This window comes from Sphingomonas sp. IC-11 (assembly GCF_021043365.1).
In the GTDB taxonomy this organism is placed as follows: domain Bacteria; phylum Pseudomonadota; class Alphaproteobacteria; order Sphingomonadales; family Sphingomonadaceae; genus Sphingomonas.
Genome location: NZ_JAJNDU010000003.1, coordinates 170,393 through 226,499, shown reverse-complemented (window position 1 = coordinate 226,499; position 56,107 = coordinate 170,393). Strand labels below are relative to the sequence as shown.

The window sequence follows — 56,107 nt, the reverse complement described above, 5'->3', positions numbered from 1 at the left end:
CGGCGTCCTCAGTGAAGCGCTGTCCGTCGGCACGCCCGTGGTGGCAACCGATTGCTCCCCAGCGGTCGCGGAGATCATTCCGTCGCCTTCGCTGGGCACCATCGTGCCGCGCGACGATGCTGCAGCATTGGTTGCCGCGCTAAACCACTGGCTCGGCGACGTTGTCCGGCCCCAGCCCGTTTCGCCACCGGGGACGGATTCAGCGAAGCGCTACCTGAAACTATTCGACAGCCTTACGCGGGCTTGACCCGCTCGGGGGCTGCTGCCTGAACCGCCGGCATTGCGAGGCTTGCTGCTTCTGCTGCGCAAAGCCTTGGAAAGGCGTCTAGTGGAACCGCGAACCGCCGGGCATTGGCAAGCTGCGGCACAAGGCACACATCGGCGATGTCGGGCGAATCGCCGCCAAGAAAGGGGCCGCCGCCCGCCATTTGCTCCAGCGCCGCCAAGCCTTCCACCACCCAGTGGCGGTACCATTCATCACGCGCTGCCTGATCCGCCCCGAATTGGGATTCGAGACGTTTCAGCACGCGAAGGTTGTTCAGCGGGTGAATGTCTGCCGCCACCGCCAGCGCTCGGGCGAGCTGTCCGGATCGCACGAACGGATCCTTGTCCACCATGGGCGGCTCAGGGAAGTTCGCGTCCAGCCAGTCTACGATAGCAAGGCTTTGGGTGAGAGGGCGGCCGTCCACGACCAGCGTCGGCACAAAGCCTTGCGGATTGATCGCACGATTGGCGTCACTGGTCTGATCACCTGCCAGCAGGTTCACCGGCACTGAATCATAGGGCACACCCTTCAGGTTCAGGCAGATGCGCACACGATAGGATGCCGATGAGCGCCAATAATCGTGCAGTACGATCTTCATGCGCGCGCTTCCTCGTCGCGTTCGTCTTCAACGGTTTCGCTCCGACGCTCCATGGCCGTCTTGATCATGGCAGTCATCGGATCGGCCAGCGCAAGGCCGAGGATGCCGAATAGCGCGCTGGCGAGGATCTGCGCGCCCAGTGTCAGCGCCGGCGGCATGTCAACGGTGCGCTTCGCAACCATAGGGATCAGAACATAACCGTCGAAGGTCTGCACGATCACATAAGTGCCGATCGCCCAGATACCGGTGTCGACCCCGGCGGAGAAGCCCACGGCGATCATCAGCGCGCCAGAAATGAAGGCGCCGATATTCGGGATAAAGGCAAGGATGCCGGTCAGGATTCCCAGGATCAGCGCCATCGGAACCCCGCCGATCATCAGCGCGAACCAGGTAAGCACGCCCTCCGCCACCATGCCGATGATCCGGCCGAACAGCAGCCGGCGCAGCGTGTGGCCCATGCGCTCAGTGATGATCGCGAATTCCGCGCGCTTTTCCTCGGGGATCATCCATTGCAGACCGCGCTCATAGGCACGCGGGTCCATGGCGATGAAGAGGCCGATCACCAGGATCATGAACATGGTGGTCAGTGCGCCCACGGCGGTGCCCACCCAGGACGTGAGCCGACCAACCGAACTCATCGCCTGACGCGCGATGCCGCTGATGTCGGAGGCACCTGGCATCAGACCATGGCTGGTCAGCCAGCTGGTCAGCCGCACTGCCTGCGATTCCAGGGTGGTGCGCAGCTGATTGACCTGCTCCGCCACCTGAACGCCGGTGAGCACGAACGTGCCGACGAGAAACACCACGGTGAGAAGACAGACGATCAGCAGCCGCCATCCTCGCCCGATCGGCAGCACCCGGCCAAGCAGGCGCACGCCACCGTCGAGCATCGAAGCAAATACGAGGCCGGCGAAGATGATCAGCAACGGCTGGACAAGCAGCACGACCAGCGCGATCGCTGAAGCCATGCCGAGCCACACCGCGGCGCGTTTTATCTCACGCCGGGTGGCTGGATCGCGAACTTCATGCGGGCTGGCTCCCTCGACGACCCTTACGCCCGCTTCGCTCAACGTGTTTCCTCCGGGTGAAGCGAGATGCCGGCGCGGCCGCTCCGCAGCGATCCAAACCACGAGAGGGGGTTGATGGTTGCGGATCCGTCGACAGAGAAGGTGATGAATTCGGCGCGCCCACCGATATTCTCCCATGGCACCGGCCCACCGAGGCCCTTCTCACTGCCGCCCAACGCGAAACGGCTGTCAGCGGACCGATCGCGATTGTCTCCCATAAGGAACACGTGATTCTCTGGGATCTGGACCGGCCCATAATAGTCGCCCGGGCTGGTGCCTAACTCGACCGTGTCGAAACGGCGCCCGTTCGGCAGGGTTTCCGTCACGATCGGCAGGCGACAGACAGTGACACCGTCCGCGCGCGTGATCTTGGCTTCGGGATATTGCCACGGATCGCAGGTGGCGTTGAGATCCACCGGCAGGTCCTTGTAGTGGGTGGGCCCTCGTAACACCGGCTTTCCGTTCAGGATCACCGTTCCGGCCCGCACCTCCAAGGTGTCGCCGGGAAGGCCGATCACGCGTTTGATATAGTCACTGGTCTGCCCTGGCGGTGTGACGATCACGACATCGCCACGCTTCGGCATCGCGCCCCAAACTCGCCCGCGCCACGCCGGCAACTGAAAGGACCAGCTCTCAACCGGCTGGTGGAGGACGGCCCCTCTGAACATGGCGGCCGGATTGGGGATCGTCGGCGAGACGAATGACCATCCATAGGCATATTTGGAGACAACCAGCCTGTCCCCAACCTCCAGGCCAGGCAGCATGGATTCGCTGGGGATGTAGAAAGGCTTGGCGATGAAGCTGTGGAAGCCCAGCACAGCCAGGATCAGCCAGAACAGGCCTTTTGCCTCGCCCCACCAGTCGAAGCGACGCTCCCCCCTTTGTTCGGGCGCTTCGTCAGCCGGGGGTTCGCCCGTCAACGGCAGTTTCTCGGCCAGATCGTTCACGTCTCTGAGGTTCACTCGTCCGGGATGGCCTCGATGATCACAAAGGCCTGCGCCCAGGGATGATCGTCGGTCAACGTCAAATGGATACGCGGGCGGTGGCCCGCGGGAATCATGGCGTCAAGAGCCGCCTTGGCGCCCCCGGATAGCGCAAGCGTTGGCGCTCCGGAGGGGGCGTTCACGACGCCGATGTCCTTCATGAAAACGCCGCGGCGAAACCCGGTACCGACCGCCTTGGAAAAGGCTTCCTTGGCCGCGAAGCGCTTGGCGTAGGTGCCCGCGATCGTGAACGGGCGGCGCTGGGCTTTGGCGCGTTCGACGTCGGTGAAGACACGGTTCTCGAACCTGGCGCCGAAGCGATCGAGCGATGCCTGGATCCGCTCGATGTTGCACAGATCCGAGCCAAGACCGACGATCATCGTGCCGCATCCATCGCCGCGCGCATCCGGCGAATGCTTTCGGCCAGTCCGATGAAAATCGCCTCGCCGATCAGGAAATGGCCGATGTTCAGCTCAACGACCTGCGGGATCGCCGCGATCGGCGCCACATTGTCGAAGGTGAGGCCATGGCCGGCATGAACTTCGATGCCGTTCTTCGCTGCCAGCGCCGCGGCTTCGGTGATTCGCCGCAACTCCTCTGCGCGCCCGCCGCCGTCGAGCTCGCAATAGCGGCCGGTGTGCAGCTCGACCACCGGCGCGCCCAGCCGCAGCGCGGCATCGATCTGGCGCGCGTCCGGCTCGATGAACAGCGATACGCGCGTGCCGGCCTCACCAAGCGCAGCCACCATCGGCCGAAGTCGCTCAAACTGGCCGGCCGCATCAATGCCGCCCTCGGTCGTGCGCTCCTCTCGCTTTTCTGGAACGATGCACGCTGCATGGGGGCGATGCCGAAGCGCGATCTGCAGCATCTCTTCGGTCGCGGCCATTTCCAGGTTGAGCGGGATGGTCAGCGTTTCGGAAAGCTTCGCGATATCTTCGTCGGTGATATGGCGGCGATCTTCACGCAGATGCGCCGTAATGCCATCCGCGCCAGCCTCGGCCGCCAGCTGAGCCGCACGGACAGGATCGGGATAAGTGCCGCCACGGGCATTCCGCACGGTAGCGACATGGTCGATGTTGACGCCCAGGCGCAAATGTCCGCTCATCTACCCTCCCTCCGCCGGGGCCCGGCTGTGGTCACGCCGCCGACCGGCTACCCGGCTTGATCGCCGGAATGGCGGCGAGCTCCGGAGGGAGCGAGTCCGCCTCATAGGTGGGCACATCAAGGCGGATAAGCGGAAAGAACGGGACGCCGATGTCGGCACTGCCATTCGACCGATCCACCAGGGCGGCGCCGACAATCACCCGGCCGCCAGCCGCTTCGATGGCCTTGATCGCCTCGCGAGACGAAAGGCCGGTCGTGACGACATCCTCCATCATCAGAACTTCCCGGCCTTGCTCCAGGCGGAACCCGCGCCTCAGCTCGAAGGTGCCCGTTGGCCGCTCCACGAACATCGCCTCGACACCAAGGGCGCGCGCCATCTCATGCCCAGCAATCACGCCCCCCATGGCGGGCGATACAACGGCAGAAATACGAGAGCGCAGCTCCTCGGGAATCCGGGCGGCCAGTGCTGCGGCGAGCCGCGCGCCGCGCTGCGGGTCCATCAGCACGCGGGCGCATTGCAGGTAGCGCGATGATCGCAGCCCCGACGACAGGATGAAGTGCCCCTCGAGCAGCGCATCTGCCGCTCGGAATTCCGCCAGAACCTCGTCGTTGGTCACTAATCGCCCTTTCGTCCGCCTCCCGAAATACGAACGACGCCGCGACCATGCAACGGAGGGTCAGTGACTGGCGTAAATAAAGCAACATGCGTGCTTGAGGCGCGCGAAACCCCTCCGTATAGGCGGCAGTGTCCAAAGGGTCTGCGCAGGGGGTGTGCGGGCTCCGCACTGGAGAGGCAAGGTTACCGCACGGATGAGAAGCGCGTTCAAGGGATGGATGCTGGCCGCTGGGCTCGCGCTGGCCGGGCTCGCGCCCGCCGCAGCCCAGCCAGCGGCGACGGGGGGCGATGTTGCAAGCGCTCCTGCCGAAGCAGCAGCGATCGGCAATTCGGTCAATGTCGGGGAACAGGCGCCGGACTCGGCTCCCGCTGCACCGGGATCGGCGCAGGCTAACGGCGCACCGCTGACGGCAAATCCCGTCATTGGTCAGCCCACTGATCGACTCATGTCGATCCAGCCGCAGGTCACCAAGAATGGCCAGCGGGCGATGGGGTTCCACAACAACATCCTGTTGCCGCTGATCGTGGTGATCTGTCTCCTCGTACTGGCGCTGCTGGTATGGGTGGTGATCCGCTATCGTCAGGCCGCTAACCCGATCCCGTCGAAGACGAGCCACAACACGGCCATCGAGGTCGTTTGGACGCTCGCGCCGGTGCTGATCCTGGTCGCCATCGCCGTGCCGTCGATTGGCCTGCTTTCCGCGCAGTTCAAGCCTGCACCGGCCAACGCCGTCACGCTGAAGGCGATCGGCAACCAGTGGTACTGGAGCTATCAGTATCCGGATCATGGCGGCCTCGAAATCACGGCCAACATGTTGAAGGAGCAGAACGAGGTTGCCGCTGGTGAGCGCTTCCGGACCGACGCAGATGGCCCCCGCCTGCTCGCCACGGACAATCGCGTCGTGCTGCCGGTCGGCGTGCCGATCCGTCTCATCACCACCGCCAATGACGTGATCCACAGCTGGGCGATCCCCGCTTTCTGGATCAAGCTCGACGCGGTCCCCGGCCGTTTGAACGAGACCAGCTTCACCATCGAGAAGCCGGGCATCTATTATGGCCAGTGCTCGGAACTGTGCGGTGCGCGCCATGCGTACATGCCGATCGCCGTTGAGGCGGTTTCGCCCGCACAGTTTGCGGCTTGGATCCGTTCAAAGGGCGGCTCCATGCCTGGCACGGCTCAATCGTCGGCAGCCGCGATCCCGCAGCCTGGTGCCGATAACTCCGCAGGTGCTGCCGCTGATGCAGCAGCTGCGGACAACCTGACCGGTCCGACCGAAAACGCGACCGTCGAACCCGCCACCTCCCCGCAGGGCGCCACCGGTAATCCGGGCGGCACCGGCGACTCGGGACGCTGATCATGACCGATACCGCACTTCACCCGTCCGCCTTCCAGGCGCACGACGACCACGCGCACCACCATCATGACGCGGATCACAAGCCCGCGTTCTTCCAGCGCTGGTTCATGTCCACGAACCACAAGGACATCGGCACCCTCTACCTGATCTTCGCGATTTTCGCCGGCATCATCGGCGGCGCGATCTCGGGCCTGATGCGTGTCGAGCTGCGTGACCCCGGCATTCAGTATCTGCCGACATGGCTCGCCATGCTGCACGGCCCGGGCACGTTCGATGAATCGCTTCACCTGTGGAACGTGATGATCACCGCTCACGGTCTCATCATGGTGTTCTTCATGGTGATGCCGGCGATGATCGGCGGGTTCGGCAACTGGTTCGTGCCGCTGATGATCGGCGCGCCGGACATGGCCTTCCCGCGCATGAACAACATCAGCTTCTGGCTGTTGGTGCCGTCGTTCCTGCTGCTGCTCGGCTCACCGTTCTTTGGATCGGGTGCGGGTACCGGATGGACGGTCTATGCGCCGCTCTCCACTTATGGTGAGCCGGGTCCATCGGTCGATATGGCGATCCTGTCGCTTCACCTTTCAGGTGCGTCGTCGATCCTTGGCGCGATCAACTTCATCACCACCATCTTCAACATGCGCGCACCGGGCATGACGCTGCACAAGATGCCGCTGTTTGCCTGGTCGGTGCTCGTCACCGCGTTCCTGCTGCTTCTGTCGCTGCCGGTTCTTGCTGCGGCGATCACCATGCTGCTGACCGATCGTAACTTCGGCACGACCTTCTTCGATCCGGCCGGCGGTGGTGATCCGGTGCTGTACCAGCACCTGTTCTGGTTCTTCGGTCACCCCGAAGTGTACATCATGATTCTGCCGGGCTTCGGCATCATCAGCCACATCATCTCCACCTTCAGCCGCAAGCCGATCTTCGGCTACCTCGGCATGGCCTATGCCATGGTGGCGATCGGCGTGGTCGGCTTCGTCGTGTGGGCGCACCACATGTTCGCCACCGGCTTGTCGGTGAACACCAAGATGTACTTCACCGCCGCAACCATGGTCATCGCGGTGCCGACGGGCATCAAGATCTTCTCGTGGATCGCGACGATGTGGGGTGGCTCGCTCACCTTCAAAACGCCGATGACCTGGGCGATCGGCTTCATCTTCATGTTCACCGTGGGTGGCGTGACGGGTGTGGTGCTCGCCAACGGGGGCGTCGACGATTACATGCACGACACCTATTACGTGGTGGCGCACTTCCACTACGTGCTGTCGCTGGGGGCCGTGTTCGCGCTGTTCGCCGGCTTCTATTACTGGTTCCCGAAGATGTCGGGGAAGATGTACAACGAGTTCCTCGGCCAGCTGCACTTCTGGGTGTTCTTCACCGGCGTGAACATCCTGTTCTTCCCGATGCACTTCCTGGGCCTCCAGGGCATGCCGCGGCGCTACCCGGACTATCCGGACGCCTATGCCTATTGGAACCAGATCGCGACCCACGGCTATGAGATCATGGCGCTGGGTATGGTGATCTTCTTCATCAACCTCGTTTGGTCGCTCGCCGCGGGCAAGAAGGCGCCCGACAATCCGTGGGGCGAGGGTGCCACCACGCTCGAGTGGACGCTGACGTCGCCGCCGCCGTATCACCAGTTCGAAACGCTGCCGGTGATCGAGGACGACAAGCACCATTGATCGCCTGACAAGGCAAAGGTCAGCGCCCCGCGGAGGTAACTCCCGGGGCGCTTTCTTTATGTGCGTTTGTGATCGCGCCATCCCGGCTGTGGCTCCGACGTTGTCTGGCTCGGGCACGCGAACAAGGCCGCTGCAATCGGGAATGAGGTGCTCGGACTGTAACGGCCCTGGTCAGCACAAACGCGCGGCGCTCACCGCGGCGCAGGCAGCGTCAGCCGACTGGCGCTTCCTTTCGGTTGGCGGTCGATGGCCGCAAGGCGGCGTGGACGCGCTTTCGCGGGAGGCCTCGGTTACAGACGAATGAAGAGGCTCAGCGAGGCGGCGTGAACCATGTCGACGCGCCGGCCCGGTGCATCGCGCGTCTGGTTGAGATATCCTGCCTCGACCGTCGACGCCCCTGCCAGCGGGACCTCTACGCCGATGAACGTGCGGACCTGGTCAAAACCGTTCACGCCGCCCCAATCGGCGGACTTCAGCCCGACGAAGCCCTCGACCGACGCGAGCGCCGCCACGCGCCTGGCGTCGGGCGCCAAGGGATACTCGAAACGCATCATCTGGCGCGCGCGCAGTGCCATGCCATTACCATCGGAACGCCAGCGCTCCTCCAGCCGGGTGCGGGATTGAACCTCTAGTCGCCCGATCTTGCCGACGTTCCACGTCACTTGCTGGAACAGGCGGTTTTCACGCCGATCCGGCCCATTCTCCACCGGATCGATGACATGGGCGTATCCCTGATAAACCGTGACGTGCTTGGAAAGCTCGACGCCGACGGCGGGACGAAGAAGCAATTGCGACAGCCGCGACACACCGTCGCCGACACGAGGTTGAACTTCCGCGAAGAACACGACCGGCCCCTGGACGCGGCCCATCACCGTTCCATTCACCCACAGCGCCTCGTCATGACTCGTCTGCGCAGCGGCAGGGGCAACGATTGTCGTGCAGGACAGGAGACAAACGGAAAGCAGCCGGTACATGAGGATGCCCTAGCCGGCCGGCTGGGGAGCCGTCATGCTCCGCGCGAGTGCAGCAACAAAATGTAGGAGGAGAGAAGACATGCCCGAGTTTCGGATGATCGATACCGGCCCTGTCCGCATCCGCACGGCGGTGGAAGGTGACGGTCCGCTCGTCCTGATGGTGCATGGCTTCCCGGAAAGCTGGTTTTCTTGGCGGCATCAGCTTGCCCCGGTTGCCGGTGCCGGCTTTACGGCCGCGGCAATTGACGTGCGCGGTTATGGCGGCTCGGACAAGCCGGATCGCGTCGAGGATTATGCGATGGAGCAGCTCGTTGCTGATATCACCGCAGTGGCCCAGACGCTTCAACCAGACGCCCCGGCCATTCTCGTCGGCCACGATTGGGGCGCGCCGCAGGTCTGGAATTCCGCACTGACCCGGCCTGATCAATTTCGTGCCGTAGCAGCGTTGTCGGTGCCCTATACCGGCGTTCCCTCCCGTCCCTTCACCGAAGTGTTTCGCCAGGCCTTCACGAACAAGGGGCGCTTCTTCTACCAGGAATGGTTTCAGGAAGTCGGGCCGGCAGAAGCGGAGGCCGAGCACGACGTCCGGGACTTCCTGCGAAAATTCTATTACGCGATTTCAGGCGACGCGCCCCCGGGCACTTGGCCGACCAAGCCCGCGGGCGCTTCTCTGCTGCAAGACATGGTCGATCCCGACCCATTCCCCGCATGGCTGACGGGGGAAGACCTCGATTATTATGTCGCTGAGTTCGAAGCGTCCGGTTTCTTCGGGCCGATCAGCCGCTATCGCAATCACGAGCGTGATTTTACCTGGCTGCAGTCCTTTCGCGATCGGCGCATCGAGCAGCCCGCCTTGTTCATCGGTGGAACGAAGGACCCCGCTACCACCGGGTTCGGGGCCATCGCCGATCCGATCGGCGTAATGCGTCCCCACGTTCCGCTGGTAGAAGGCCATCTGCTGGACGGTTGCGGCCATTGGACGCAGCAAGAACGCCCGGAGGAAGTGAACAACTTGCTGGTGGATTGGCTGAAGCGCCTGGACTGATCCGGGCCGAAGAGATCGGGGGCGGGACGCAGGATATAGCTCCCCCGGCACCTGAGCCGACGCCGACACGCCGTCGTCGCCGGACTCTCTTGCAACAAAGCTGCTTGCCCCGCCGACGCAAACGCCGCAGCTAGCGATGGGGGACATTGGGGGAGCAAGCGGTGTGGCGACCGGGCGAGAGCTGATGGGCCGGTCACTCGACCGGGCCACGACATTGCGCCTCGGGCGAACGGTTTCGGCGCAGGCTTATGGCCAGATCGTCACCGTCGTCGTTCAGATTGCGCTGGTTCCGCTGCTTCTCCACGCGTGGGGGCCTGGAACATATGGCGCATGGCTGCTGCTGTCGGCGGTGCCATTCTACCTGACGTTTAGTGACTTCGGGTTCACCTATGTTGCCAAGAACGCAATGGTCATGGCGGTGTCCGCGGGGCAGCCGGACGCCGCCACCCGGGTGTTCCACAGCATCTTCGCGCTCCTGTGTGTCGCAGCGCCATTGCTGCTGGGGCTCAGCGCGCTGATCATCATCGCGGTCGATGTGCCGGATGTCCTCGGCGCTGACGCTGTTACGCCGACGACCGCGCGGGCGACGGTGCTGCTGCTGGTCGTGAACGTCCTTCTGTACCAGTTCTTTCTGCTGGTATGCGCCGGCATCAGGTCCGAAAACCGGCCTGCGAGCGAAGCAATCTGGGCAGCGAGCGCCAGATTGTTGGAGGGCGTGGCCGTCGCAATCGCCGCTGTTGCGGGCGGTGGCCTGGTCGCCGCGGCTGCGGCTATGGTGGGGGCGCGGCTGCTTGCGCTCCTCGGCGCCTACCGCTGGCTGCGGCGTCTGTCGGGCTGGCTTCGCCTCGGGGTCCGCGCTGCTGATCGGGAAACCCTGGAGGGGCTGTGGCGCCCCGCCATCGCCTATATGTTGTTGCCGCTCGGTCAGGCGCTTTTGATCCAGGCGCCAGTGCTGGTTGTGGGCGGCGCATTGGGGGCGGTGGGAACCGTGACCTTCGCGACCAGCCGCACGATCACGCGGATGGGCATGGCCGCGATCAACATGATCAATAACAGCGTCACCGCCGAATATGCCGCGCTGGCCGGTAGCGGTGACCACCAGCGCGCAGGGCGGCTCCTGCGCGTTCAGGCGGGCGTCACCTTGTGTATCATTCTCGTTTACGCGGTGACGGTTCTGGTCGCGGCACCGGTGGTGCTGCCTTTGCTGACCCATGGCGCAGTGGCGGCCGCTTACCCGTTTCTCCTGTTACTGGTCGGCAGCGTGGCCGCAGAGATGATATGGTCCAGTCTGTTCACGCCCATTGCGGCGGTGAATCGCCACGGCACCGCCACGGTGATTTTCCTGATCGTTGCCGCCGCGACCGTCGCACTTGCTGGCCCGCTCACCGAAAGGTTCGGGCTGAATGGTACCGCAGCGGCATTGCTGCTCGCGCATGCCGCGATGATCCCCGTCACGCTGTTGGCTGGAAACTATCGTGCGCGGTGAGCCGCCCAGCTCTGTCGTCCTGTTTATCGGGCTTTCGGCACGCGGACATGGCGGGATCCAGCGGTTCAACCGGCGGGTGATCGCGTCCTTGAACTCTCTGGGAAGACGAACCGCGGTTGCCATGCGTGCAGATGACAAACGGTGGACATTCACCTCAACCCTGTTTCGGGCGCTTTGGCGCGCCGACACGGTGCTGATCGGGCATATCAACCTGCTCCCTCTCGCGGCGCTGATCCGGCTGCTGCGCCCTCGAACGCGATTGATCCTCTTTGCCCATGGCATCGAGGTTTGGGGCGACCCGGCGTATCGGCCGGTGCGCCGCGGGGAGCGCACGCTGCTGCGCAACGCGGTGGACGAGGTGGCGATCGTCAGCCGCTTTTCGATGGGCAAAATGGCCGCTGCCTTCGCATTGGATGAAGGCAAGTTCGTTCTCTTCCCCAACGCCGTCGATCTTCCGGGCCAATCGGCGCGTGGGTCGGGCAATACGATCCTGGCGGTCGCACGCCTGAGCGCGGGGGAACGCGAGAAGCATGTCGACAAGCTCGTTCGCGCGCTGCCGGCCCTGCCCGACGCCCGTCTTGTGGTGATCGGTGACGGCCCGTTACGGCGGGAGTTGCAAGTTCTAGCCACAGCGCTCGGCGTGAGTGGGCGGGTGAACTTGCCCGGCAGCGTCGATGAAGCCGAATTGGCGGAAGCTTATGCACGGGCGGACGTCTTCGCCTTGCCTTCGTCAAAGGAGGGGTTCGGGATCGTCTACCTTGAGGCTTGGGCACGCGGCCTGCCGGTGGTGGGATCATGCTTCGGCGGGGCAGGGGAAGTCATCAACGACGGTATTGATGGCATCACCGTGGACCCGGTGGACGTGCCCGCCCTCACGCGGGCGCTGGAGCGGCTGCTGCACGATCCCTCGCTGGCTCAGCAGATGGGCGCGACCGGCCGCCGGAAGGTGGAGCAGCGATATTCCGGCGCTGCCTTTACGAAGAACCTGGAGGCATTGCTCTAGAGCGGCATGCCGTTGATGGGGATCACCCGCATCGGACGAACGCGCCGCACACGGCCCATCAACAGCAACGATGCCGCGATCAGCAGCAGGAAAGGGAAGCTCCGGCAGAAGAAGGACAGCGTGGTGCTGACCTCCTTCTCCGCAAGGAACGTGGTCGCAGAGAGCAGGAATGCGCCCCACACATTCCCGGTGAGCCGCCCGCCCAAAAGATCCAGCACCACAAAGGTCAGGGCCGTGACGAGCATCGGCAGCAGCAGCACGCCCAAAAGGCCGAACGCTGCAAGGCTGCTCGCGATCAGGCCCACCACCGGACGCGCGATGGAGCCGCTCGCGCGAAAGCCATAGTGCCAGGCGATGCGATCAGGCGCATTGGCTAGAGACTTGTCCAGAAGGAATCCCGGCAGCAGGGTTTCCAGCGGGTCACGCCACAAGTCCGCGGCGCCCATCGTTCCATGTTCCTCGAGCCCGCGCGCGACAAGGTCGACCGGCTGAATCATGGTGAACCGCTCGGTATTCCACGCCAGTGGGAAGATATAGCTTTCGCGCCAGCTCAATTGATGCCCCAGGGCGATCCGATCGGCCTCTGCGGCCAGGCGCAGCGGGTCGAAGCCGGCGTTGCGGATGACCTGCCAGGTGGCGGTGATTCTCCCGGTACTGCGCACGTCGGCCATGGTGCGCACGATCTGGATCGCCGGCATGACCAGCGCGAGTAGCAGAATTGCACTCCCCATCATCGGAAGGACCCAGCGCCAGCGGGGCCGCGCACCATGCACGATGAAGACGAGGCCGATGATCAACAGGAAGTCGAACAAGGTCCGCTTCGTATTGTCGGCGAACGTAAGGGCCAGAACGACGACGGCCATCCCCGCGAGCACAGCACGGTGCCGGTATTGACGGGGCTGCAGCACGACAAGCGCCGCCTGCATCGCGGCACCGAGCAGAAGCAGCGGGTAAAAGGTGCCAAACCCGCCGAAGCCACCCGGCTCGAACCCTCCGTCCGCCGCAATCGGCCGGAACTGGGTCTGCAGGAACAAGAACAATGCCCCCGCCAGGAAGATCGGTACGGCGAAACGGACGAGATTGGGCGAATGGCTGGTCACCGCTCGCAACTGCTCCGCTATGCGCGCTGGCCTGCGAACGGCGTGGCTGACCCCGTAGCCGATGCTGATCGAACAGAAACCGAGGAGGAGATATCCGGCGGAAGAATCCGGCACATGCAGGTTGGTGTGAACAGGCTGGCCAGCCAATGTTTTCACGACAAGTGCGCCCGAGCCGAAGTAAACGGTCATGATCGCATAGAGGCCGTCGGATATGCGCCAGCTCGATCGGGTAAGCGGGACGAGCGCGGCGGCGGAAATCATCAGGAGAACCGCGAGAATCCAGAAGCTGGCGCCCAGCAACAGCTGCGCAACAGCCAGAAGCATGAGGATAATGGAATAAGGCCAGCCAAGCGATCTCATCGGCGAACGTGCGCCTCCCCCCTGTTTCCCCCACAATGACGTACCGGCACAATGCCGAAGCGTCGATACACTGCGTTGCGGGTATCCACCGGATCGCTTAACCTTGCGAACTGGGGGAATAAGCAATGCCAATGTGCGATGTTGCAGCCGCTTGACGGGCGAACCACGCGCGCGTGGGAAGGGGGAGCCAGTTTTTCGCTGGGAAACCGCCTATACCGTCTTGCCTGGGGCGCGACGTGGTTGCTTCTCGGGCGCTGGAGCCCGCCACAGCTGCGGGCGTGGCGCCGGCTGCTGCTGCGCCTGTTCGGCGCGCGTGTTGCGACAACGGCAAATGTATATGGCAGCGCCCGGATCTGGTCGCCAGCCAACCTCGTGCTTGATGATCATGCCGCGATCGGTCCGGGGGCGATCGTCTATTCCATGGCTCGCATCACGATCGGCGCTTATGCCGTGATTTCGCAACGGGCCCATCTGTGCGCTGGCACCCACGACATCGAAGACATCGCATTCCAGCTTCATGCCCGACCCATCACGATTGGGGCTCGCGCTTGGGTCGCTGCGGAGGCTTTCGTCGGACCAGGCGTGACGGTCGGTGCCGGCGCGGTTCTGGGCGCGCGTGGCTGTGCGATGCGGGATCTGGCGCCCTGGACAGTTTATGGCGGCAACCCGGCGTCGGTTATACGCAGCAGGCGCATCCGCTTCGAGGCGCCGGAATGATCGCCAATGGCTCTCCGGAAAGGTGGCGGGCGCATGGCAAACCGGATCTCACCGTCGTCATCCTGACGTTCAACGAGGCCCATCATATCGGCCGTGCCATTGCCAGCGTGCAGGACATCGCGCGTGAGGTGCTGGTAGTCGACAGCTTTTCGACCGACGACACGGTGGCGCTGGCGCGCGAGGCGGGCGCGCGCGTCCTTCAACACCTATTCACCAGCCATGCCGCGCAGATGCAGTGGGCGCTGGGGCACGGCGGCATCGCAACGGCTTGGACGCTCCGGCTGGATGCCGATGAACTCATCGAGGACGATCTGGCGCTCGCCATCATCCGGACCCTGCCGGGCCTGGATCGTGACGTCACCGGCATCATGCTGAACCGCAAGCACCTCTTCATGGGGCGCTGGATCCGGCATGGCGGGCGTTATCCGCTGTGGTTGCTACGCATCTGGCGAACGGGAGCGGGGCGGGTCGAAAGCCGGTGGATGGACGAGCATGTCGTGGTGGATCGCGGCAGAACGATCAGAATGGCGGGCGGTTTTGTCGACGCCAATCGCGGTGATCTCACCTTTTTCACGGCCAAGCACAACGGCTACGCCACGCGTGAGGCGATCGAAGTGCTGGCCGCTCGCCACGCGCTGTTCGATGAAGCGCCGATCGCGCTGACGGGCCAGGCAAAACGCAAGCGGGTGTTGAAGAACAAGGTGTTCCAACGCCTGCCACTATGGGCGGGTCCAATCGGCTACTTCCTGTACCGCTACATCGGCCAGGGTGGCTTTCTCGACGGCCGTCCTGGTCTGATCTACCATTTGCTCCAGGGCTTCTGGTACCGCTTCCTTGTGGCCGCCAAGGTTGCCGAGTGGGAGAGCGAGCTGGCGGCCTGCCGATCCCGGGACGAGCGTCTCGCGCGCCTGGCTACGCTTAGTGGGCTGCCGATCGCTCCAGCGGCATGACTCGCATCCTGCGCATCATCACCAGCGCCGATCCACGGACCGGCGGGCCGATCGAGGGCGCGCGCAGAATTGGTGAGATCTGGGCCAGCCAAGGGCATCGTCAGGACATGCTGACCCTTGATCCGCCGGAGGAGTGCTACCTGCCCGATTACTCCGGCACCATCATCGGTTTGGGGGCCCCGCGTGGACGAGGACTGCTCAGCCGCTACCGCTACTCGCCGGCGATGGTGCCTTGGCTGCGCGAGCATGCAGCGCGGTACGATGCGGTGATCGTCTCCGGCCTGTGGCGTTATGCCGCGCGTGGCGCCCGGATCGCGCTGGCTGGCGGTGCGACACCCTATTTCGTGTTTCCGCACGGCATGCTGGATCCATGGTTCCGTCGCGACGCACCGCTCAAACACCTCGGCAAGCAGGCGAGTTGGTGGTGGGCAGAGGGGCCCCTGCTAAAAGGCGCGCGCGCCGTGCTGTTCACTAGTGAGGAGGAACGCGTGCGGGCCGAAGGCGCGTTTCGCCCCTACCGCCTTCGCGGCGACGTCGTAAATTATGGCACGGCTGATCTGAGCGGGGACAGCGCGGCTGACGTTGTAGCCTTTCGTCGGCTGCTGCCCGCACTGGGCGACCGGCCGTTCCTTCTCTTCCTCGGTCGAATTCACCCGAAAAAGGGCTGCGACTTGCTGGTTCATGCTTTCGGCAGCATCGCCGATCGCGAGCCTGCGTTAGATCTGGTGATCGCGGGGCCCGACGAGGTCGGCTTGGTCGCTGGGCTCCGAACCGCCGCGCAACGGGCGGGGTTAGGGGCCCGCGTCCATTTTCCCGGCATGCTTTCAGGTTCGGCCAAGGCAGGCGCATTGCGCGCCGCCAGCGCCTTTGTGCTCCCCTCGCACCAGGAGAACTTCGGTATCGCGCTGGCCGAAGCGCTGGCAGCCGGCACGCCGGTGCTCGTCAGTGATCAGGTGGCGATCTGGCGCGAGGTGGTGGCTGACGGCGCGGGCCTCGTCGCCGCTGACACGCTAGGTGGGACGCGTGAATTGTTGACGCATTTTGCCGATTGTTGTCCCGAACAGCGACTGGCCATGCGCCGCAACGCGCGCGCCTGTTTCGTTGACCGTTTCCACATCCAACGTGCGGCAGACAGCCTCCGCTTGCTGATCGAGCGCGAGATCGGCTGAAGGGCCTGTCCTACATCTCGCTCCCTCCTGTAGAACGTATAGAGAACAACAGGAGTGGTAATGATGGCGGAAGTGGAAGTCCCCGCGGGGTTTGTGCCGCAATATGCGGTTGCATTCGGGGCAGTGGATGCCCCGGCAGTGGCGGTTCACGACGATAATCCCTTGCCGGTGCGGCCCGTACGGAGGCCCGCTGCCTCCACCCCGCTAGCGGGTACGATGATGGCGAGCGGCCTCGCGGGCCCCTTCACGCCAGAGCTGGACCGGCCGATCTGGCTCACGCTGTCGGGGGATTGGTCCGGCACCGTCGAGCTGCTTCGTTCGGTCGACGGTGGCTCGACTGCCCTGCCGCTGACAGCCGCGGGGGCCAGATGGGGCAGATTCACCGCTAACGCCAATGAGGCGGTGGCTGACGAAAGCGAGGTGGGTGCCACCTTTTATCTGTCCGCGACGCTGGTTGCGGGAACGCTGACTTATCGGGTGGCGCAATGAGCGGGCGAGATATTCTGGCACGCGGCATGGCTGCCCGGGTGCGAGATGCGGTCGGTACATCCACACGGCACGGTCGCCTCTTGCGGGCGGCAGAGGCAGCGGTTGGACGAAATCCGGCGGTTCTGCGCCCTTGGCTTCCCGGGCCGGCCTATGCCCCGAACACGGCTTACGCGGTGGGCCAGGTCGTGACGCATGGCGGCAGCTGGTACATGTGCGGCGTCGGCGGCGTCTCGCCATCCGCCGGCACCGGCCCCGTAAACACCAGCAGCGGCCAATATGTCGCGGATGGCGGCACTTCGCTCTATTGGGCGTACTTGGGCGGCGCGCGTGCCGCCGATCCTGCCGATGGCGCGCCAATCGTGTCGGTCGTTACCAGCAATCCGGCGATTGGCGCCGCTTGGACGCCGGCCGGCCACCCCAACGCTTATGTCGTGCGCGGGGCGGCAGCATCCCCGCTACGGAGCAATTTCTGGTCGCTCACCAGCTTTGAGGCGAACGCAGGAATGCCGACGTGCGCCGGCGCTTCCGTATCCTTCGCATGCGACGGCGAAAAGGTCGCGCTCTTCCTGCCTGCGGGTTCCGCGCAAATCCGGGTGCTGGTCGACGGCCGCTATCTGATGCCAGGCAGCCATGTGGCGGCGGGGCAGGATCAGTGGATGGTGATCGACTGGACCGCCAGCACTGGGCGGCGCCTGCGGCACTATGAGGTGGAAACCGGGAAGAGCGCCTCCTATTTCGGCGGTGTCCAGGCGCCCGCATCCGCGATCGTGAGTGCGGCTGGCGCTGGCGCCCCGCGGATGGTCGTTATCGGGGACAGCTACAATGCCGGATCCAGCTACGGCCCCTGGCTGGCTGGGGGATCGGTCGCGCAGCTGCTCGCCAAGCGGCTTGGCTGGCGCGACACATGGAATCTCTCCGTCGGCGGGACCGGATATTGCAATCCGTCCGCCACCGGCCTCCTGACCTTTGGCGAGCGAGTCCCCCGGGCGCTGTCGCTGGCGCCGGACGTGATCTTGCTGATGGGGTCGACCAATGACGTCGGTTACACGCCATCCGCTGTCCAGGCGGCAGTTGCCGCGACCTTGAAGGCGATCCGCGCCGGCACCGCGGCCCCGGTAGTTGTCGTCGGAGTGCCATCAATCAACCTGCCCGGCGCTCCGGCGACGGAGGCGGCCATTGCTGCTGCTGTCGCCCAGCATGGCGATCCGCTTACCTTCTTCGTACCGATCTGCGGGGCGTTACCACCCTGGGTGCTGGGACCTTGGAACAATCGCACCGGAGTGCCTGGCGGGACGGCCAACGCCAGCTTCTATGTCGCGGCGGACAACGTCCATCCGCCCGAAATCGGGTTCGACTATTACGCGCAGCGGATCGAGCAGGCGATCCGATCCGCCGTGCTCCCGGCGCTGAGCGCGGCCGCCTAGCGGAGCGCACGCGTGCGCTCGGCCGGGTGGCTCAGCGCACGCGCATGCCGCGGACGCTCCGTCCCCCAATCGTGATGAAATAGCTGCCGATGGCGCCCCGACGAATCCGAATCTTGTCGCCCGGCTTGGGCGGGAAGGTCATCGCCTCGGTGGTTTGCCAGACCGCCTCGTTTTCTCCGTTCAGCCGGATTTCGACTCGCCCGTTCTGCACCTGCCGGGCAGAGGCGACCGTGGTGTTGATCTCGCTGAACTCCTCTTTCTTTTCCTCATCGTCATTGTCGTCGAACAGGCCGACGCGGGGCAGGGTGAAGCCGAAGAGTGACCGCTTCGTGCGCCGCACGTCCTCCTTGTCGAGAATGCGCACCTCCTTGGCCTGAACGGCCTGCTCCAGCGCCGCTGCCGCTTTGTCGAAGCAGGCGAGGCGCTGTTCGGCTGCTGTGATCGCGCGGCATTGCGAGAAGGATCGGAGGACGCGCGAACCCGCCCCGTCCTGCGTTTGCGCCTGCGCGTTCGCCACACCACCTGCACCGATTAGTGCAACCATGACTGCGCTTGTTGCCAGCCGATGGAACTGCGCCATTTATTGTCTCCCTGAAGTGGTTTGAGCGATAGAGAGTGTCGCGAAAACGGACAAGGCGGACAGGAAAGTGTTGCCTTCCTGTTACACCCGCGTCGCAATGTTGCGGTTGCGTTGTGTGGAGATTGCAGGGGCGTGATTTGCTGACTAGCCCGTTGCTCCATGTGGGTTGGTCAGGGCCAACTGCACATTAGGGCAAGCCGATAAACCGGGTCCAACCGGGGCATCAAAAGGGAAACACACATGCGCACAACTTTTCGCTCGCGCTTGTTGACGACGACGCTGTTCGTCGGCGCCGTCATGGCCGCCGGCGCTGCGTCCGCTCAACAGGTCGACTCGACTGTCACCCCGGGTGCACCCGCACCGGGCGTTGTCACGCAGGAAGGTGCTGACACGTCCGAGACCTCGACCGGCGACATCGTCGTTACCGGTACGCTGATCAAGAACCCGAACCTCGTTCAGGCGACTCCGGTGAAGGTCGTCGGCGCGGACGAAATCGATCTGCGTCAGGCGAACACCGCGGAAGGCCTGCTGCGCGAACTGCCGGGCATCACCCCGTCGATCGGTTCGGCCGTGAACAACGGCAACGGCGGTGCGTCGTTCGTCAACCTGCGTAACCTCGGTTCGAACCGCAACGTCGTTCTGCTTGACGGCGTTCTCGCGCTCAGCTCGAGCAACGGCGCAGCAGGCGGTTCGGGCACGGCAGTCCCGTCGCGCTTCTCGCTTCCGGGCCAGGGCACGCGCCAGGTCAATGCAGCCGGCACGGACTTCCGTCCGGGTACCGCGTTCACCGCGTTCAACTTCAACCCGTACAACGTCTATCAGACGCCGTTCCAGCGCTTCAACATGTACGGCGCCGCGAACTACGAGGTGAGCGACGCGGTTGAGGTTTACACCCGCGGCATCTTCTCGAAGAACACCGTATCCACGATCATCGCACCGTCGGGCGCCTTTGCTCTGCCGGTTCAGATCCCGCTCAACAACCCGTTCCTTACCGACGGGCTGCGCAACACGTTCTGCACGGCGAACGGCATTTCGGCGGCAGCTTGCGCCGCCGCTGCCAATCCGGCGCTGACGCCGGGCACGCCGGGCTACCGGGAGGTCACCACCGCTCTGTCGCGTCGTTCGACCGAAGTTGGTCCGCGTATCAGCGAATACACCACGACCTTCTTCGACTATCGCCTGGGCTTCCGCGGCGCGATCACCAGCACGATCGACTGGGACATCTTCGGTTCGTACGGTGAGTCCGAGAACCTGCAGGAAATTCAGGGCTACACCCTGAACTCGCGCGTGCGCGCCAGCTTGCTCGCCAACAACCCGACCACGTGCTTCAGCGGCACGCCGGCCGGCTGCGTTCCGATCAACTGGTTCGGTCCAGAGAACAACGCCACCTGGACGAGCGACGCGATCAACTTCCTGAACGAGACGTCAACCGTTCGTACCCGCACCACCCTGGCGCAGGCACGTGCAACGGTCAGCGGCGACTTCGGCGTGTCCAGCCCGCTCTCCGAAAACCCGATCTCGTTCGCAGTTGGTGGCGAATATCGCCGCTACAGCGCGTCGCAGATCTCCGACACGCTGGCTTCGGCTGGTGAGCTCGGCGGCGCCGGCGGTGCAAACCCGAACATCGACGGCGGCTATGACGTCTACGAAGCGATCGGCGAAATCATCGTCCCGCTGGTTCAGAACCGTCCGTTCTTCCAGGATCTGACGGTCGAAGGCGGCATCCGCTATTCGAGCTATTCGATCGATGCGGCGGGTGATCCGGGCTTCAACACCACCACCTGGAAGGCGGCCGGTAGCTGGACTCCGGTCAACGGCCTGAAGATCCGCGGTAACTATGCTCGCGCCGTTCGTGCGCCGAACATCTCCGAGCTCTTCTCGCCGATCAACACGGTGCTGACCAACCTCAACAACGATCCGTGCGCGACCTTCAACGATGTGGGCGCTCGTATCCGTCCGAACCCGACCGGCGAACTCGCCGCCGTCTGCCTTGCGCAGGGCGCGACGCCTGCGACGATCAACTCGATCGCGCAGCCGACCTCGGGTCAGGCCAACACCACCGGTGGCGGTAATCTCGCGCTGAATCCGGAAACTTCGACCAGCTGGACGGCGGGCGTGGTTTTCCAGCCGAGCTTCATCCCGCGTCTGTCGATCTCGGTTGACTACTACAGCATCAAGATCAAGGACGCGATCACGTCGCCGACGCCGGACGACGCGATCTCGGGTTGCTTCGGTGAACCGGATGCCGCTGGCAACTACTCGCCGGCTCCGGGTGCTGCGGGCACCGCGGCTTGCGCGCTGATCGGCCGTAACCCGCTGACGGGTTCGGTAAGCGGTGACTATGCCACCACTCCGGGCCTGATCCTCGGCACGTCCAACCTCGGCACGCTGGAAACCAGCGGTATCGACGCCACGTTGAACTACGCGCACGATCTGGGCTTCGCGAAGCTCAGCCTGGCGGGTCAGCTCACCTGGGTTGAGAAGTCGCGCTTCCAGGCCGTTGTGGGCGTTGGTGAGAACCGCGAGTGCGTCGGCTACTATTCGGCGAACTGCGGTCAGCCGATCCCCGAGTGGCAGTGGTCGGTTCGTCCGACGCTGACGGTCGAGAACGTGGACATCTCGGTGCTGTGGCGTCACATCGGTTCGACCCGGTACGAGCCGGGCCTGGGTGACCTGTTCGAGGGCACGCTGCCGGCGAGCGCTGGTGGGCTTGCTGGCCGTGAGGTCAACTTCAACCGCATCGGTGCGAAGGACTATATCGACCTCAACACCCGTATCGGTGTCGGCGAGAACCTGACCTTCACCATCGGCATCCAGAACCTGTTCGACATCGAGCCGCCGCTGGTTGGCGGTGAGGCTGGTTCGACCTCGTTCAACAGCGGCAACACCTTCCCGTCGACCTACGACGCGATCGGTCGCCGTTACGTGATGGCTGCGAAGATCCGCTTCTAAGCGCGACCTTCAAACCAACTGAGAAGGGCGGGCCTCGTGCCCGCCCTTTTTTTGTCCGCCGTACGCCCGGCACTTTAGCGCCGGCTCAGCCAAGGCGGTGACCAGGCGCGGGTCAGCGAAGCAGCGGATAGGGCAAGGCCATTGGAATCCCGGAGCGCTCTGCGAGCACCACCGCCCAGGCGTGGACCTTGTCGATCTCGTCGCCATGTGCTGCGATGGCTGCCGCCTGCTCCTCGGCCCGATCCCCGGTTGAGAACGGCTGCCCCGATTTGCTGTGCCGCGTCAGGGCTGCGTGGTTGCTAAATCGCTCTGCCGGCAAGCCAAACCACGCCGCAGCCGCACTGGTCGCGCGCGCCGGATCGGCCATTAATGCCTCGGAATCGAGCGAACGGACCCGATCCGGGAAATGCTGCGTCAGCAACGCAAACTGTCGCTGCTGCGCGAGCCAGCCTACCGCGGCGACCTGCAAATCGCTCTGCCGGAAATAGTCAGCGGGCTGAAACCCGAGCTCGACCAACCCGTCGTGCAGCAGGCCCTCCAGCAGTTCCCGCACCCACAATCGACACCACAGCCCCTTGCGCGCCACCGACGCGAGAAACGTGCGCAACGGCGCGTGGAGCAGGATCGCTCGGGAGTCTGGTCGCAACGCCAGCATCGGCCGCTGCAAGCCGCACAGGATGTTGGAAGGCTTCACGATCACGCTTTCACCCGGGCTCCACGGACGGGCGAGCAGCGCCATCGCATAGTCGAGCAATCGGGCCAGATCGGGCCCGGTGCGTTCGCCGCGGCGGCGGATGCCTGTCACGTCATTCAGCAGAACCGGTTCGGAAAGGCCCATGGCGGCGCCAGGCAGATCAAGCGCGCGCACCAGCATCGTGGAGGCACAAAAGGCGGAGTGGAAAATGAAGTGCAGCGGTGCCGCATGGCCGCGCGCCGCCGCCAAGGCCGTTTCACGGTCAAGCACGTGCTCTGGCTGCTTGCCGATCAACTCATCTGTCAGAAATGGCCCATTCTGATGCAGTTCGCGCGGAACATATCGATAGAGTAGCTGATCGCGAACTGGCTCGTAACGGTGAGCCAACCAGCTTGCATCAGCAGGATCGAAAGTGTTGCCGAGATACATTACTTGCCGTTAGCCTTTCTTCGCGGGCGCAGCATTGTCTTTCCAACGTTGTCGCCGCGACATAAGAAGAGGTCATGTCGCTGACCTCTCAAGAAGCCAATGCCCAAGGCCTGGCGGCCCTGCGCAATCGTGATCTCGCGAAGGCGCAACGATGCTTCGAGCAGGCGGTGGCGCTTGATCCGTCCGCGGGTAGCCTGTGGCGCAATCTGGCTCATGCGCGCCGCTTGGCGGGGGATGAGTCTGGTGAGCGTGTGGCGCTGGAAGGGGCCCTTGGCATTGATGCGCGCGATCTCGCCGCTCTGGTGCGGCTGGCACAATGGTTTGAACGGGCCGGCGACCGACGCGAGGCAATGCTTCGCTGGTCCGGTGTGATTCAATTGGGTGAACAGATCGCCAGTCCCAGCGAGGAACTGGCCGGGCTGCTTGCCCACGCCCGCGATTATTGCGCGCAACAGGGAGCGGCCCTCGCGACACCCATCCGCCAGGCACTTGCGCCACGCTATGACGACTTCGGGCAGACGGGCCGCCGTCGTGCCCAGGCGTTCATCGAACATTCGCTCGGCACCCGTCGCATTTATCCGAATGTCTGTGCGGGCATTCACTATCCCTTTTTGCCCGCTGACGAATTCTTTGACGACCATCATTTTCCCTGGTTCGCGGATCTCGCCGCCAGGACAGACGCGATCCGCGCCGAGCTTCAGGCGCTGATCGCGGATCCCGGCGCGGATCTGATCCCCTATGTTCGAATGGAAAAGGGGGTTTCCGGCAGCCAGTGGGATCCACTCAACCACAATCTCGATTGGGGCGCCTGCTTCCTGTGGGAATATGGTCGCCCCAACACGCCCGTGCTGGATCGCTGCCCCAACACGGCAGCCGCATTGGCGGCACTGCCAGGTGCGCGCATTCCGGGCAGGGCGCCCAGCGCGTTCTTTTCCATGCTGAAGCCGCACACCCGCATTCCGCCGCATACTGGCGTCACCAATACGCGGGCCATCGTGCATCTGCCCTTGATCGTGCCACCGGGCTGCGGCTTCCGCGTCGGTGGGGAAACCCGGGAATGGGTGGTCGGCCAACCCTTCGCTTTTGATGACACCATCGAACATGAAGCATGGAACAACAGCGATGAATTACGCGCCGTGCTGATCTTTGACGTCTGGAATCCACATCTTTCCCCGGAAGAGCAGGCCATTGTTGCCGACTATTGCGCTATGGTAGATGAACTATCGAGTTCCCCTGTCGTGGGGTGAGCGGATCAAGTTCAAACGGGGAGAATGGGGAATGTCGGGTATTTCTGTTGCGCTTGCTGTCTTGCTTCAGGCTGCGGCCACGCCTGCTTCTGCGATGCCGGCATCACCGCCCGCCGATTCGCCCATCTGCCGTCGCATCGAAGTAACCGGTTCGCTCGTCCGCAAGGAAAGGGTCTGCAAGACCAAGGCTGAATGGCGCGCTGTTGATGAAAACGGCAATTCTCGCGCCCGGGCGATTGTTGATTACAGCACCGGGCGTCCGACCGGTCAGTAATCATCGGCTGCTTGGTCGCGGCGGGTGTGTGGGGGCACCTCCCGCCGCGTGAGGCGTGCGCCCATGTGGGCGGCGCTTGGGGGGAACATCAATGATCATGTCTTTGGGGCTGTTGCTTCAGGTTGCGGCTCTGTCCGGCGGTGTATCGCCGCCGCCGGCAGAACGCGTTTGCCGCAAGATCGAAATCACCGGCTCGCTGGTCCGCAAGGAGCGTGTTTGCAAGACCAAGGCGGAATGGCGCCAGGTGGAAGAATGGGGCAACCGTCGCGCCCGCGCTATCATCGAGCATAGCGCCGGCCGCCCGCTTTCCGATACGATGTAGTCACTTACCGGTCAGAAAATCCCCAGGAACTTCTTGCGCTGTTCCTTGCCGGGTTTCTCCTTGCCCTTTTCGTCCTTGGCGGTGGTGCCGCTGCCGACGTCGTCGCGCTTCTCGCCCTTGGTGGTGCGTTGCGCGGCTGCCGTTGCCCCCGCCAGCACCGGGCCACAAGCGGCCGACTTCGCGTCGCCAATGTCGACAAAGGCGAGAACGCCCGCCAGCGGCGAGGCTACCACTGCCAGACCGAGGCCAGCGCCTGCCCGGCCGATCAACTGCGGGCTGATCACGTCAAGCGACGGCGCGGAGAAATAGCCGCCGATCCCCACTGGCGACTGGCCGGAGAACAGGCTGAACTTCTTGGCATCCGCGCGGATCGCGATGTCGATCGCCTCCGTACGGAAGCTGAAACCGCCGCGGCCGAGGATCACGTTCTTGCTGGTGTCGATCAGGATCGGGTCTGCCGCCGCAATCCCGCTGCGCACGGTGAACGCGACGAGACCGCAATTGATCTCGACCGGCTTCTTCAGCTTGCCGGCGAACATCTTCTGGACGAACGTGCCGATGTCGAGTTCGGACAGCTGGACGTTGCGTGTCCACAGCGCGCCCTGCGGCATGACGAAGGCGATGCGGCCGCTTGATGTCGCGAGCGAATCCGCGATCGAATCGCCGCGGCCGTTCAACTGGACGCGGCCCTTGATCGTGCCGGTGGTGCCCGATTCCGCGACGCCCCAGCCGGCGAACAGCCGCCCCATCGGCGTCGGCGCGAGGCGGAAGTCATACTTCACCGCACTTGGCCGTTGGCGCGTATCGAACACGATGTCGCTGGCGACGTTGCCGCGCGCCATGGCGAAGTTGAACGGCGACAGCGCCAGGCGGCCGCGATCGAGATCGAGCGTCAGCTCCATGTTCGAGATCGGCACGCGGCGCGACTTCACCTGGTCGACCGTCCACACGAGGTCAGCGTCGAAGGTGCGCATCTTCTCGACCGGCATGTCATCGTCCGGGAGCAGCTTGCGCGGGCCTGATCCGGTCGCCGCCGCCGCCGCGACCGCACCCTTCGTTTCGACGATATCGGGATTGTAGCCGACGAGGACCGACGCATCGACGATATCGAGGCTGCGGGTACGGATCACCGAGTCGAGGTGCAGCCGATCCCCGTTGGTCACCGTCAGCTTGCCAGCGACGTCGCTCTCGCCGACGGTGCCGGCAATATTGGTGAAACGGTAGACCTCGCCGTCCTTCACCATCCGGCCCTTGAGCGCATAGCGCCGCGTTTCGGGCAGGACGACGCCGATGATGCCGAGCAGTTCGGACAGGTCACGCCCGCGCGCGCGCGTCTGCAGCGGCACCTTCTCGATCTCGGCCAGCGAGGGGAGCGTGCCCGACACGTCGACCACGTTGTTCGCGGCCCAGGCGCGCGCCGTCAGCTTGTTCTCGCCGCGGTTCACCGTCGCGTCGGGGGACAGCAATTGCGCGGTGACGCGAAACGGCGTGTCGCGGATGCGGCCGGTACCGCCGACCCGCACCGACTTGCCGATCTGCGCATCTTCCGAACGGATGTCCTCGATCCCGAGATCGGCGAGCAGCCGCATGCGGGGATCAAGATAGCGCACCGTCGTGCCGCGCACGGTTGCGACGTCGATGCGCGGAAACTCCAGCGGCTTGCCGCCCTTCTTCTCGCTGAACGTCCAGGTGTTGGTGGTATGCCCGGCGTTCCACTCCAGATCCGCCGCGCCGTTTTGCAGGTCGAGCCAGTAGAGTCGCCGCTTGCCGAACAGCAGTGACAGTGGCGCGATTCGCGTGTCGATCCGGTCGGCGCGGAACAGATAGGGGCGCGTCGCCCATTCCGGATTAGCGATGGTGAAGCGCTCGGCGTAGAACTTGATCCTGAGCGGCGCGAAATACAGCTGGAAATCGCCGCCGACGCGCACCTCGCGGTTGGTCATCCGCCCGACGATCGTCTCGAAGGGGCCCTTGAGGAACCGGCCCTTGGTGATGAACAGCACCAGCCAGATGAGCGCCGGGATGGCGAGGATGGCGATGATCGTGTTGCGCAGGATATGACGGCGATGACGCGGATCGCGCGGGGCCGTGCCCGGCGTGGGCTTTACCCCGGACAGCGGGGGCTGCCGATCAGGTTCAGTCGCCATGTCCATGAAGGCGGGAATCGCATGGCGCAGGCGTTGGTTGCATTTGACCGGCCCCGCCGCTATGCGCCCCGCTTCTTCCCAGCGAGGTGAAAAGAATCGCCCGGCCATCAGGGCTGCCGCGGCGGTTCCAGTCTCGCTTGATTTGAAAGGACCAAAATGCCCAAGCTCAAGACCAAGAGCGGCGTCAAGAAGCGCTTCAAGCTCACCGCATCCGGCCTGCTCAAGCACGGCGTCGCTGGCAAGCGTCACCGCCTGATCAGCCACAACAGCAAGTACATCCGCCAGAACCGCGGCACCAAGGTGCTGTCGAAGGCCGACACCGCGACGGTGAAGGCATGGGCGCCGTACGGCCTGCGTTGAGCGAGAGGAACTAGCACATGGCACGCATCAAGCGGGGCGTAACCACTCGCGCCAAGCACAAGAACATTCTGGAACAGGCCAAGGGTTACCGCGGTCGCCGGAAGAACACGATCCGCATCGCGCGGCAGGCCGTCGAGAAGGCCGGCCAGTACGCGTATCGCGACCGCAAGGTTAAGAAGCGGACCTTCCGTGGCCTGTGGATCCAGCGCATCAACGCCGGCGTCCGCGCCGAGGGTCTGACCTACAGCCAGTTCATGCACGGCCTGAAGCTTGCGGGCATCGATCTGGACCGCAAGGTCCTGGCCGACATCGCGATGCACGAAGGCGAAGCGTTTACGGCGCTCGTCGCTCAGGTGAAGAACGCGCTGCCGGCCGCAGCGACCGCCTGATCTAGCGCCAGCTAGATCAGGACTTCGCCAGGCCGGGCAGCGGAGCAGCGCAGCTGTTCCGTCTGACGGCGTGGCGCGGTTCGGACCTGAAGCGACACGAAGGGCGTGGGTGGCAACACCCGCGCCCTTTGCGTGTCTGGCGCCTTCCCGAGTAAAGCGCGCATAACAACCCGCATGGGCGAGACTGATGACCGAGATTGACGACCTGAAGACGCACCTGCTGACCGCGATCGAGGCCGCGGCCGGGCTGGAGGCGCTGGAAACCGTGCGCGTCGACGCGCTGGGCAAGCAGGGCCGGGTTACCGCGCTGCTGAAGTCGATGGGCGGCCTCAGCCCCGAGGAGCGCCAGGTGAAGGGCCCTGCGATCCACGGCCTGCGCGAGGCCGTGACCAACGCCATCGCCAATCGCAAGGCCGCGCTGGAGGCCGCCGCGCTGGAGGCGAAGCTCGCCGCCGAGCGGATCGACATGACGCTGCCGGTCGATGCGCCACTCGCCGGCACGATCCACCCGGTCAGCCAGGTGATGGACGAACTGGCGGAGATCTTCGCCGATCTCGGCTTCGCGGTTGCCACTGGCCCGGAAATGGAGACCGACTGGCACAATTTCACCGCGCTCAACATTCCGGAAACGCATCCGGCGAGGGCGATGCACGACACGTTCTACCTTGCCGGCGATCACGTGCCCGAGGATCGCGAGCGGCCCCGCCTGCTGCGCACACACACCTCGCCGGTCCAGATCCGCACCATGCTGGCGAACAAGCCGCCGATCCGCATCATCGCGCCCGGCCGCACCTATCGCAGCGACAGCGACGCGACCCACACGCCGATGTTCCACCAGGTCGAAGGGCTGGTGATCGACAAGGGCATCACCATGGGTCACCTCAAGTGGACCTTGGAGACGTTCCTCAAGGCCTTCTTCGAGCGCGACGACATCGTGCTGCGGCTGCGCCCGAGCTACTTCCCATTCACCGAACCCTCGGCGGAGGTCGACGTCGGCTACACGCTGCAAAAGGGCAAGCGCGTGATCGGCGGCGGCGGGGATGTTCCCAACGGCGGCTGGATGGAAGTGCTGGGCAGCGGCATGGTCCACCCGAAGGTGATCGCCGCCTGCGGGCTCGATCCCGACGAATGGCAGGGTTTCGCCTTCGGCTGCGGCATCGATCGCCTCGCCATGCTGAAATACGGCATGGACGACCTGCGCGCCTTCTTCGACGGCGATATCCGCTGGCTCAAGCATTATGGCTTCTCCGCCCTCGACGTCCCGACACTGTCGGGCGGCGTCGGCGCGGCGTGATCGGACGATAGAGATGAAACTCACGCTTTCCTGGCTCAAGGACCACCTCGACACGTCGGCGTCGCTGGACGAGATCCTCGTTGGCCTCACTCGCATCGGCCTCGAGGTCGAAGGGGTCGAGAACCCCGGCGAGAAGCTCGCCGCTTTCCGCATCGCCAAGGTGCTGACGGCCGAGCGCCATCCGCAGGCGGACAAGCTTCAGGTGCTGTCGGTCGACGCCGGTGACGGCCCCTTGCAGGTCGTCTGCGGCGCCCCCAACGCCCGCGCCGGCCTCGTCGGCGTGTTCGGCATGCCCGGCGCGACGGTGCCGGCCAACGGCATGGTACTGAAGGTCGCGGCGATCCGCGGCGTCGAATCGAACGGCATGATGTGCTCCACACGCGAGCTGGAGCTGGGCGACGATCATGACGGCATCATCGAACTGGCCGCCGATGCGCCGGTCGGCGATGTCTATGCCGAATGGGCCGGCCTCAACGATCCGGTCATCGACGTGTCGATCACGCCCAACCGGCAGGATTGCATGGGCGTGCGCGGAATCGCGCGCGATCTCGCCGCCGCCGGCCTCGGCACGCTGAAGCCGCTGAGCGTGGAGCCGGTCGCCGGCGAAGGCGCTGGCCCCGACGTGCGCACCGACGATCCCGCGGGCTGCCCGGCCTTCTTCGCGCAAGGCGTGAACGGCGTATCCAACGGCGCGTCGCCCGAGTGGCTGGCGAAGCGCCTGCGCGCGATCGGTCAGAAGCCGATCTCCGCGCTGGTCGACATTACCAATTACGTCACCGTCGATCTCGGCCGCCCGCTGCACGTCTATGACAAGGCGAAGCTCTCCGGCGGCCTCGTCGCGCGCAAGGCGAAGGCGGGCGAGACGGTGCTCGCGCTCAACGGCAAGACCTACACGCTCGACGAGACGATGACGGTCATCGCCGACGAGGCCCATGTCCACGACATCGGCGGCATCATGGGCGGCGAGGAATCGGGCGTGTCGGACACCACCACCGACGTCGTCATCGAATGCGCCTATTTCGATCCCGAGCATATCGCGCGCACCGGCCAGAAGCTGATGCTGACCAGCGATGCGCGCCAGCGGTTCGAGCGCGGCGTAGATCCGGCGTTCCTCGACGACGGCCTCGCCATCGCCACCCGCCTCGTGCTCGACCTGTGCGGCGGTCAGCCGACCGGCGTGACGCGCGCTGGCGAGCCGCCGCTGGGGACGCGCAGCTACGCCTATGATCCCGCTCGCGCCGAAACGCTCGGCGGACTCGCTGTCGCGCCGGAGCGGCAGCGTGCGATCCTCGCCTCGCTCGGCTTCATCGTCAGCGACGATTGGCAGGTCACCCCGCCAACGTGGCGCCGAGATGTGGACGGCCCGGCCGATCTGGTGGAGGAAGTGATCCGCATCGAGGGCATCGACAATGTCCCCTCGGTGCCGCTGCCGCGCGCGCCGGGTGTCGCGACGCCCACCGCCACGCCGGAGCAGAAGCTGGAGCGCCGCGTCCGCCGCGCCGCCGCCGCGCGCGGCCTCGACGAGGCGGTGACGTGGAGCTTCATCTCGGAAACCGAAGCCGCGCCGTTCGGCGGCGGTGCCTTCACGTTGGCCAATCCGATCAGCGAGGACCTGAAGGTCATGCGCCCGTCGCTGCTGCCCGGCCTGCTCTCGGCCGCCGCGCGCAACGTGCGGCGCGGGGCTGGCACGATCCGCCTGTTCGAGATTGGCCGCCGCTATCTCGCCGACAAGGAACGCGCGACGCTCAGCCTTGTCCTTGCCGGTGACCGCCGCGCGCGGCACTGGCAGACGGGCAAGGCGCAAGGCTTCGATGCGTTCGACGCCAAGACCGAGGCGCTGGCGCTGCTCGCCGCCGCCGGAGCGCCGGTCGATAATCTGCAGGTGTTCGGCGAAGCTGGTGACGCCTGGCACCCCGGCCAGTCGGGCACGCTGCGGCTCGGGCCGAAAACGGTGCTCGCCGCCTTCGGCATCCTCCACCCCAACGTCACCCGCGCGTTCGATCTCGACGCCGGCGTCGCCGCGGTGGAGCTGTACCTCGATGCGATTCCCGCCAAGCGTGAGCAAAAGGGCGGGGGCGGCTTCATGCGCCCGGCCTATACGCCGCCCGCGCTGCAGGCCGTCCGCCGCGACTTCGCCTTCCTCGTGCCGGAGGGGCTGGCCGCAGATGCGCTCGCCCGTGCCGTAAAGGGCGCGGACAAGGCCGCGATCGTCTCCGCCCGCGTGTTCGACGTCTTCACCAAGGACGGCGAAACCTCGATGGCGGTCGAGGTCGTGCTGCAGCCGGGCGACAAGGCGTTCGTCGAGGCCGAGCTGAAGGCGATTGCCGACAAGGTCGTCGCCGCCGCCGCCAAGCTGGGTGCGTCGCTCCGCGGCTGAGACATATTCGTCATCCCCGCGTCGGCGGGGATGACGATGAAGGAGGCAAAGTGACCGACTGGATCACCATTGCGAACGATCACCTGTCCGCAGCGATCAACCCGCTCGGCGCGGAACTGTCCTCGCTGAAGGATGCTGACGGCCGCGAGTTGATGACCGATGCCGATCCCGCCTTCTGGACCGGCCGCGCGCCCTTGCTCTTCCCCATCGTCGGCAAGCCCGCGGGCGAAGTGATCCGCATCCACGGTCGCGAATACCCGATGAAGCAGCACGGCTTCGCCCGCCGCCTGCCGTTCACGCTGATCGACCACGGCCCGACGCACGCGACCTTCCGTTTGAAGGACAGCGAAGAGACGCGCGCCCACTACCCCTTTGCCTTCACGCTGGACGCGACTTTCCGATTGGATGGCCCGACGCTCAAAACCGAAATCGAAATCGCCAATCCGAACGCGGATTCGATGCCCGCGAGTTTCGGTTTTCACCCCGCATTCGCCTGGCCGCTGCCGGGAGGCGGAGAAAGAGGCCAGCACCGTATTACGTTCGGCCAAAATGAGCCGGATGGCGTCCGGCCGATCGCCGATGACGGGACGATCAAGGCCGGTTTCAATCCCTCTCCGCTGGACGGTCGGACGCTCCACCTGGCCGACGATCTGTTCGCGCATGACGCCCTGGTGTGGGACAATGTCCGCTCCTCCAGCGTCACTTATGGTGCGCCCGGCGGGCCGCATCTGCGGATCGACTTTCCCGACACTCCGATGCTCGGCATCTGGACCAAGCCCGGCGCCCGCTACATCTGCGTCGAGCCGTGGCACGGCATCGCCGATCCGGAGGGCTATGCCGGTGAATTCGTTGAAAAACCCGGCATCTTCCTGGTCCCGCCCGGTGGTTCCAAGTCCATCAGCATGGCGGTAACGCTCCTCCCATGAAACTCGACACGCTCATCGGTGAACCCTGGGGCGATTATGGCCTCGTCGACTGCGGCCATGGTCGGAAGCTCGAGCGCTACGGCGACTATCGCTTCATCCGCCCCGAACCGCAGGCGCTCTGGGCGCCGGCCAGTAACGACTGGAAATCACACGGAGAATTCATTCCTGGCAGCGACGAGGACGGCGGCGGTCAGTGGCATTATACCCGCCCTATCCCGCGAGACGGCTGGCCGCTCGCCTGGGGTGTCGGCCCCGGCACCGTGCGCTTCACCGCGCAGAACACACCCTTCCGCCACCTGGGCTTCTTTCCCGACATGGCGCCAGTCTGGTCCTGGCTGCGTGAGCAGCTGGACGGCGTGGCCGAGCCTGAAGCATTGAATTTGTTTGGTTATACCGGCGTCGGCACACTCGCGCTGTCAGCGGCGGGCGCGAAGATGGTCCATGTCGATGCGTCCAAGAAATCGGTCGAGGCGGCGCGCGCCAATGCGAAGCTTTCCGGTATGGCCGATCGCCCTGTGCGCTGGATCGTCGACGATGCGGCAAAGTTCGTCGCGCGCGAGGTGAGGCGCGGCCGCCGCTATGACGCGATCCTGCTCGATCCGCCCAAATATGGCCGCGGGCCGGATGGCGAGATCTGGCGCCTGGAGGAGCATCTGCCCGGCCTGATCGCGGATTGCCGCCAGCTGCTCGATGGCAACTCGCGCGCGCTGTTCCTCACCGTCTATGCCGTGCGCATGTCTGCCCTCGCGATCGGCGAGATGCTGCGCCAGGTGTTCGCCGATCTCCCGGGTAAGGTGGAATGTGGCGAGCTTGGCGTGCGCGAAGAGGCGCGCGGCTTGGTGCTGCCGACCGCGATCTGGGCGCGCTGGTCCAACGCGTGACTTGCACCCTGCATCGCGCGCTCCCAGATGCAGGGCAAGTTACGGAGAACAGTCGCCCATGGATCAGTTGAACCTGTCGGAAGCCGAATGGAAACAGCGGCTTACGCCCGAACAATATCATGTGCTGCGTGAGGCAGGCACCGAGCGGGCGTTCGCCGGCAAGTACAATGATTACAAGGCTGACGGCATCTATCATTGCGCGGCCTGCGCGCTGGAATTGTTCGACAGCGCCGACAAATATGATTCGGGATCGGGTTGGCCCAGCTTTACCCAGCCGATTGCGGCTGATGCGGTGACCGATCATCGCGACACCAGCCATGGCATGATCCGGATCGAATCGCGGTGCGCGCGGTGCGACAGCCACCTTGGCCATGTGTTCCCCGATGGCCCACCGCCGACGGGACTGCGTTACTGCATGAACTCCGTCAGCCTCGATTTCCGCGCTCGCAAGTAAGCGGCTTCGCCACGCCGGTTTGCGCCGGCGCGGTGGAGGTAGCTCATCTTGTTAAGCACAGCCTAAGCTTCTATCCCACAAGGCGCTTCGATGGCCCGCGCCCCTGCCCCCCGTTCGCCTTGGCGCCGCCGCCTGTCGATCACGATCAAGTTGCTGATCGCGCTCGCGGTGCTGGCGGTTGGTGCCCTTGTCACCGCGGTTTACATCGCGCGTGCGCAGCTGCCCTCGTTTGAAGAGCTGAAATCCTCACCGAACGGTCAGATGATTCGCGTGCATGCGGTGGACGGCACGGTTCTCGTCTCCATCGGGCCAAGCTATGGTGAGTGGCTGCCGTTCGATCGGATTCCGCGCGTGATGCGCGATGCGACCATCGCCGTTGAGGACAAGCGCTTCTACAGCCATCTGGGCGTGGATCCGATCGGCGTCGCACGATCGGTCAAGGTCCGCCTGGATCGGGGGCGCTGGGTGCAGGGCGGCTCCACAATTACGCAGCAGCTCGCGCGTAACGTCTTCCTTAACAATCAGAAGAAGTTCGGCCGCAAGTTCCGCGAATGGATCCTCGCGCTCGCTATGGAGCGCAAGTTCACCAAGGATCAGGTGCTCGAACTTTACCTGAACAAGGTTTACTATGGCGGCGGCGCTTATGGGATCGACGCGGCGTCGCGCAAGTTCTTCGGTCATGGCGCCAACCGGCTGTCGCTGAGTGAAGCGGCAATTATTGCCGGGTTGGTGAAGGCGCCGTCCAATTACTCTCCCACTGCAGACGCTCAGGCGGCTGTTGATCGGGCGCAGGTGGTGCTGCGCGTGATGGCTGAGAATGGCGTGATCAGCGCCAGCGAGGCGGCGGATGCCGACCCGAATGCGGTGAAGCTTGCACCCGAGCCCAAGCAAAACAGCGTGCGTTACTTCACTGATTGGGCGTTGCCGCAGCTGGAATTGTTGATCGACGAAACGGAACGACCGCTGGAGGTCTGGACCACGCTCGATCTCAACATGCAGAGGGCTGCTGACGCTGCGATCCGCGCCAATGCTCCGGGTGGTGCCCAGGGCGCTCTTGTCGCCCTCGATCGCGACGGGGCTGTGCGCGCCATGGTCGGCGGCAAGGACTATGTGTCCTCCATCTACAACCGCGCAACCCAGGCGCAGCGCCAGCCCGGCTCCGCGTTCAAGCTGTTCGTTTATCTGGCTGCGCTGGAAGCGGGGATGACCCCTGAGTCGACGGTGGTAGACGAGCCAGTGACGATCGGCGGATGGAGCCCCCGCAACAGTTCGCGGCGCTTCTCCGGGCAAGTGACGTTGCGCACTGCCTTTGCGTATTCCTTGAACACCGTCGCGGCGAAGCTGGGGCAGCAGGTCGGCTTTACGACTGTCGCCGACATGGCCCGCCGCTTCGGCATCACATCGTCCATCAACACGCATCCTTCGATGGTGCTTGGCACATCCGACGTGCGACTGATCGACATGACGCGCGCGTTCGCAAGCGTCGCAAACAAGGGCGTTGCGGTGACGCCGTTCGGCATCACCAAAGTGACGGCGAACAACGAGGTGATCTACGAACATGAGGTAGATCGCAGCCGCGTGCTTGTGGCGCCTTATGTAGCGGCTCAGATGACGGACCTGCTGCAGACCGCGGTTAACACCGGCACTGGCCGTGCCGCACAGATCGGTCGCCCCGTGGCTGGTAAGACGGGCACCACTTCTTCGTCGAAGGACGGGTGGTTCCTGGGCTTCTCCTCTGGTCTCACGACCGGCGTATGGATGGGCCGCGATGACGCGAAGCCAATTGGCGGATTGCAGGGCGGTGCCGCCCCCGCACGCGCTTTTGCCCAGTTCATGGGCAAGGCGGTGGCGGCACGGCCCATTGAGCAGTTCGAGACGGAAGTAACCCTGCCCGAGTGGCAGCTGGAGCCAGACGAAGAGAGCTATTTCGGAGAGCCCGACAACAGCATCTTCGTGGATGAAAGCGGCGCCCCGGTTGCGGTTGATGGCGTGCCCGTGCCCGACGAAAGCTATGGACGCGGTATCGAGCGTCCTTCGCCGCGTGGCGAACGGCCAGTGCCCGAAGGCTATGATGAGGAGCCTTCGGCACCGGCCGCCCTAGACCAGCGCCTGGACCAGGACTGGATCGATCGGGTGACCGGGCGCGAGCCGCCGCGCGAGCCCCGCCGCGATCGCCGGCCTCAGCCGCCGCCCATTGAAGAACGACCGTACCAGTGAAGCGAGGCGCCATTGGCGCGCAGCCATTGCCGATGAGGGGTAGGATCACTGCCGTACAGCGCTTCGACCAGCGCGTGAAAGGCGGGTGAGTGATTCATGTGGACGCGGTGCGCGACTTCATGAGCAGCGGTCGCCTGTCGTACTGCGGCCGGTGCGAATATCAGGCGCCAGCTATAGCGGATTGCGCCGCTGCTGCTGCAACTGCCCCAGCGCCCCCGCGGATCACCGACCGTCACTCGATCAACAGCAACCCCTGCACGGGCGGCGTAAAAGGCGCTGTCGGCCTCGAGCAGCCGTAGCGCTTCTCGACGGAACCACGCTTCCACCCGCCGGGCGATCGTTGCTTCCGGGCCGGAGAGGAGCAAACGATCTCCGTGGCGCCGCACGATCCGCGATGGACCTTCGCGCCAGTCGATTGTCAGCATCTCGTCGTCGACCGGAATCATTGCCCCAGGCACAAAGGGCCGCGCCTGCGGCAAGTTGGCGCGCTGGGCCGCGATCCACTCGCGGTGACCGGCCGCCCACGCCAGCGCCTTGCTGGTCGAAGCACGTTTGGGGACCGTCAGGCGAATACGACCGGTTGCGGGATCAAATGCCAGCTTTACCCGCCGCGCGGTAGGGTGGCGGACGATCTCGATGTCTTCGGTCACGGCTGGGTAGGGAGAGGCAGATCAGCGAGGCCGTGGGCGATCACAGGCGGCGGTCGGTCATGTGATATTCGAGTTCGCCGGCGTCGTCCTCGCTGATCGTCCAACCGCGCACCGACTCGCCTGCTTGGTGCACAGCCTCGCGATCACCGGAGACGAGATAGTGCCAGTCCGGCAGTTGTTCACCGTTGAGGCGCAGGCGGTATGCACAGGTGGTGGGCAGCCATTCGATCGCGTCGACGTTCCGCATCGAGAGGCGCACGCACTCAGAGACGTAGGCGTGACGATGCCGGTAGTTGGAGCATTGCCCACTACGTCGATCGAGCAACCGGCAGGCGACGTTGGTCGGGAAGAGTTCGCCGGTTTCCTCATCCTCCAATTTGTGGAGGCAGCATTTGCCGCAACCGTCGCACAGCGCTTCCCACTGTGCGCGGTCCAGCTTTTCGAGCGGCGTATCTTCCCAGAAGCGGTTCATTCAGCCCAGCGTTTGATCTCGTCAGCGATCGCCTGTGGCGCCCCGTCCTGCGGCAGCAGGGCAAGCGGCTTGCCCTCGGGCGACATCAAATAAGCCTGGCGGCTGTGATCCATCAAATAGCCGCCGGTGGTGCCTTTCCCCCGTTGATAGAAGATAGCGAACTCTTTGGCCACCTTGGAGATTTCCTCCGGCGTGCCGGTCAGCCCAATCATCCGCGGGTGAAAGGCAGACACGAACTGTTTCAAGACCGCCGGCGTATCCCGCTCCGGATCGACGGTGATGAACACCGGGACGATCTTTTGCGCCAGCGCAGGATCGCTCTGTTCAAGAAGCTTCAGCCCGGCAGCCAGATTCTGGACATCAACGGGGCAGACATCAGGGCAGAAAGTGTAGCCAAAATACATGATGCGGTACCGGCCAGCTAGGGCGGAGTCGGACAAGCGCTTCCCGTCCTGATCGACGAGCGTGAACGGGCCCCCGATGCGTGCTCCTTCCAACGGCGGGCTGACCGGCGACTGAGCCGGGGAGCAGGCGAGAAGGGCGAGTGGCGCGAGCCAGGCGATTGGTCGGACGTTCATGGCACGAGCAGCCTTGATCTGTTAGGGCGGCCATCGCAACCATCAGATGGATCGTTTGCCCGTGAAGACGCTTAGCCGCCTGTTCGTCCCCGTCCTGATCCTCGCGGCGCTACCTGCCGCGGCCCAGCAGCAGTCGCAGGGCTACAAGTTCCTTGAAGCGGTGCGTAAATCGAACGGCGACGAGGTCGTGAAGATGCTCGACCAGCCGGGCCAGCGCATCGTCAACGCACGGGATGTCACCACGGGTGAGGGCGCGCTGCACATCGTGACCAAGCGGGGGGACGCAACCTATCTTCGCTTCCTGCTCGCACGGGGCGCTGATCCGAACATGCGCGACGGCCGCGGCGACACGCCGCTGCTCCTTGCGGTGCAATATGGCCAGCACGCGATCGTCGACCTCCTTGCCGCCGCGAAGGCCAATCCGAATCTCGGCAACGGGGGCGGGGAGACCCCGCTGATCCGCGCCGTGCAGAAGCGTGATCTCGCGCTCGTGCGCAGCCTCTTGGCCGCGGGGGCAAATCCAGACCAGACCGATAACGTGGCCGGCATGTCGGCGCGGGACTACGCCAGGGCTGACGCGCGTGCCCCGGCTATTGCCAAGCTGATCGACGAAAAGCCCAAACAAGCAGTTCGCGCAGTGGCTGGGCCGCGAATGTAATCCGAGGGGGGCGGGAGCGTACCCGCTCTTCGCTGCAGTTTCGCAATACATCTGTGATGGCCGCGGGCGTTTTCCGCGGCCGCTACTTTTTGCGTGCTGAACGCCGAGCCACCGTGGCGTGCGCATTCTCTCCTCGAGCTTGCAGCAGCGCTGGAACGATCCGGTGGCCTCGCGCGTCTTGATCCGGACAAAACGTCCGTTTAGCAGCCTCTCCCCCAGGTGCCCCCCTGGCACCACCAGTCGCGAGTTCCGTGATGACCGAATCTCAGGTCGGCGAAGATCAGTCGATTGACGTGCAGGATGATGGCTCCAGCGGGCGCAAGGCGCTCAGCCCGCGGACGAAGTTGGTCCTGGCGTTGGTTGCCCTTGTCGTGCTTGCCGCGGGTGGGTTGTGGTTCCTCCGATACCAAACCACCGGCAAATACCTGCAGGAAACCAACGATGCGCAGCTGGCGGCCGATATGGTCACGGTTGCGCCGCGGGTGGCCGGCTATGTCGCCGACGTTCTCGTGTCGGAAAATCAGGACGTAACGGCGGGCCAGCCGCTCCTGCGGATCGACCCGCGAAACGCGCGCGCACAAGCGGCACAGGCAGAGGCGCAGATCGCGGTCGCCATGGCACAAGCGGATGCGGTCCGCGCCCAGATCCGCGAGCAATATGCCACGATCGAGCAAGCAAGGGCTCAACTGGCCGCTGCACGCGCCAAGGCGGCCTTCGATGCAGGCGAGGTGGCGCGATATCGGCCGCTCGCTGCATCGGGTGCGGAAAGTCGCCAGCAACTCGCACAGCTTGAGGCCACGGCGCGGCAGTCGGCGGACAACGTACGGGCACAGGAAGCCGTTTTGGCGATGCAGCAGCGCCGGGTCGCTTCACTCGAAAGCCAGGTACGGCAAGGGCAGGCGCAGGGGCAGGCCGCGCGGGCGCAACTGGCCGCTGCTAATGTGGATGTGGGCGCAACCGTCATTCGCGCAGCCATCGCGGGGCGGATCGGCAACAAAACGGTGACCGTCGGCCAATTCGTGCAAGCTGGTACGCGGCTGATGTCGATCGTGCCCTTGGACAAGCTCTATATCAGGGCAAATTTCAAGGAGACGCAGCTCGCGCTGATGCGGCCCGGCCAGCCAGCCACGATCAAGGTCGATGCGCTGGGCGGAATGGAACTCGCCGGGCGCGTAGAAAGTCAGGCGCCGGGGACCGGTGCGCAATTCTCCTTGCTTCCGCCGCAGAACGCCACGGGGAATTTCACGAAGATCACGCAACGCGTTCCGGTGCGCATCTCGCTAGAAGCAACACCGGCGGCTCGCCGGTTGCTCGTACCCGGCTTGTCTCTGACCGTAACGGTGAACACGAAGTCCGCACGCGACGAGCTCGAGCGCATTCGCGAACAGCAGGAAACGGTTCAAGCAAATCAGCGGGCGCGCTGACGTGGCGAGCTTGGCACCTGCGGCGCCGCGGACCGGCACAGAGCGTGCAGATCTCGGCGCCTGGCTGGCCGTAGCGGCAGGAACGTTGGGCGCGTTCATGGCGACCCTCGATATCTCGATCGTCAATTCTGCCCTGCCCACCATCCAAGGGGAGATAGGGGCGAGCGGGACGGAGGGAACGTGGATCGCCACCGCCTATCTTGTCGCGGAGATCGTGATCATTCCGATGGCGGCCTGGCTCGAGCGGATGCTCGGTCTGAGGACATTTCTGCTGTTGGCTGCCGCACTTTTCACGGCATTTTCAGTGGTGTGCGGGCTTTCCACGAGTCTGCCGATGATGATCGCCGGGCGGATCGGGCAAGGCTTTACCGGCGGGGCGATGATCCCGACGGCACAAACCATCATCGCACAGCGGCTGCCGCCCGCCCAACAGCCGATCGGCATCGCCGCCTTTGGTGTGACTGCCATTCTTGGGCCCGTGCTCGGCCCGCTGATCGGTGGGTGGCTCACCGAGAATATCAGCTGGCACTATGCCTTTTTCATCAATGTGCCGATTTGCGCGGTGCTGGTGACCTTGCTTCTGCTTGGGCTGCGGCACGAAAAATCCAACCTGCATCTCATCCGCGAGGCGGATTGGCTCGGGATCGTCGGCCTGGCGCTTGGTCTGGGTGGCCTGACCGTCCTTCTGGAGGATGGGCAGCGCGAACAATGGTTTGACTCCAGCCTGATTCGGTGGATGTTCGTGATCAGTCTGGTCGGTTTCGGGCTGCTCTTCTGGGGTCAGGCGACCGCCAAACGGCCGATCATCAAGCTAAAGCTCCTTTTAGACCGGCAGTTCGGCGCTGTGGCGCTCATGGGCATGGTGTTGGGCATGGTGTTGTACGGCACCAGCTATGCCATCCCGCAATTCCTGGCCACGTTGGCGGATTACAATGCCCTTCAGTCCGGGAAGGTGGTGCTGCTATCCGGCTTGCCGAGCCTGTTTCTGATGGCGATCGTACCGCTGCTGCTCAGGAGAGTGGATATCCGTCTAGCTGTCGCTGGCGGCCTCCTGATCATGGGAAGTTCCGCGCTTCTGGACTCCAACCTGACCGCGCAATCGAGTGGAGGTGATTTCACCATCTCGCAGTTGATGCGGGGCGTCGGGCAGATCCTCGGCATGTTGTTCCTCAGCCAGGCCGTGGTCCGGTCCGTGCCGGCAGAGGATGCCGGCGACGCATCCGGGCTGTTCAACGCAGTGCGCAATCTGGGTGGCAGCTTTGCGCTCGCGGGTATCTCGATCCTCCAGGACAAGCGCCTATGGTACCATTCGCGGCGCCTTGAGGAATCGCTCGGTGCCAACAGCCAGAGCGTTCAGGATTACGTCGGGTCCCTGACGCAGGCGGTCGGTGACCAGGAGGCCGGTCTTCGGCTCCTATCGCAGCAGATCCAGGCGGAGGCGCTCGTGATGACCTATAACGACATATTCTGGATCATGGGGGTGGGAACATTGGTGGTGTTGCCGCTCGTGCTGTTCCTGCGCCCCCTGCCCAAGGATGCCGGCCCGGCGATGGTGCACTGATGCGGCGACTTGTTTTGCCTTCAGCCCTGGCTCTAGTCGGCGGGTGCACGGTCGGTCCGGACTATAAGGGACCTCCAGCGGCAGCCTCGCAGGCTGTTGATCGCGGCACCTTTGTGCGGGCTCGGGATCCAGCGCTTAGCGCCACACCCGGTCTGGCGCGCTGGTGGGAGGCCCTAGGCGATCCCACCCTTGACGCGCTGGTACAGGATGCCCTGGCGCATAACCCGAGCCTTGATCAGGCAAGCGCCCGTATCCGCGAGGCAGAGGCTCAACTGCGTCAACAGCGGGCCGCGCGCCTCCCGAGCGCCAGCGCCACGGGGCAGTATCTATATGCGGAACTGCCCGGCGTCGGGTTGGGGGCGCCCGGCGGCGGATCCGGGGGCAACGGCGGACAAGATGGTGCGGGAGACGGCGGAACGGCGCTCGAGTTCTACAATGTCGGTCTCAACGTTTCCTGGGAAATCGATCTATTCGGCGGCGGGCGACGCGGCGTCGAGCAGGCGCGCGCTACTGCAGCAGCCCGCGAAGCAGATCTGGCGGATGCGCAGGTCTCTCTCTCCGCACAGGTCGCCCAGGCGTATGTCGCGCTTCGCGATATACAGGCGCGCATCCGGCTGAATGCCGAATCCACCAGGCTTCAGCAGCAGCAGCTTGCGCTGACGCGTCAGCGCGTTGACCGCGGTACCGCCTCCCGATTGCAGCTCGAGCGCCTGCAGAACCAGCTGGAAAATACCGAGGCGGAGGCGATCCCGCTCGGCGCGCAGCGGGACGAGCAGTTGAACCTCTTGGCGGTACTCACCGGGCAGGCACCGGGCGCCGTCGATACCATGCTCGCCGCAGATGCGCCGGTGCCGCTCCCTCCGGCCACCGTACCGATCGGCAATCCGGCCGCATTGATTGCTCAACGTCCGGACATCCGGGCGGCGGAACGGCAGCTGGCGGCTGCCACTGCTGGCGTCGGAGTGAACAAGGCGAAGGAGCTGCCGGGGATCAGCTTCATGGGGCTTCTGGGGCTGGGCGGCACGAAGCCGGGTGACATATTTGATCTCGGAAACCTGACCACCCTGATCGCGCCCTCGCTGAACTGGTCGTTCCTGGATTTCGGACGGGCGCGAGCGGCCACCCGGGCTTCGGAAGCGCAGCGCGACTCGGCAGAGGCCGGGTACCGCCAAGCCGTGCTGGAGGCGCTGCAGGAGGCAGAAACCGCATTGTCGCGGTTCGGCAGCACGCGTGCACAGTTGGGCCGGTTTGCGCAGGCCGAAGCGACCGCGAACCGGGCCGCTGCGCTTAACCGCCAGCGGGTAGAGGCAGGAACAACTACGGTGATCGACCAACTCGACGTGGAGCGGCAACGGATCGCTGCGGCGGCTGCCGTCGCCCAGGCGAAGGCTCAGCTAACGCAGAGCTATATTGCGATAAACAAGGCGCTGGGCCTCGGCTGGCGTGCGCCGAACCCTAACGGGGGCGCAGGCCGTCAAACACCAGGCGCAGCGCTTCGCTGACCTGAGCCGCCACTTCATCCTCGCTCAGAAAGGGCAGCATCACGGTGCTGGCCATACGGGCGGCGAGCACGATGTCGCGCGGCGTGACGGTGGATGCGATCTCGCCGCGTTCCTTGGCGGCGGCGACCGCGGGGGCAAAAATCCGCTCCATCCTGTTGCCTAGCGCCTCAAGGGCGGCGCGGTTGGCTTCGTCGAGCTGCAGATCAGCGGCGATACGCGCGAACAGGGAGGATGCGACGGCGCCGTCCAGCACGAAGCCCGAGAGGATGTCGACGAGCGGGCGGGCGGGATCAATGACCTGTTCCAGCCTGTCAGCCTCACGCGAGAAGATCGCCACCACGAGGGCGTCACGGTCCTTGAAGTTGCGATAAAGCGTGCCGCGGCCCACGCCCGCGCGCTCCGCAATCGTGTCCAGTGGGACGCGATAGCCCTCCGCGGTGAAGCATAGGACCGCCGAAGCGATCAGGGCTTCGCGTCGTTCCTGCGCGTCGCGCCGTGGCGCGCGGCTGCGGCGCTTGTCTGGCTCGTGCCTCTCCATGCGGGGGCAATATAGGGAGGGCCAGGCGGCTTGTCCCTGGCGGATGACGATTTGGGTGGGGCACTCGCGGCCCAAAACAGGATTGCATTGGGTCAAAACAGTGCATTGTCGGGAGCGATCGGCCTTTCCGGGCGGAGCGATGGCCAGCTGGCTACGCCGTCCGCCAACGTCCGATGGCGAGCGCGCTGGGCAAGGAGTGGCAGCCGATCTAAGCCGTCATTCAGCAGGGTGCGGGTCAATGCCGTCCGGCGCGCAGGAGGGGAAGTGAGATGGAGCACGAAGCCAAGGCGGACCTGTCCCACCTGCGTAAGGTGGTCGGCGCGTCGATGGCCGGCACCATCGTCGAATGGTATGAATTCTTCCTCTACGGCACAGCGGCGACGCTGGTATTCGGCAAGCTGTTCTTCCCGCAGACCGCCAACAATCTGGACGGCATCATCGCGGCCTTTGCCACTTATGCCGTCGGCTTCATCGCGCGACCGCTTGGCGGCGTCGTCTTTGGTCACGTCGGAGACCGGATCGGGCGCAAGTCGCTGCTTCAGTTCAGCCTGGTCCTGATCGGGGCGTCGACATTCCTGATGGGCTGCCTGCCTGGGTTCAACGCGATCGGCTATTGGGCGCCGGCGCTGCTGGTGCTGTTGCGGTTCATCCAGGGATTCGCGCTCGGCGGCGAATGGGGCGGGGCCGTCCTGCTGGTGACGGAGCATAGTCCCAACCGGAGCCGCGCCTTCTGGGGCAGCTTTCCCCAGGCCGGCGTGCCGCTGGGCAATGTGCTCGCCACCGTCGTGCTGCTGCTCCTGTCCACCTTCCTATCCGAGGAGGCCTTCCTCGCCTGGGGATGGCGGGTCGCCTTCTGGCTGTCGGTGATCATTATCGCGATCGGCTATTACATCCGCACACAGGTGAGCGATTCCCCGCTGTTCCATGCGGCGCGGGAGGAGGCGGAACGTCGCGCCGATGCCGGGCATGGCGTGACCGAAGTGTTCCGGCGATACCCGCGCGCGGTGTTCAACGCGATGGGGCTGCGGTTCGGCGAGAACATCCTCTATTACATGGTGGTCACGTTCTCGATCACCTACCTGGCCCATCGCGGCATCGCCACGAGCCGTATCCTGGGACTGCTGTTCATCGGTCACCTGCTGCACGTCGTGGTCATTCCGGCGGCTGGCGCACTGGCCGACCTGCTGGGCCGCCGCCCGGTCTACCTTCTCGGGTCCGCACTGGCGATGGCATGGCCGTTCGCCGCATTTCCCATGTTCGACACCGGAGACACGGTCATCATGCTGGCCGCGATCATGGCGGGCCTCGCGGTCCACGGCCTGATGTATGCGCCGCAGCCAGCGATCATGGCGGAGATGTTCCCGACGCGGATGCGCTATTCCGGCGTGTCGCTCGGCTATCAGGTGACCGCAATCGTGGCGGGATCCTGGGCGCCGCTGATCGGGGCGTCGATGTTGCGCGTCTATGACAGCTGGATGCCGCTCGCGATCTATGTCGGCCTGAGCGCGGGCGTCAGCGTGATCGCCGCGATGTTCATGCGGGAAAGCAAGGGATCGTCGCTCAGCGCGCTTGATGCCGACGATCGCCGCCGCATGGTTGGCTGATCACGCCCTCATGATTTTGTCTCCCCGTCCATGAAGTAAAGGCGCTGAATGGCTGATAATAGACCGTGCCAGTTCAGGTGGTGATTCTGGTTGAAGGGAACCGACCTACCTTCGGCGCGGTTATAACCAGCCTCCGCAAAGAGTAATCGGAGGAGGCGTATGAAGATCATCATTGCACTGGCCGCAGCCAGTATTCCGCTCATTGCAGCATCGCCGGCACAGGCTGGCGACAAGCCTTTTCGCGGTGCTGTGTATGACGACAGTAATTCACATTATCTGGATTACAAAACTGATCTGAGCGAAGCCCGGCGCGAACTGCGCAAGGATCTGGCCCGAGCGAACGACCAGGCCGATCGGGTTGACGCATGGGCCGAATATCGACGCGAGGTTGCCGATGCCCGGCATGACTTCGCAAAGGAAATGGCCGAGCGCGGCGTGATCATCAATCGCCGTCCCAGCGTGACGGTAGAGCCCGAGTAACGACGAGCCGGACGCGCGTTCTCCGGTGCGCCAGGTGCGGGCGCGCGGGGGCGCGTTCGCGCTTATGCTTCCTCGGCCACCTTGCCGGTCGCGACGCTTGGCGCGGGATCGCGCTGGCGGCGCAGGCGAAGGCCGACGAACAGCACCGTTGGCCAGAACAGCGTGTTCAACGTATCGCCGATCGTGTCCGGCCAACGCCACGATCCGTGATTGTACCGGTCGATGCACTCGTTGAGCACCTGAAGAACAACGACGCAGGCCAGCGGCACTGGCGTCGCGAGCGAGCGGCGTGTGATCAGCCGCGCCAGCATGAGTACCAGCATGCCGCCATGGACATGGGCCAGCGTGTCGGCGCCGCCTTCAACCATGCTCGCAACAAAGTTCTTGAGCGCGACATAATACATGGGGCGCGCTTAGCGGCTCTGCCCCGCGCCTGTCATCCGCCGCTTTGCCCGATCGTTCGCCCCTTTCCCCAAACAGGACGGCGGTATTCGATCGACGGTTACGAATGTGCCTCGCGAGCGATGACGAGCGCTGGTAGATTCGCGTGGGGACATTGGGGGACATATGCGGTTTGGGGGATTATCGATCGTCCTGGTGAGTGCGCTCGCCAGCAATGCGAGCGCGCAGGTGCGGCCGGCGCAGCATAAGGCAACGAACAAGGGCGCGGTCAGTGTGCGGGACGTTCGATACGCGCCGGCCCCGGAATGGGTGATTGCACCGCCCGCCGCCAGCGATGCTCCCCTTCCGCCCGGCGCTCCATTGCGGGTTGTTTATTCCGACAGCCAAGTCCGGGTGAACAGCGGGGTGCAGGAGGAATATCAATCCTGGAAGCTGAAGATCCTTTCTCCGGAAGGACTGGGCGCTGGCAACATCGCGGTTGCCTGGTCACCGGCCAACGAGGAGATGATCGTTCATCGCCTGACGATCATTCGCGACGGCAAGAGCACCGATGTGCTCGCGGGCCAGAAGTTCGCCGTTATCCAGCGCGAGAATGATCTCGAGCAGTCGATGCTTCACGGTGATCTTACCGCAACGCTGCAGGCGGCGGGGCTCCAGATCGGCGACGAACTGGAGTTTGCGGCCACCAAGCGGCGCCGCGGCCTTGCCCCCGCCGAACGCGCGGACGGCTTCATGCAATTCCCGCTGGTGGGCATCCGGGGTGCCTACCGGCTGCGTGTGCTGTCACCCAAGGCCGCCGCGCTGACCTTTCGCAGCGCCGGCGATCTTCCCAGCCCGACGAGCCGCGAGATCGGAACGGAGGTCGAGCATCAATATCTGCTCGTTGATCCCGCATCGGTGAGCCTGCCCGACCAAGCGCCCCTCCGTTATATGGTGAAGCGGCTGGTGCAATTCGGTGATTATCCGGACTGGGCCACCTTGTCCCGGTCGTTCGCTGCGCCCTTTGCCCAGGCGGCCGATCTGGCGGCGGACTCGCCCGTGCGCGCGGAAGCCAAGCGGATCGCCGCACAGACCAGCGATCCGGCGCGCCGGGTCGAGGCGGCGCTGCGCGTGGTTCAGGACCGGATCCGTTACGTTTACGTCGGGCTGGACGGCGGCAATTACCGGCCGGCCGGCGCCGACGAAACGTGGAGCCGCAAGTTCGGGGATTGCAAGGGCAAGTCCGCACTGCTGATCGCGCTGCTCCGCGAGATGGGGATCACGGCGGAGGCCGTGCTGGTGGCGAGCAAGGGCGGCGACGGCATGGACCAGCGGCTGCCCAGCCCCGCCCTTTTCGATCATGTCGTCGTGCGCGCCAGCGTGAACGGCGCGCCCGTCTGGCTGGACGGCACGCGTCTGGGGGACCGATCGCTCGCGACCCTCGATCCGCCGCTGTCCCGCTGGGTCCTGCCGCTGAGGGCCGACGGCGGCGCGCTTGAGCCGCTCGCCTTTCCGGCCCCGCGCCTGCCGAACCGCGTCGAAGTGGTGGACATCGATGCCTCCGCCGGGTTCGACAAGCCGGCTCGATATCGTATCCAGCAGACGCTGCGCGGCGACGAGATCTACGCCATTCGCGCCCAACTTGCCGGAGTGGCGACGAGCGATGCGGACAAGATGCTGGCCGCTTACTGGCGCCAGCAATATCCCGCCGTCGAAGCATCAAATACGAGCTGGCGCTTCGACGAGGACAACCGCCTGCTGGTGCTTGGCCTGACCGGCGAGGGTAAGATGGACTGGGAGGGCGACGCCAAGGACGGCCATACCCATTATCTCTTCGGCGGGGGCTTTCCGCCGCCGTCCGAACTGAAACGGCCGAAGGATCAGCCGCAGGACGCGCCCTATGCGAACGACTATCCCGCATTTTCCTGCTACGCCACAACGGTGAAGGTGCCGCCGGCCGGCAAGGGTTTTCGCTGGTCCTTTTCCTCGAAGCCGATGGACCGGACGCTCGGCGGCATCTCCTACTGGCGGATCTCGTCCTTCGACGGGCAGGTCGCCCGCATGGTGAAGAGCCGCCGGGTCGATGCGCCCGAGATCAGCGCAGCCGAAGCGGCGGCGCTCAACGCGGCCATCGCCGGCTTTGACAACAACAAATCCTATGTCTGGGAAGTGACCGGCAAGGCAAGCACGATAGCGGCAGACGCCACGAGCCGCTTCGGCAGCTTCGAGGATTTCGCCAGCGCCACGCCGCCCTGCCAGAGCCAGGTTCGGACGACCGCAACGACAACGGCGGGCGCGGGGGCAAACTAACTGGCTGCGCCAAGGGGGCCAATCGCGCTAGGGACGGAGCCATGGAAAACCGCTCCGACCCCTCCGCCGGTGCACCGGCGGGATTGACCTATACCGGCTATCTCCGGCTGGACGAGCTTCTCGCCTGCCAGACGCCGTTGTCCGATACGCATGACGAGATGCTGTTCATCGTCATCCATCAGGCGTCCGAACTGTGGATGAAATTGTGCCTTCATGAACTGACCGCCGCGCGCCGGGCGATCGCCGAGGATCGCCTGGACGCCGCGTTCAAGATGATGGCCCGCGTCGCGAGGATCCAGCAGCAGCTGATCGGCAGCTGGGAGATACTGGCGACGATTACGCCGGCCGATTATTCCGCCATGCGCGACAAGCTCGGCTCCAGCTCCGGCTTCCAGTCGCACCAGTATCGCGCGATGGAGTTCCTGATGGGGAACAAGAACGCTGGCATGATCCGCGTGTTCGCCGATGCACCGGCTTTCCAAGCGATGCTTCAGGACGCTCTGGAGCAGCCGAGCATCTATGACGAGGCGCTCCGCGCGCTGGCGCGAGCGGGGCTGCCGGTACCGGAGGCGCAGCTGACGCGCGACGTTACCCAGCCCTATGAGGCGTCCGAGGCGGTGGAAGCCTGCTGGCGCCAGGTGTATGCGGAGCCCGAACGGTATTGGAACCTCTATGAACTGGCGGAAAAGCTGGTTGATCTGGAATATCGTTTCCAGCTGTGGCGGTTCGGCCATCTGAAGACGGTGGAGCGCGTGATCGGGTTCAAGCGCGGGACCGGCGGCACCGCTGGCGTGCCGTATCTGGCGCGGGTGATCGACCAGGTGTTCTTCCCCGAACTGCTGACGGTGAGGGCCGTGCTGTGACGGCCTGGCCCAAGCTTGCCGAGGTTCAGGCGATCGACCTCGCCGATCCGCTCAGCCCTTGCCGCGCGCGTTTTGCGCTGCCGAAGGGGGTGACGTACCTCGATGGCAATTCGCTGGGCGCCTTGCCGTGCGCCACGCCGGCCCGGGTGGCGGCTGCAATTGCGGGGGAGTGGGGCGAGGACCTGATCGCCAGCTGGAACAAGCATGGATGGATCGACGCGCCTGCGCGGTTGGGCGCGCGCATCGCGCCGCTGATCGGGGCAGCGGCGGACGAGGTGATCGTGGCCGATTCCACGTCGGCGAACCTCTTCAAGCTGATCACTGCCGCCTGCCTCGCCGCCCCCGGCCGTTCCACGATCCTGACCGAGCCCGGCAATTTTCCGACCGACCTGTATATTGCGCAGGGGGTGGCGGCGATGCTGCCCGATCGCCGCGTGCGGACCGTTCCGGCGAGCGAGATTGCCGGGGCAATCGACGGCGATACGGCGATCGTGGTGCTCACCCATGTCCACTACAAGACGGGCGCGAAACTGGACATGGCCGGCCTTACCGCGGCCGCCCATGCGGCGGGCGCGCTGATCCTTTGGGATCTCAGCCATAGCGCCGGCGCGGTGGAGATCGACCTTGATGGATGCGATGCCGATCTCGCGGTCGGCTGCGGCTACAAATATCTGAACGGCGGGCCAGGCGCCCCGGCGTTCCTCTATGTCGCGCGGCGATGGCAGGGGCAGTTGCGGTCACCGCTGACCGGCTGGATGGGGCATGGCGCGCCGTTCGACTTCGGCGACGATTATGCGCCGGCGGATGGCATGAAGCGGTTCCTGTGTGGCACGCCGCCGATCCTCGGCATGGCTGCGCTCGACGCGGGGCTCGATACCTTTGACGGCGTCGCGATGGCGGATGTGGCGGCGAAGAGCCGGTCGCTCAGCGAGTTGCTGATCGCCGGGATCGAGCAGCGGTGCGTCGGCGCGGGCTTTACCATCGTAACGCCGCGCGATGCCGATGCGCGCGGTAGCCATGTCAGCGTGGCGCATGATTACGCCTGGGAGATTTGCCAGGCGCTGATTGCGCGCGGCGTGATCGGCGACTTCCGCGCGCCCGATGTCCTGCGGCTCGGGCTGACGCCGCTGTACACCTCGCATGAGGATGTGTGGCGCGCGGTGGAGATGCTGGCCGAGGTCATGGCCACGGAAGCGTGGCGCGACCCTGCTTATGCCGTTCGCGCAGCGGTGACGTGATCGCTCGGGCCGACGAGGGGCCGCGGCGAAAACCTCTCCTCGTTCCTCCCTCATGGCAGGCGCGGCGGCGCGGCCGTCTCCGGTGCCTTCAGGGGGCGAAGCGTTCCGGTTGCGCCTCGGCCAGGATGACGGCGAACAGATCGTCGGGGTCGGTCCATTCCATGACCGGCGTCCAGCCGCCGGCGCGCAGCAGGATACGCGCGTCGCGCGGGCCGTATTTGTGGCTGTTCTCGGTATGGATGGTCTCGCCGGCGTCGATGGAGAATGGTCGCCCCTCGACCTCGAACGACACGTCGCGGGTCGCCTCCAGGTGCATTTCGATTCGTGCCCGGTCATCGTTCCAGATCGCGCGATGGCGGAAGGCGTCGAGCGGGATCGTGCCCTCCAGCTCGCGATTGATCCGCGCCAGGAGATTGCAGTTGAACGCCGCCGTCACGCCGGCCGCATCGTCGTAGGCGCGAACCAGCACGGCTTCGTCCTTCACGCGGTCCATGCCGATCAACAAGCGTGCGCCCTGGCCGAGCGACCCGCGCATGGCCCGCAACAGGTCGACGGCAGCGCGCGGGATGAGATTGCCGATGGTGGAGCCAGGGAAGAAGCCAAGTTTCGGCGCGCTGGCAATGGTGCGGGGCAGATCCACCAGCCGCGTGAAGTCCGCCTCAAACGGCAGGACCAGCAGGGCGGGATAGCGGGCCGACAGCACGCGCGAGGATTCGCGCAGCATGTCGCCGGAAATGTCGATCGGGACGTAAGCGCTGGGCCGGACCGCATCGAGGATCAATGGCGTCTTCGTCGAGGAACCCGAGCCGAACTCAACCACCGCCGACCCAGGGGGGATCTGGGCAGCAAGCTCCGGTGCGATCCGCTCCAGCAGCGCCGTTTCGGTGCGGGTCGGGTAATATTCCGGCAGGCGGGTGATCTCTTCGAACAGATCCGATCCACGGCGATCGTAGAACCAGCGCGCCGGAATGGCCCGGGGGCGAAGCGCAAGGCCGTTCAGAACGTCCGCGCGGAACTGCGGATCGGCAAGGGAGGCTTGGCCGTCCTCAATTTCCTGCTTCAGCATTGGCTTCCTTCCTGTTTTGGCGCGCCGTCCGGTTGATGAGCGCAAGCGCCCGCGCAGCGACGTTTTTTGTCAGCGGTCCCGGGCCAGCCGGACGCCGGTGAATTGCCAGCGCTGGTGGGGGTAGAAGAAGTTGCGGTAGGAGGCGCGAGCGTGGCCGCGCGGCGTGGCGCAGGATCCCCCGCGCAGCACGAACTGCCCGCTCATGAACTTGCCGTTATATTCGCCCACAGCGCCGTCGGCGGCCGAAAAGCCAGGATAGGGACGATAGGCGCTGCCCGTCCATTCCCAGACGTCGCCGAAGAACGCCGGGCCGCTCTCGGCAGGCCGCGGTTCGACCGCGCCGGCCGAATCCAGCTGGTTGCCGCCATTCGGATCATCGGCCGCGGCGGCTGCCTCCCACTCGGCTTCCGTCGGCAATCGGGCGCCTGCCCAGCTTGCATAGGCATCCGCCTCATAGAAGCTGACATGAGTCACCGGCGCGGCGGGGTCGATCGGGCGGCGGCCGTCCAGTCCGAAGCGGGTCCAGACGCCGTCGCGCTCTTCCCAATAGAGCGGCGCATGGATCCCCTCGCGCTGCAGCCAGGACCAGCCGTCCGACAGCCACCAGCGAGGCTCCCGATAGCCCCCGTCGGCAATGAATTGCTGCCACTCGCCGTTCGTGACGGTCCGATCCGCGAGGGAATGCGCCGAAACCAACGTGCGGTGGCGCGGCCCCTCGCAATCGAAGGCGAAGCCCTGACCATCATGGCCGATCTCGATCACGCCCTCATCGCGGTCGAGCCAGTTGATCGTGTCCGGCATTGCCACGGGGACCTTGGGCGCGGGCGACCACAAGGCCGGTTCCAGCGGGTTTTCGGAAAACAGGTGGAGGATGTCGGTAAGCAGCAGTTCCTGATGCTGCTGTTCGTGATGACAGCCGAGCTCCACCAGATCGCGCGGCGTACCGCCGAGAGAGGGCAGCGCCGTGATCAACGCCGAGTCCACCGCCGCGCGATAGACCTTCACTTCAGCAAGGGTCGGGCGTGTCACCATGCCGCGCCGACCACGCGCATGGCGGCGCCCCTCGGCCTCGTAATAGCTGTTGAAAAGAAAGGGAAAGCGCGGGTCGTGCAGCCGATAGCCGGCGACGTGATCGCGCAGAACGAACGTTTCGAAAAACCAGGTGGTATGCGCCAGGTGCCATTTGGCGGGAGACGCATCATCCATCGACTGAACGGTGGCGTCAGCGTCGCTCAGCGGCGCTACCAGCGCCTCGCTGAGCGAACGGACCCGGCCGAACCGGGCGGCCAGATCATCGTGCGAGGTGGCTTCCCTCGGCTGCATCTACCGTTGAACCTTCCATGACCGTCGCTGCGCAAGCGCGCACGGGCAAACGTGGAAGGAAGGTGAATGCCCCCTCCGACCATCCGCTAACCTCGATCAAGGTTCAACCAACAGCCGGCCTTTTGGTTCATCACGCGGCGCACGGCCGCGCGCGATCAGGTGCGCCCGGCAGCGAACAGCAGAACGACGACGATGATGACGGCCAGCCCCTGAAACAGGATGCGCTGCTGCATCATCTTGTTCGATTTGAGCTGTCCTTGCGTCGGACCGGCGGTGCCGGTTCCCCGAGCCTCCGCGCTGGCGTTCTGAAGGAACGCCACAATGCCGCGCACCAGCGCAACCAGCGTCGCAATCAGCGCCGCAATGAGGAGGATGACCAGGAACGTCTGCATGGACCCAATCTAGGCATCGCCCGTGCCAATGGGAACCCGTCCCGCACGCAGTTCCGCGGCGAGCGCTAGGCCGTCGGCGCCGCCTTCGCGCATGTCTGCCAGAGCCGGGGCACCGTGCCGCTTGGCCAGTCGCAGGCCATCGGGCCCGGTGAGCAGCGGATGGTGGTGATAGGCCGGCGTGGGCAGATCAAGCAGCGCCTGGAGCAGGCGATGGACGTGGGTGGCGGCGAACAGATCCCGTCCGCGCACCACGTCTGTCACGCCCTGCCATGCGTCGTCCACCGTGACCGCGAGATGATAGCTGGCCGGCGCATCCTTGCGGGCGAGCACCACGTCGCCCGCCGACAGCGGGTCGGCGGCGATGACAATGCCGTGGTCCTGCCAAGTGATCGGCCCGGTACGCGCGACGGCTTTCGCCATGTCGAGTCGCCAGCAATGCGGCCGATCGGGATGATGCGGCACCCGCGCGCGGCAGGTGCCGGGGTAGAGCGGTTCGGCGCCATGCGGGGCGGACAGGCTGGCGGCGGCGATCTCCGCGCGGGTACAATAGCAGCGATACAGCAGGCCCATGTCGCGCAGCCGGTCAAGCGCCTCGGCATAAGCGGGAAGACGATCGGACTGGTGGAGCACCTCGCCATCCCAGGTGAGCCCGAGCCAGGCGAGATCGGCGATGATCGTCTCGACATGTTCGGGGCGGCTGCGGGTGCCGTCGATATCCTCGATCCGCAGCAGGAAGCGGCCGCCGCGGCTGCGGGCGAGATCATGGGAGAGGATTGCGCTGTACGCGTGGCCGAGGTGCAGCCGGCCGGTTGGTGAGGGGGCAAAGCGAGTGACGATCACGCGTGGGCATGTGTAGAGGCGCGGCGCGCGCGGCAAGACTCCGCTTGGCCAAGGCGCGGTACTTGCAACGCTAGCTATTGTGGCGGAGGCAAGCCGGCGGCGCTCCCGATGATCGGAAGCGCCGGGGCGAGTCTTCGCTCAGCGGCCGCTGAACACCGGTTCGCGCTTTTCCATGAAGGCCGCGACGCCTTCCTTATGGTCCTCGGTGGACATGAGGCGGCGAATCGTCTCGATCGCCCAACCGCCCAATTCTCGCGGATCGCCATAAGCGGCGCGGCGAAGGCCTTCTTTCATGTAGCGCAGTGCGAGTGGCGGATTCGCGGCGATGCGCGCGGCGAGCGCGCGGGCCTGCGTCATCAGCTCCGCATGCGGCACGACCTCGCGCACCAAGCCGATGCGCGCCGCTTCGCCCGCGTCGATCACGTCGCCGGTGAACAGCAGTTCCGCCGCCTTTGCCGGGCCGACGATCGCGGGCAGGCGATAAAAGCCGCCGACATCGCACACGAGCCCGCGCTTGATGAACAATTCCGCGAATTTCGCCTTCTCCGATGCGAGGCGGATGTCGGCATAAAGCGCCAGTTCCATGCCCCAGCCGACCGCGGCACCGTTCACCGCGGCGATCACCGGCTTGTCGCATTCCAGCGCAGCAATGGCGGCGGGGGTGGGCTGGTGGCGGACCACCGGCGGCGCCTTGCGCGCAGTGAAGGAATCCGGGCCAGCCATGATCTCCGCCACGTCGTCGCCCGAACAGAAGGCGGGATCGGCGCCGGTGACGATCACGCAGCGAACGTCCTCGTCAGTCACCGAGCGCCGGAACGCCGCCTCGAGTCGGCCATAGGCATCCCAGTTCAGCGCGTTGCGTCGCTCCGGACGATTGAGCGTGATTGTCGCGACATGATCAGCGACCTCATAGGTAACAGTGTCGGTCAAATATCCTCTCCCCTTGACCCGGTGAATCGCCGGCTGTCATCATGGCGTCATCGCTTGGCGTGACATCACGCCACGACACGGTATCGAAGGGGGACCTGCTTGTTCCATCCCGATCTGATCCGCCATCCGGACGCGTGCCCGACGCTCGTTCTGAACGCCGACTATACGCCTTTGTCTTATTATCCGCTCAGCATCTGGCCATGGCAGACTGCGGTCAAGGCAGTGTTTCTCGACCGGGTCGACATTGTCGCCCATTATGAGCGCGAGGTGAGAAGTCCCACGCAGTCGATCCGGCTGCCATCGGTGATCGCGCTGAAACAATATGTGAAGCCGTCACAATTTCCGGCCTTCACCCGGTTCAACCTGTTCCTGCGGGATCGATTCGCCTGCCAATATTGTGGCAAGCATGTGCGCGAACTGACATTCGACCATGTGGTGCCGCGCGCGCAGGGTGGCCGCACGACATGGGAGAATGTCGTCACGTCTTGTTCCCCCTGCAACTTGCGCAAGGGCGGGCGGACACCGAAACAGGCGGCGATGCCGCTCCATATCGAGCCGATCCGCCCGACCAGCTGGCAGCTCCAGGAGCATGGCCGAAGCTTTCCTCCCAACTATCTCCACGAAACGTGGCACGATTGGCTTTATTGGGACGTTGAGCTGGAAGCCTGATCTTGAGGGAGGTTAATCGGGGATGCGATCGTTGATGATGCTGGCGGCGTGCGGTTCGCTGCTGGCAGCCTGTGGCACGCGCGAAGAACAGAATGATCACGCCGCGGCCAATAACTATACGCCGCCCACCGTGACCTCCCGGCTTGATTTCGGCAGCGAGATCGAGCGGCGGTTCCACCGCATGGACGTGAACGGTGACGACCGCATCGTGGCCGACGAACTGCCGGAGCGGCTGCGCCCGATGATCGCGCGCGGAGATACCAACAAGGATGGCGCGCTCAGCCCGCAGGAATCGGGTGACCTGATGCTCGACTGGTTCGATCGCAATGATCTGAACAAGGACGGCACGCTGACCAGCGAGGAACGCGACACCTATCGCAAGCGCCGACAGGAGGAACGCCAGACCACACCTGGCGAAGCTGCGCGTTGACGGCGGTGGTCGGCGGGTTGCAGCATGGCGGAATGAGCGCGCTTCCGTCGATCACCAACAATGATGATATCCGGTATCTCGGGCGAGTCCTGGGGGATGTGATCCGGGCCTTGGGCGGGGAGCGACTGTTCGCCGCCACCGAAGCGATCCGCTCGGCATCGGTCGAGCGGCATCGCGGCGCCGGGATCGCGGTGGATCACCATCTCGAGGCGTTGTCGCTCGACGAGACGCTCGATTTCGTTCGCGGCTTCATGCTCTTCTCTAT

56 protein-coding genes (2 of these 56 cut by a window edge) are annotated in these 56,107 nt (G+C 64.9%); 35 read left to right on the top strand and 21 right to left on the bottom strand.

Annotation, left to right across the window (positions count from 1 at the left end; translation table 11 throughout):
* Window positions 1-247: the 3' portion of a glycosyltransferase gene (locus LQ954_RS11785; RefSeq protein WP_231023297.1), read on the top strand. 809 nt of this gene lie to the left of the window's left edge; the window shows 247 of its 1,056 coding nt (coding positions 810-1,056); its start codon lies beyond the left edge, outside the window; it ends in the stop codon at window positions 245-247.
* Here LQ954_RS11785 and maiA read toward each other — a convergent pair.
* The 6 genes from maiA to pyrE are packed head-to-tail and all read right to left on the bottom strand — an operon-like array spanning window position 234 to window position 4,634.
* Window positions 234-863, bottom strand: coding sequence for a maleylacetoacetate isomerase (gene maiA / locus LQ954_RS11780; RefSeq protein WP_227772031.1), 630 nt, complete (start codon window positions 861-863; stop codon window positions 234-236). The genes LQ954_RS11785 and maiA overlap by 14 nt on opposite strands.
* Entirely contained in the window at window positions 860-1,933 is a 1,074-nt protein-coding gene (locus LQ954_RS11775; RefSeq protein ID WP_227772030.1) for an AI-2E family transporter, read from the bottom strand. Before LQ954_RS11775 ends, maiA begins: the two co-directional genes overlap by 4 nt.
* Window positions 1,930-2,892 carry a signal peptidase I gene (lepB, locus tag LQ954_RS11770; protein WP_443026621.1) on the bottom strand — a complete coding sequence of 321 codons (963 nt, stop codon included), beginning with the start codon at window positions 2,890-2,892 and terminating at the stop codon, window positions 1,930-1,932. Before lepB ends, LQ954_RS11775 begins: the two co-directional genes overlap by 4 nt.
* Entirely contained in the window at window positions 2,889-3,293 is a 405-nt protein-coding gene (gene acpS / locus LQ954_RS11765; RefSeq protein ID WP_227772029.1) for a holo-ACP synthase, read from the bottom strand. The genes lepB and acpS overlap by 4 nt, the downstream gene beginning before the upstream one ends.
* Window positions 3,290-4,018, bottom strand: a complete 729-nt coding sequence (locus tag LQ954_RS11760) for a pyridoxine 5'-phosphate synthase (RefSeq protein ID WP_227772028.1) — start codon at window positions 4,016-4,018, stop codon at window positions 3,290-3,292. Before LQ954_RS11760 ends, acpS begins: the two co-directional genes overlap by 4 nt.
* Before the next feature lie 31 nt (window positions 4,019-4,049).
* The gene (gene pyrE, locus LQ954_RS11755) at window positions 4,050-4,634 is read right to left on the bottom strand and encodes an orotate phosphoribosyltransferase (RefSeq protein WP_231023296.1); all 585 of its coding nucleotides are present in this window, start codon (window positions 4,632-4,634) and stop codon (window positions 4,050-4,052) included.
* A gap of 193 nt (window positions 4,635-4,827) precedes the next feature.
* Between pyrE and coxB the strand changes: the two genes are divergently transcribed.
* Window positions 4,828-5,988: a cytochrome c oxidase subunit II gene (coxB, locus tag LQ954_RS11750; protein ID WP_231023295.1), complete on the top strand. Its 1,161-nt coding sequence runs from the start codon at window positions 4,828-4,830 to the stop codon at window positions 5,986-5,988.
* A gap of 2 nt (window positions 5,989-5,990) precedes the next feature.
* On the top strand, window positions 5,991-7,673 hold the full coding sequence (gene ctaD, locus LQ954_RS11745; RefSeq protein WP_227772025.1) for a cytochrome c oxidase subunit I: 1,683 nt from the start codon (window positions 5,991-5,993) through the stop codon (window positions 7,671-7,673).
* A gap of 290 nt (window positions 7,674-7,963) precedes the next feature.
* On the opposite strand, the gene LQ954_RS11740 is transcribed toward ctaD, so the two are convergent.
* A complete protein-coding gene (locus tag LQ954_RS11740; RefSeq protein WP_231023294.1) occupies window positions 7,964-8,647 on the bottom strand; it encodes a DUF2490 domain-containing protein in 684 nt (227 codons plus the stop codon).
* 79 nt (window positions 8,648-8,726) lie between these two features.
* Here LQ954_RS11740 and LQ954_RS11735 point away from each other — a divergent pair, with 79 nt between their 5' ends.
* The 3 genes from LQ954_RS11735 (at window position 8,727) to LQ954_RS11725 (ending at window position 12,181) form a co-directional block, all read left to right on the top strand.
* Complete coding sequence (locus tag LQ954_RS11735) at window positions 8,727-9,692, top strand: alpha/beta fold hydrolase (RefSeq protein WP_231023293.1); 966 nt, start codon at window positions 8,727-8,729, stop codon at window positions 9,690-9,692.
* 163 nt (window positions 9,693-9,855) lie between these two features.
* On the top strand, window positions 9,856-11,178 hold the full coding sequence (locus LQ954_RS11730; protein WP_231023292.1) for a lipopolysaccharide biosynthesis protein: 1,323 nt from the start codon (window positions 9,856-9,858) through the stop codon (window positions 11,176-11,178).
* Window positions 11,179-11,299: 121 nt separating this feature from the next.
* On the top strand, window positions 11,300-12,181 hold the full coding sequence (locus LQ954_RS11725) for a glycosyltransferase family 4 protein (protein ID WP_231023291.1): 882 nt from the start codon (window positions 11,300-11,302) through the stop codon (window positions 12,179-12,181).
* On the opposite strand, the gene LQ954_RS11720 is transcribed toward LQ954_RS11725, so the two are convergent.
* Window positions 12,178-13,641 (bottom strand): hypothetical protein, encoded by a 1,464-nt coding sequence (locus LQ954_RS11720; protein ID WP_231023290.1) that lies wholly within the window; start codon window positions 13,639-13,641, stop codon window positions 12,178-12,180. The genes LQ954_RS11725 and LQ954_RS11720 overlap by 4 nt on opposite strands.
* 138 nt (window positions 13,642-13,779) lie before the next feature.
* Between LQ954_RS11720 and LQ954_RS11715 the strand changes: the two genes are divergently transcribed.
* From LQ954_RS11715 to LQ954_RS11695, 5 genes are read left to right on the top strand one after another with little or no spacing between them, the layout of a single operon-like run.
* Window positions 13,780-14,358: a putative colanic acid biosynthesis acetyltransferase gene (locus LQ954_RS11715; protein WP_231023289.1), complete on the top strand. Its 579-nt coding sequence runs from the start codon at window positions 13,780-13,782 to the stop codon at window positions 14,356-14,358.
* Window positions 14,355-15,308, top strand: a complete 954-nt coding sequence (locus tag LQ954_RS11710; protein WP_231023288.1) for a glycosyltransferase family 2 protein — start codon at window positions 14,355-14,357, stop codon at window positions 15,306-15,308. Before LQ954_RS11715 ends, LQ954_RS11710 begins: the two co-directional genes overlap by 4 nt.
* Entirely contained in the window at window positions 15,305-16,477 is a 1,173-nt protein-coding gene (locus LQ954_RS11705) for a glycosyltransferase (protein WP_231023286.1), read from the top strand. The genes LQ954_RS11710 and LQ954_RS11705 overlap by 4 nt, the downstream gene beginning before the upstream one ends.
* A 60-nt stretch (window positions 16,478-16,537) precedes the next feature.
* On the top strand, window positions 16,538-16,966 hold the full coding sequence (locus LQ954_RS11700; protein ID WP_231023284.1) for a hypothetical protein: 429 nt from the start codon (window positions 16,538-16,540) through the stop codon (window positions 16,964-16,966).
* Window positions 16,963-18,390 carry an SGNH/GDSL hydrolase family protein gene (locus LQ954_RS11695; protein ID WP_231023282.1) on the top strand — a complete coding sequence of 476 codons (1,428 nt, stop codon included), beginning with the start codon at window positions 16,963-16,965 and terminating at the stop codon, window positions 18,388-18,390. The genes LQ954_RS11700 and LQ954_RS11695 overlap by 4 nt, the downstream gene beginning before the upstream one ends.
* Window positions 18,391-18,421: 31 nt before the next feature.
* Here the strand turns inward: LQ954_RS11695 and LQ954_RS11690 are convergent, their stop codons facing one another.
* Window positions 18,422-18,970, bottom strand: coding sequence for a hypothetical protein (locus tag LQ954_RS11690; RefSeq protein WP_231023281.1), 549 nt, complete (start codon window positions 18,968-18,970; stop codon window positions 18,422-18,424).
* Window positions 18,971-19,210: 240 nt separating this feature from the next.
* Between LQ954_RS11690 and LQ954_RS11685 the strand changes: the two genes are divergently transcribed.
* Entirely contained in the window at window positions 19,211-21,922 is a 2,712-nt protein-coding gene (locus tag LQ954_RS11685; protein ID WP_231023280.1) for a TonB-dependent receptor domain-containing protein, read from the top strand.
* A gap of 112 nt (window positions 21,923-22,034) precedes the next feature.
* Here the strand turns inward: LQ954_RS11685 and LQ954_RS11680 are convergent, their stop codons facing one another.
* Entirely contained in the window at window positions 22,035-23,045 is a 1,011-nt protein-coding gene (locus LQ954_RS11680; protein WP_231023279.1) for a hypothetical protein, read from the bottom strand.
* 74 nt (window positions 23,046-23,119) lie between these two features.
* On the opposite strand from LQ954_RS11680, the gene LQ954_RS11675 reads away from it, so the two are divergent.
* The 3 genes from LQ954_RS11675 (at window position 23,120) to LQ954_RS11665 (ending at window position 24,888) form a co-directional block, all read left to right on the top strand.
* Window positions 23,120-24,292 carry an aspartyl/asparaginyl beta-hydroxylase domain-containing protein gene (locus LQ954_RS11675; RefSeq protein ID WP_231023278.1) on the top strand — a complete coding sequence of 391 codons (1,173 nt, stop codon included), beginning with the start codon at window positions 23,120-23,122 and terminating at the stop codon, window positions 24,290-24,292.
* Window positions 24,261-24,566: a hypothetical protein gene (locus LQ954_RS11670; RefSeq protein ID WP_227772010.1), complete on the top strand. Its 306-nt coding sequence runs from the start codon at window positions 24,261-24,263 to the stop codon at window positions 24,564-24,566. Before LQ954_RS11675 ends, LQ954_RS11670 begins: the two co-directional genes overlap by 32 nt.
* A 91-nt stretch (window positions 24,567-24,657) precedes the next feature.
* Window positions 24,658-24,888 (top strand): hypothetical protein, encoded by a 231-nt coding sequence (locus tag LQ954_RS11665; RefSeq protein ID WP_231023277.1) that lies wholly within the window; start codon window positions 24,658-24,660, stop codon window positions 24,886-24,888.
* An 11-nt stretch (window positions 24,889-24,899) separates the two neighbouring features.
* Here the strand turns inward: LQ954_RS11665 and LQ954_RS11660 are convergent, their stop codons facing one another.
* Complete coding sequence (locus LQ954_RS11660; protein ID WP_231023276.1) at window positions 24,900-27,035, bottom strand: AsmA family protein; 2,136 nt, start codon at window positions 27,033-27,035, stop codon at window positions 24,900-24,902.
* A 156-nt stretch (window positions 27,036-27,191) separates the two neighbouring features.
* Here LQ954_RS11660 and rpmI point away from each other — a divergent pair, with 156 nt between their 5' ends.
* The 8 genes from rpmI (at window position 27,192) to LQ954_RS11620 (ending at window position 35,933) form a co-directional block, all read left to right on the top strand.
* Window positions 27,192-27,395 (top strand): 50S ribosomal protein L35, encoded by a 204-nt coding sequence (gene rpmI / locus LQ954_RS11655; protein WP_046407959.1) that lies wholly within the window; start codon window positions 27,192-27,194, stop codon window positions 27,393-27,395.
* Between the two features lie 17 nt (window positions 27,396-27,412).
* Window positions 27,413-27,784: a 50S ribosomal protein L20 gene (rplT, locus tag LQ954_RS11650; protein WP_231023274.1), complete on the top strand. Its 372-nt coding sequence runs from the start codon at window positions 27,413-27,415 to the stop codon at window positions 27,782-27,784.
* Between the two features lie 187 nt (window positions 27,785-27,971).
* Complete coding sequence (gene pheS, locus LQ954_RS11645) at window positions 27,972-29,078, top strand: phenylalanine--tRNA ligase subunit alpha (RefSeq protein WP_231023272.1); 1,107 nt, start codon at window positions 27,972-27,974, stop codon at window positions 29,076-29,078.
* A gap of 13 nt (window positions 29,079-29,091) precedes the next feature.
* Window positions 29,092-31,455: a phenylalanine--tRNA ligase subunit beta gene (pheT, locus tag LQ954_RS11640; protein WP_231023270.1), complete on the top strand. Its 2,364-nt coding sequence runs from the start codon at window positions 29,092-29,094 to the stop codon at window positions 31,453-31,455.
* Between the two features lie 50 nt (window positions 31,456-31,505).
* Window positions 31,506-32,381, top strand: a complete 876-nt coding sequence (locus LQ954_RS11635; RefSeq protein WP_231023268.1) for an aldose 1-epimerase family protein — start codon at window positions 31,506-31,508, stop codon at window positions 32,379-32,381.
* Window positions 32,378-33,262, top strand: a complete 885-nt coding sequence (locus tag LQ954_RS11630; protein WP_231023266.1) for a class I SAM-dependent methyltransferase — start codon at window positions 32,378-32,380, stop codon at window positions 33,260-33,262. Before LQ954_RS11635 ends, LQ954_RS11630 begins: the two co-directional genes overlap by 4 nt.
* Window positions 33,263-33,320: 58 nt before the next feature.
* Complete coding sequence (msrB, locus tag LQ954_RS11625; RefSeq protein ID WP_231023265.1) at window positions 33,321-33,716, top strand: peptide-methionine (R)-S-oxide reductase MsrB; 396 nt, start codon at window positions 33,321-33,323, stop codon at window positions 33,714-33,716.
* Between the two features lie 90 nt (window positions 33,717-33,806).
* Complete coding sequence (locus LQ954_RS11620; RefSeq protein WP_231023263.1) at window positions 33,807-35,933, top strand: transglycosylase domain-containing protein; 2,127 nt, start codon at window positions 33,807-33,809, stop codon at window positions 35,931-35,933.
* On the opposite strand, the gene LQ954_RS11615 is transcribed toward LQ954_RS11620, so the two are convergent.
* Genes LQ954_RS11615 through LQ954_RS11605 form a run of 3 tightly spaced genes read right to left on the bottom strand, consistent with a single transcriptional unit; the run spans window position 35,897 to window position 37,633 of the window.
* Window positions 35,897-36,583 carry a M48 family metallopeptidase gene (locus LQ954_RS11615; RefSeq protein ID WP_231023261.1) on the bottom strand — a complete coding sequence of 229 codons (687 nt, stop codon included), beginning with the start codon at window positions 36,581-36,583 and terminating at the stop codon, window positions 35,897-35,899. The two genes, LQ954_RS11620 and LQ954_RS11615, sit on opposite strands and share 37 nt — an antisense overlap.
* A gap of 40 nt (window positions 36,584-36,623) precedes the next feature.
* Complete coding sequence (locus LQ954_RS11610) at window positions 36,624-37,055, bottom strand: YcgN family cysteine cluster protein (protein WP_231023259.1); 432 nt, start codon at window positions 37,053-37,055, stop codon at window positions 36,624-36,626.
* Entirely contained in the window at window positions 37,052-37,633 is a 582-nt protein-coding gene (locus tag LQ954_RS11605) for an SCO family protein (RefSeq protein ID WP_231023257.1), read from the bottom strand. The genes LQ954_RS11610 and LQ954_RS11605 overlap by 4 nt, the downstream gene beginning before the upstream one ends.
* 46 nt (window positions 37,634-37,679) lie before the next feature.
* Here LQ954_RS11605 and LQ954_RS11600 point away from each other — a divergent pair, with 46 nt between their 5' ends.
* From LQ954_RS11600 to LQ954_RS11585, 4 genes are all read left to right on the top strand, one after another.
* The gene (locus tag LQ954_RS11600; protein ID WP_227771998.1) at window positions 37,680-38,291 is read left to right on the top strand and encodes an ankyrin repeat domain-containing protein; all 612 of its coding nucleotides are present in this window, start codon (window positions 37,680-37,682) and stop codon (window positions 38,289-38,291) included.
* Between the two features lie 254 nt (window positions 38,292-38,545).
* The gene (locus tag LQ954_RS11595) at window positions 38,546-39,715 is read left to right on the top strand and encodes an HlyD family secretion protein (RefSeq protein WP_231023255.1); all 1,170 of its coding nucleotides are present in this window, start codon (window positions 38,546-38,548) and stop codon (window positions 39,713-39,715) included.
* On the top strand, window positions 39,699-41,276 hold the full coding sequence (locus LQ954_RS11590; RefSeq protein ID WP_443026628.1) for an MDR family MFS transporter: 1,578 nt from the start codon (window positions 39,699-39,701) through the stop codon (window positions 41,274-41,276). The genes LQ954_RS11595 and LQ954_RS11590 overlap by 17 nt, the downstream gene beginning before the upstream one ends.
* Window positions 41,276-42,778 carry an efflux transporter outer membrane subunit gene (locus tag LQ954_RS11585; protein ID WP_227771995.1) on the top strand — a complete coding sequence of 501 codons (1,503 nt, stop codon included), beginning with the start codon at window positions 41,276-41,278 and terminating at the stop codon, window positions 42,776-42,778. Before LQ954_RS11590 ends, LQ954_RS11585 begins: the two co-directional genes overlap by 1 nt.
* On the opposite strand, the gene LQ954_RS11580 is transcribed toward LQ954_RS11585, so the two are convergent.
* Window positions 42,732-43,316, bottom strand: a complete 585-nt coding sequence (locus LQ954_RS11580) for a TetR/AcrR family transcriptional regulator (RefSeq protein ID WP_231023251.1) — start codon at window positions 43,314-43,316, stop codon at window positions 42,732-42,734. The genes LQ954_RS11585 and LQ954_RS11580 overlap by 47 nt on opposite strands.
* 269 nt (window positions 43,317-43,585) lie before the next feature.
* Here LQ954_RS11580 and LQ954_RS11575 point away from each other — a divergent pair, with 269 nt between their 5' ends.
* Together LQ954_RS11575 and LQ954_RS11570 are read left to right on the top strand one after the other, a co-directional pair.
* Window positions 43,586-44,920 carry an MFS transporter gene (locus tag LQ954_RS11575; RefSeq protein ID WP_231023250.1) on the top strand — a complete coding sequence of 445 codons (1,335 nt, stop codon included), beginning with the start codon at window positions 43,586-43,588 and terminating at the stop codon, window positions 44,918-44,920.
* A 159-nt stretch (window positions 44,921-45,079) separates the two neighbouring features.
* On the top strand, window positions 45,080-45,400 hold the full coding sequence (locus LQ954_RS11570; RefSeq protein WP_227771992.1) for a hypothetical protein: 321 nt from the start codon (window positions 45,080-45,082) through the stop codon (window positions 45,398-45,400).
* Between the two features lie 62 nt (window positions 45,401-45,462).
* Here LQ954_RS11570 and LQ954_RS11565 read toward each other — a convergent pair whose 3' ends face one another.
* Window positions 45,463-45,804 (bottom strand): hypothetical protein, encoded by a 342-nt coding sequence (locus LQ954_RS11565; RefSeq protein ID WP_227771991.1) that lies wholly within the window; start codon window positions 45,802-45,804, stop codon window positions 45,463-45,465.
* 193 nt (window positions 45,805-45,997) lie between these two features.
* Between LQ954_RS11565 and LQ954_RS11560 the strand changes: the two genes are divergently transcribed.
* The 3 genes from LQ954_RS11560 to kynU are packed head-to-tail and all read left to right on the top strand — an operon-like array spanning window position 45,998 to window position 50,192.
* Window positions 45,998-48,091 carry a DUF3857 domain-containing transglutaminase family protein gene (locus LQ954_RS11560; RefSeq protein ID WP_231023247.1) on the top strand — a complete coding sequence of 698 codons (2,094 nt, stop codon included), beginning with the start codon at window positions 45,998-46,000 and terminating at the stop codon, window positions 48,089-48,091.
* Window positions 48,092-48,132: 41 nt separating this feature from the next.
* The gene (gene kynA / locus LQ954_RS11555) at window positions 48,133-48,954 is read left to right on the top strand and encodes a tryptophan 2,3-dioxygenase (RefSeq protein ID WP_227771989.1); all 822 of its coding nucleotides are present in this window, start codon (window positions 48,133-48,135) and stop codon (window positions 48,952-48,954) included.
* On the top strand, window positions 48,951-50,192 hold the full coding sequence (gene kynU, locus LQ954_RS11550) for a kynureninase (protein ID WP_231023245.1): 1,242 nt from the start codon (window positions 48,951-48,953) through the stop codon (window positions 50,190-50,192). Before kynA ends, kynU begins: the two co-directional genes overlap by 4 nt.
* An 88-nt stretch (window positions 50,193-50,280) precedes the next feature.
* Here the strand turns inward: kynU and egtD are convergent, their stop codons facing one another.
* From egtD to LQ954_RS11525, 5 genes are all read right to left on the bottom strand, one after another.
* Window positions 50,281-51,258, bottom strand: coding sequence for an L-histidine N(alpha)-methyltransferase (gene egtD / locus LQ954_RS11545; RefSeq protein ID WP_231023243.1), 978 nt, complete (start codon window positions 51,256-51,258; stop codon window positions 50,281-50,283).
* Between the two features lie 69 nt (window positions 51,259-51,327).
* Complete coding sequence (gene egtB, locus LQ954_RS11540; protein WP_231023242.1) at window positions 51,328-52,581, bottom strand: ergothioneine biosynthesis protein EgtB; 1,254 nt, start codon at window positions 52,579-52,581, stop codon at window positions 51,328-51,330.
* Between the two features lie 155 nt (window positions 52,582-52,736).
* Window positions 52,737-52,973, bottom strand: a complete 237-nt coding sequence (locus LQ954_RS11535; RefSeq protein WP_227771985.1) for a twin transmembrane helix small protein — start codon at window positions 52,971-52,973, stop codon at window positions 52,737-52,739.
* A 9-nt stretch (window positions 52,974-52,982) separates the two neighbouring features.
* On the bottom strand, window positions 52,983-53,813 hold the full coding sequence (gene gluQRS / locus LQ954_RS11530) for a tRNA glutamyl-Q(34) synthetase GluQRS (RefSeq protein WP_227771984.1): 831 nt from the start codon (window positions 53,811-53,813) through the stop codon (window positions 52,983-52,985).
* Window positions 53,814-53,951: 138 nt separating this feature from the next.
* Complete coding sequence (locus LQ954_RS11525; RefSeq protein ID WP_231023241.1) at window positions 53,952-54,743, bottom strand: enoyl-CoA hydratase/isomerase family protein; 792 nt, start codon at window positions 54,741-54,743, stop codon at window positions 53,952-53,954.
* 99 nt (window positions 54,744-54,842) lie between these two features.
* Between LQ954_RS11525 and LQ954_RS11520 the strand changes: the two genes are divergently transcribed.
* The 3 genes in view from LQ954_RS11520 to ppc are tightly spaced (at most 32 nt apart) and all read left to right on the top strand, a layout consistent with a single transcriptional unit that may run on beyond the window.
* A complete protein-coding gene (locus LQ954_RS11520) occupies window positions 54,843-55,412 on the top strand; it encodes an HNH endonuclease (protein ID WP_227771982.1) in 570 nt (189 codons plus the stop codon).
* A 22-nt stretch (window positions 55,413-55,434) separates the two neighbouring features.
* Window positions 55,435-55,842 (top strand): hypothetical protein, encoded by a 408-nt coding sequence (locus tag LQ954_RS11515; RefSeq protein ID WP_227771981.1) that lies wholly within the window; start codon window positions 55,435-55,437, stop codon window positions 55,840-55,842.
* A gap of 32 nt (window positions 55,843-55,874) precedes the next feature.
* Window positions 55,875-56,107 carry the 5' end (the start) of a phosphoenolpyruvate carboxylase gene (gene ppc, locus LQ954_RS11510; protein ID WP_231023240.1) on the top strand. Its footprint extends 2,437 nt past the window's final position, so 233 of the gene's 2,670 nt are visible here — the first part of the coding sequence; it begins with the start codon at window positions 55,875-55,877; the stop codon falls past the right edge of the window.

Coding starts and splice junctions, on each gene's coding strand:
- maiA (WP_227772031.1), bottom strand. CDS start 863: ATGAAGATCGTACTGCACGATTATTGGCGCTCATCGGCATCCTATCGT.
- acpS (WP_227772029.1), bottom strand. CDS start 3,293: ATGATCGTCGGTCTTGGCTCGGATCTGTGCAACATCGAGCGGATCCAG.
- LQ954_RS11760 (WP_227772028.1), bottom strand. CDS start 4,018: ATGAGCGGACATTTGCGCCTGGGCGTCAACATCGACCATGTCGCTACC.
- coxB (WP_231023295.1), top strand. CDS start 4,828: ATGAGAAGCGCGTTCAAGGGATGGATGCTGGCCGCTGGGCTCGCGCTG.
- ctaD (WP_227772025.1), top strand. CDS start 5,991: ATGACCGATACCGCACTTCACCCGTCCGCCTTCCAGGCGCACGACGAC.
- LQ954_RS11740 (WP_231023294.1), bottom strand. CDS start 8,647: ATGTACCGGCTGCTTTCCGTTTGTCTCCTGTCCTGCACGACAATCGTT.
- LQ954_RS11735 (WP_231023293.1), top strand. CDS start 8,727: ATGCCCGAGTTTCGGATGATCGATACCGGCCCTGTCCGCATCCGCACG.
- LQ954_RS11725 (WP_231023291.1), top strand. CDS start 11,300: ATGCGTGCAGATGACAAACGGTGGACATTCACCTCAACCCTGTTTCGG.
- LQ954_RS11720 (WP_231023290.1), bottom strand. CDS start 13,641: ATGAGATCGCTTGGCTGGCCTTATTCCATTATCCTCATGCTTCTGGCT.
- LQ954_RS11715 (WP_231023289.1), top strand. CDS start 13,780: ATGTTGCAGCCGCTTGACGGGCGAACCACGCGCGCGTGGGAAGGGGGA.
- LQ954_RS11710 (WP_231023288.1), top strand. CDS start 14,355: ATGATCGCCAATGGCTCTCCGGAAAGGTGGCGGGCGCATGGCAAACCG.
- LQ954_RS11705 (WP_231023286.1), top strand. CDS start 15,305: ATGACTCGCATCCTGCGCATCATCACCAGCGCCGATCCACGGACCGGC.
- LQ954_RS11700 (WP_231023284.1), top strand. CDS start 16,538: ATGATGGCGGAAGTGGAAGTCCCCGCGGGGTTTGTGCCGCAATATGCG.
- LQ954_RS11695 (WP_231023282.1), top strand. CDS start 16,963: ATGAGCGGGCGAGATATTCTGGCACGCGGCATGGCTGCCCGGGTGCGA.
- LQ954_RS11690 (WP_231023281.1), bottom strand. CDS start 18,970: ATGGCGCAGTTCCATCGGCTGGCAACAAGCGCAGTCATGGTTGCACTA.
- LQ954_RS11685 (WP_231023280.1), top strand. CDS start 19,211: ATGCGCACAACTTTTCGCTCGCGCTTGTTGACGACGACGCTGTTCGTC.
- LQ954_RS11680 (WP_231023279.1), bottom strand. CDS start 23,045: ATGTATCTCGGCAACACTTTCGATCCTGCTGATGCAAGCTGGTTGGCT.
- LQ954_RS11675 (WP_231023278.1), top strand. CDS start 23,120: ATGTCGCTGACCTCTCAAGAAGCCAATGCCCAAGGCCTGGCGGCCCTG.
- LQ954_RS11670 (WP_227772010.1), top strand. CDS start 24,261: ATGAACTATCGAGTTCCCCTGTCGTGGGGTGAGCGGATCAAGTTCAAA.
- LQ954_RS11665 (WP_231023277.1), top strand. CDS start 24,658: ATGATCATGTCTTTGGGGCTGTTGCTTCAGGTTGCGGCTCTGTCCGGC.
- LQ954_RS11660 (WP_231023276.1), bottom strand. CDS start 27,035: ATGGCGACTGAACCTGATCGGCAGCCCCCGCTGTCCGGGGTAAAGCCC.
- rpmI (WP_046407959.1), top strand. CDS start 27,192: ATGCCCAAGCTCAAGACCAAGAGCGGCGTCAAGAAGCGCTTCAAGCTC.
- rplT (WP_231023274.1), top strand. CDS start 27,413: ATGGCACGCATCAAGCGGGGCGTAACCACTCGCGCCAAGCACAAGAAC.
- pheS (WP_231023272.1), top strand. CDS start 27,972: ATGACCGAGATTGACGACCTGAAGACGCACCTGCTGACCGCGATCGAG.
- pheT (WP_231023270.1), top strand. CDS start 29,092: ATGAAACTCACGCTTTCCTGGCTCAAGGACCACCTCGACACGTCGGCG.
- LQ954_RS11630 (WP_231023266.1), top strand. CDS start 32,378: ATGAAACTCGACACGCTCATCGGTGAACCCTGGGGCGATTATGGCCTC.
- msrB (WP_231023265.1), top strand. CDS start 33,321: ATGGATCAGTTGAACCTGTCGGAAGCCGAATGGAAACAGCGGCTTACG.
- LQ954_RS11620 (WP_231023263.1), top strand. CDS start 33,807: ATGGCCCGCGCCCCTGCCCCCCGTTCGCCTTGGCGCCGCCGCCTGTCG.
- LQ954_RS11610 (WP_231023259.1), bottom strand. CDS start 37,055: ATGAACCGCTTCTGGGAAGATACGCCGCTCGAAAAGCTGGACCGCGCA.
- LQ954_RS11605 (WP_231023257.1), bottom strand. CDS start 37,633: ATGAACGTCCGACCAATCGCCTGGCTCGCGCCACTCGCCCTTCTCGCC.
- LQ954_RS11600 (WP_227771998.1), top strand. CDS start 37,680: ATGGATCGTTTGCCCGTGAAGACGCTTAGCCGCCTGTTCGTCCCCGTC.
- LQ954_RS11595 (WP_231023255.1), top strand. CDS start 38,546: ATGACCGAATCTCAGGTCGGCGAAGATCAGTCGATTGACGTGCAGGAT.
- LQ954_RS11585 (WP_227771995.1), top strand. CDS start 41,276: ATGCGGCGACTTGTTTTGCCTTCAGCCCTGGCTCTAGTCGGCGGGTGC.
- LQ954_RS11580 (WP_231023251.1), bottom strand. CDS start 43,316: ATGGAGAGGCACGAGCCAGACAAGCGCCGCAGCCGCGCGCCACGGCGC.
- LQ954_RS11575 (WP_231023250.1), top strand. CDS start 43,586: ATGGAGCACGAAGCCAAGGCGGACCTGTCCCACCTGCGTAAGGTGGTC.
- LQ954_RS11570 (WP_227771992.1), top strand. CDS start 45,080: ATGAAGATCATCATTGCACTGGCCGCAGCCAGTATTCCGCTCATTGCA.
- LQ954_RS11565 (WP_227771991.1), bottom strand. CDS start 45,804: ATGTATTATGTCGCGCTCAAGAACTTTGTTGCGAGCATGGTTGAAGGC.
- kynA (WP_227771989.1), top strand. CDS start 48,133: ATGGAAAACCGCTCCGACCCCTCCGCCGGTGCACCGGCGGGATTGACC.
- egtD (WP_231023243.1), bottom strand. CDS start 51,258: ATGCTGAAGCAGGAAATTGAGGACGGCCAAGCCTCCCTTGCCGATCCG.
- egtB (WP_231023242.1), bottom strand. CDS start 52,581: ATGCAGCCGAGGGAAGCCACCTCGCACGATGATCTGGCCGCCCGGTTC.
- LQ954_RS11535 (WP_227771985.1), bottom strand. CDS start 52,973: ATGCAGACGTTCCTGGTCATCCTCCTCATTGCGGCGCTGATTGCGACG.
- LQ954_RS11515 (WP_227771981.1), top strand. CDS start 55,435: ATGCGATCGTTGATGATGCTGGCGGCGTGCGGTTCGCTGCTGGCAGCC.